We start from the raw sequence: 57,671 nt of genomic DNA on the forward strand, positions 1-57,671 counted from the left end.
CTCGACGCGCAGGTCGCGCTCTGCATGAAGACGGGCAACGCGAATGTGCATCGCACGAATACCTTTCGTTTCAGATGAACACCGGTCCGCCGGGCATGCCGGCGGGTCAGCGGTTTAGCGGATCAGGCCGAGTTGTGTTGGCAGCCACATCGTGATGGCGGGGATAAAGGTGATGAGACCAAGTGCGATGAACAGCGGGATCATCCACGGCAGGATGGCAAGCGTCGTCTTTTCTACCGAAAGTTTGGAGATGCGCGACAACACGAAGAGCACCATCCCGACGGGCGGTGTCAGCAGCCCGATCATCAGGTTGAGCGTGATGATGACGCCCAAATGCACTGGGTCGATGCCATAGCGTGCCGCGACTGGCATCAGGATTGGCACCAGAATGCTGATCGCCGCAATCGTATCGAGAAACGCCCCGACCACCAGAAGCAGGATGTTGACGATGATGAGGAAAGTCCACCAGTTGTCGGTGAGGCTGAACATGAAGTCGGAGAATAGCTGTGCCGCCTGGCTCACCGTCAGGAGCCAGGCAAAGATCGAGGCGGCCGTGACGATGAAGAGAACCGAGGCCGTCGTCTCGATCGTATCGAAGGAGGCTTTGGCGAGTGTGCGCACCGTCATGGTGCGGTAGCGCACGAGGCCCAGAAAGAGCGACCACATGACAGCGGCGACAGCTGCTTCCGTCGGCGTGAACCAACCCATCGTCATGCCGCCGATCAGGAGAACCGGTGTCATCAACGCCATGACGGCGGAGAAGTCGAAATACCAGTCCAGCGCCACCAGCACGGCAAGCCCGATCAGCACCGAGATATTGACCGACAGACCCGCCAGGATCATGAGGTAAATGGCGACAGGGAAGGCGAGAACGATCAGCACTTCCAGTGAGGCGCCCATCAACTGCTTGAGCTCGAATGGCGTATCAGATCCCCAGCCCTTGCGCTTGGCAAATATGTAGACCGTCAACATCATCAGGATTGTCATCACGACCCCCGGCACGATGCCGGCCATGAACAGCGCCCCAATCGAGGCATTGGCCATCATGCCGTAGATGACGAAGGGCAGTGACGGTGGGAAGATCGGGCCAAGCGTTGCAGATGCGGCAGTCACGCCGACGGCCGCTTCAACCGGATAGCCGTGATCCTTCATCGCTTTGATTTCGATTGTGCCGATGCCGGCCGCATCGGCAAGTGCTGTGCCGGACATGCCGGAAAAGACGACCGAACCGATGATGTTGACCTGGGCCAGGCCACCCTTCATCCAGCCGACGAGGGCCAGTGCGAAGCGATAGATCCGGCCTGTGACCCCGGCAATGTTCATGAGATTGCCGGCCAGAATGAAGAAGGGGACCGCAATCAGCGGAAAGCTCTCCACACCGGCGATCATGCGTTGGGCCGCGATGATATCAGGCGCAACACCATAGACCACGAGATAGGCAAGCGAAGCGACGGCCATGGAGACGGCAACCGGTGTGCCGATGATCAAAAGAAACAGAAAGGAACCAATGAGAAGCAGCATGTATCAGATCCCCCCTGCGTTGATCTCGTCCTGCGCTTTCTGGCGCGTTGTTCTTTGCCCCGTCAGATCCTTCACGAGGTTATGGACGGAGCGGGCAAACATCAGCGCAAAGGCTGCAAAGACGGTGTAGAAGACGATCCCGCGCGGCAGGTCGACGGTGACCATGCGCTCTTCGCCGACGATTTCGAGATAGCGCCACATGAGCCAGGTCATGTAGGCGAAGAAGGCGATGCCGACCGCATCGACGAGCAATTCGAGGATCCTCACCAGCCGATTGGGCAGGAAACGGTACAACAGATCCACCTGGATATGCCGCATGGTGCGTACACACATCACCGAGCCCATGAAGACGACCACAACCAGGCAGTTTGCCGCGATTTCCTCTGTCCAGGAAAAGCTGTTGTTGAGGACATAGCGAGTGAAGAACTGCAAGAATACGGACAGGCCCATGCCCCAGAAGATCACGAGTGTGAACCAGTCCTCGATGGCATGATGGGATAGATCAACTGGTGCCGCTTCCTCTTCGAAAGCATGCGCCATCTCCTCCACACTGATCGGCGCGTGCGGCTGCTCCGTCATGGGTCGGCTCCAATTCTATAGGATCAAAATCAGGTGTCCCGACGCCTCAAAGACGTCGGGACGGCACCCATTACTGGATGGCGCGGATGGCTTCCCAATCGGCCTTGTCGTAGCCGAAGTCTTCGAACTTTGCCTTTTCGAGCACGGTCTTCTCGAAATCGGCCTTGTCGACTTCGGTAACGGTGATGCCCTTTGCCTTGAACTCGTCGACCAGCGCCTTCTCGCGCGCCTCGATGGTCTTGGTGGTCCGCGCTGCAGCTTCCAGCATGACCTCGCTGAAGATTGCCTTGTCTTCCTCAGACAGGCTTGCCCAACGCGACTTGGAGACGAGCGTGTTCAGATGGTCGACAATATGGCCGGTGAGCACGATGTTCTTCTGAACCTCGTAGAACTTCTTGGCCTCGATCGTCGTCAGCGGATTTTCCTGGGCCTCGACAGTACCGTTCTGCAAGGCGAGGTAGACTTCCGCAAAGGCGATCGGTGTTGTGTTGGCACCGCAGGCGCGCGGCATCGCCAGATAGGCCGGCACATCGGGTACGCGGATCTTTAAGCCTTCCATGTCGGCGCATTTGGCGATCGGGCGGTTCGAGGTGGTGTGGCGCGTTCCGTAGTAGCTGACGGCAACGATACGGTTGCCGGTTTTTTCTTCGTAACCCGCAGACAGCTTTTTGAAGACGTCGCTCTTCGTATAGGCCAGGAGATGGCTCGGGTCTCTGAAGATGTAGGGGTAATAGGTGACGCCGATCGGATTGTGGTCACGCGCGGCGAAGCTGGAGCCCGAGATGATGATGTCGACGGTGCCGAGCTTGAGACCCTGATTGATATCGGCTTCCTTGCCGAGTTGAGAGGCCGGGAACACATCGATCTTGTAACGGCCACTTGTCCGCTTGTTGATTTCTTCTGCAGCCCAGACAGAGTCGGTGTGGAAGGGCTCGGATGTCTCATAGACATGGGCCCATTTCAGAACAGTCTCGGCGTGGGCCGAAACGGCGGATGCGACAATGACGGCCGCTGCTCCAAGAAGCGTTTTAAGTGTCAGTTTCATGTATTCCTCCCATTGAAACGGAACTTTTGGAATACCGCCGGCCCAAGGCCTGGACGGTCAGTCTTCTCTGGTCGGCTCCTCCTCAAAGCTTTCCGAGAATCTCTTCTGTGCTAGCGTCAGGTGACTCCGCATGGCCTCGCGTGCCGCATCGGGATCCCTTGCCGCAATGGCGTCGCGGATGATGCGATGCTCTTCGAGTGCCAGTTTCCAGGTGTGCGGGCCTTCAAAGTAGCTGGCCAATTTCTTGAAGTAAGGCGACATGCGGGAATCGTAGATCAGGCCGGTGAAATGCTTCAGGGCCGAATTTCCGATGATGTCTGCAATCGCCGTATGGAAATCGCGGTCACAATCCAAAGCCACCGCGCCATCGTCAAGCGCCCCCTCCATGCGCTCAAGAATGGCGTCGATACGGGCGATGCTTTCCGGTCTTGCCAACCGCGCGGCTTCCTCAGCAATGCCACTCTCGATCAGGCAGCGCGCCTGAAGAATTTCGAGTGGCCCTTCGCTGTCGTCACTCCGCACATGTGGGAGTGGTCGGGGGCGGTTGCTGACATAAACACCCGAACCCATACGGATCTGAATATGCCCTTCCACCTCGAGCACGATCAAAGCCTCGCGGACCGTTGGACGCGATACCGAAAAGCGATCGGCGAGTTCCCGCTCAGGCGGAAGCCTGAACCCGGCTTGCAACTCACCGGATTCAATCAGCATACGGATCTGCTCCGCGACCTGGCGATAAAGCCGGCGCGGCTCCAAAGCCACGAACATGAAACGCCTCCCAACGCATCACTCCCCGATGCGCATCCGGTCAGATTGTCTGACCAATTCTCATTAAGGTTTTTTTCAGGCTTGCTGTCAAGCTAGCCAGCTGAAGAATGTTCGTAAGGGGCGTAGGGGGTAGTGGGCAGCCGGAAGGTCGACCTGAAAAGGTCCTCCGCCTCTGGGGGGTAGCCTTGCCGAATGTTTTGTTCCTTCCCTGCAAGGATCCTTGTTCCAGATCAACGTTTTCCCGACCTTGGCATGGTAGGGCTGCCTTCGAAACAATGGAAACCGGGACTATTGGCGTCGTGGATAGGGCTATTCGCATCATCCTCGCATTGCTGCTCATCCTTGTCGGGCTGTCACACCAGCCGCCGGCAGGTTTGGCAGTTGCCGCTCCGCATGACGTCGCCGCCTATGTGCTGCCCGACGGCACGGTTCCGGAGTTGTGCGTGTCGATGGATGATCGCGACGGGCAGCACCATGATGCGACCTTTATCTGCGACGCCTGTCTGATTGCTTCCGCGCTGCTGCTGCCTGAACCAACGGACCGTGTCGGTCGTCGTATGGTCGCCGCCTTGAAAATCGAGGTGCGTCAGCACGATGACACGGGCTATCGCCGCGAATTTAGCCCGAACACTGCACCGCGTGCACCACCGGTACCGGATTCCATCTGAATCCGGTCCGAACTTGACATCAATCGTCCGGATCGATCTCGTTTTGTCGCCGGCGGATGTCTATGCATCGTGACCGGCCAGCTCCGGAAACGTCATGTTGCACGTCCTGCCAGTCCGCACTTCATCCAGCTCGCAATCCAGTATCCCCGTATCGCAGGGGCCGCAAAGCAGCTTTTTCAAGCAGCACGACTTTGTCGCGCCCGGCACCGTTCTGTTTTATCAAGGGGAGCCAGCGGGTCCCCAGTACAGGCTCTCACAAGGCTGCATAGCCCTCTCGCAGACGCTCGCTGACGGGCGCCGTCAAATCGTCGATATCGTTGGACCGGGCGGCTTGGTCGGCATCCCTCTCGGCGATCGGAACCGGATGACCGCCGAAACACTCAGCTATTGCCACATCGAGCGATATCAAGCCGACGAGATTGGCAAGATCTACAGCGCGATGGCCGAAGCGATGATGCGCATCGAAGCGCATACCATGTTGCTTGGACGAAAGACTGCACCGGAACGTGTGGCAACCGCCATTCTTGATCTGTCAGCGCGCTTTGCGCGCGCCCAACGCGTCAATCGTGGATGCCGCATCTTCAATCTCTATCTCGGCCGCGGCGATCTTGCCGATTGGCTAGGTCTGTCACTGGAGACAGTCAGCCGCTGGTTCACCCGTTTGAAGCGGGCTGGTCTGATCGATTTCGAGGATCCCGAGATTGTTACGCTCCTGGATCTTCCAGCTCTTCAGGCGATTGCGGATGGGGCCGCGTCGGCCGGCGTCGCCTGAAGGGCTGCCATAAACCTTGCTCCTGTTCGTTGGCAGCCTGGAGATGGCGGCCTGGAGATGGCGGCCTGCCATGCCATTTGTTTTAAAAGCGGCAGGGATGGAAAGCGAAACTGTGCAGTCAGCGAAGGGTTTATGCTCGCCGCCTTGCCTCAAGCGCCGCAACGGCGGCGCCTGACAGAACCAGTGGCAAGGCGAGCAGAAAGGGATGCGTCAGCGGCTCGCCGAACAGGATGAGATCGGCAAGGATCGGCCACACGATCGCCAGATATTCAAAGGGCGCAAGGCGCGAGGCTTCCGTGTAGCGGAATGCGAGCGTCATGCAGATGTGTGCAAAGCCTCCGAAAATGCCGGCACCTACCAGGTACAGCAATTGGTTCAGGCTCGGCGTAGCCCATCCGAATGGCAGCGTTGCGATGCCACCGGCCATGGACGCCACGACGAAATAGAAGGCGATGGCGCCCGGACTTTCTGTCCGGCTCAGGCTGCGAACCATGATCAGGGCGAATGCGGTCAGCAGCCCCATCAAGAGTCCGAAGCCGTAGCCGATCAGACGGGTTTCGTCCGCTGCCGTCTGTCCGAGTTCAGGCCAGACGAGCGCCACCACGCCGACCGTTCCCAGAAGCACACCGGCTGCCCGCCAGACCGTTGCCCGCTCGGAGAGAATGATCACACCGGCGATAGCCGTGAAGACGGGCGAGAGGTAGCCCAAAAGGGTTGCCTCGGCGAGCGGCAGGCGGGCAATCGAGGCAAAGGAGGCAAACATGGCGGCGGTACCGAGTGCCGATCTCAGCAGGTGATCGAGCGGACGCTTTGTCGCCAGTCCGCCGGGAAACTCACCTCTGATCCAGAGGAAAACAACGAGGGGAATAAGCGCGAAGGCCGACCGGAAGAAAACGATCTGTCCCACCGGCACATCGACAGACACCGCTTTGACGAACACAGCCATGGCCGCAAAAAGCGCACCAGACAGAATGCGTAGGAAGATGCCGAGGGCAGGGCGGTTGAGTGGATCCGCGTTTGCGCTGCTCTCGATCGTCATGGTCACCGTCGCTGAGTTCTAGCATGTTCCTTAAGCGTGCTCCGCGGCTCGCCAAGCTGTGGAATGTCATCGTTTACAGGCGAAGTCGAGAGCCTGATCGGCGGGCGGATGTTTGCCGGTTGATGGCTGCGCGCTGTGGCGGAATGATTTTAGCCCCACGCAATCATTCAGGAATTTCCGAACTGCTTGCTCCAGCGCAACGATCCTGCACCGGGAAGCCGCCAATGCTCCTGCGACGTTACGCGGGAAAACTGGAATGAAATTCTTCCGTCTGGTCCTTTTGTTTTGTGCCTCCCTCTGCTTGGCTGTCTCGGCCAGCGCGGCGCCGGTGCTGCAGGAGTATCTCCCCGCGGCCAAGGTCTCCGATCTTGTGCCGGGCGCTGACAGTTTCGGACCCATCCGCGAGGATCTGGCGGTCGCCCCCGTGCTCGAGGGCGGAAAGACGGTCGCCTGGGTGTTCGCCACGTCGGATTTCGTCGGCACGACCGGTTATTCCGGCAAGCCGATCCACACGCTGGTGGCGGTCGGTCTCGACGCGAAAATACTCGGCGTGCAACTGGTGAAACATTCCGAGCCGATCGTGCTCATTGGCATTCCCGAAGCCAAGGTCAAGGCGTTAGTATCAGGTTATGCCGGCCTCGACCTCGTCGCCGAGGCGAAGTCCGGCGGCACGGCGCATGAAGTAGACATCATCTCCGGCGCCACGGTCACCGTCATGGTGATCGACGATTCGATCGTGCGGTCCGGCTTGAAGGTGGCGCGGGCGCTGGGGCTCGGGGGGCTGACGCCGGAGAGCGGTGAGGCCGGACCACGCTTCACGGTCGATGCCGACGCTGCAGCACCTGTCGATTGGATCGAGGCGGAAGGTGACGGCACAATCCGGCGGCTGTCGCTCGACGTTGCACAGGTCAATGCCGCCTTTGCCGAACATGCCGATGCGCGTGCCCGCGAACGTGCGCTGACGGAAGCACCTGATACCACCTTCATCGACATGCATGCGGCGCTTGTCTCTGTTCCCGCCATCGGCAAGTCCCTGCTCGGGACGGCCGAGGAGGCCAATCTGAAAACCTGGCTGAAAGAGGGTGAGAGCGCCATCTCCATCGTCGGCAGGGGGCTCTACTCGTTCAAGGGCTCGGGCTATGTACGCGGCGGCATCTTCGACCGCATCGTGCTGATCCAGGACGACGTGTCGGTGCGTTTCCGCGATCGCGACCATCGTCGTCTGGGCGGGATCGCGCTCTCGGGCGCACCCGAATTCACCGAGATGGACCTGTTTCGCATTCCGGCCAATGTCGGTTTCGATCCAGCCAAACCCTTCCGCATCCAGCTTCTGGCGCATCGCGAGGTCGGGCCGATCGAGAAGGTCTTCCATACCTTCGATCTCGGCTACCAGTTGCCGCAGAAGTATCTGAAGGCCGTCGCCGCCGTGCCCGTCGAGGTTGCGAGTGTAGCCGACAAGGATGAGGGCTCTGCCCAGGCGGATCTTTGGAAGCGCATTTGGCGTGACAAGACGCTGGAGATCGCGGTTCTCGGCACCATGCTCTTCGTGCTGACGGCGGTCTTCTTCTTCCAGACCTATGCCGTCAGAAACGCCCGTGCCTTCTACATTTTCCGCATCGCTTTTCTCACGGTAACGCTGGTTTTCCTCGGCTGGTATGCCAATGCCCAGTTGTCGGTGGTCAACCTGATGGCCCTGTTCGGCAGTCTGGTCACCGGTTTCAGCTGGCAGGCCTTCCTGCTCGATCCGCTTACCTTCATCCTTTGGTTCTCGGTGGCGGCGGCGTTGCTCTTCTGGGGACGTGGCGCCTATTGCGGCTGGCTCTGCCCCTTCGGTGCCCTGCAGGAGCTGACCAACCAGATCGCCCGCAAGCTGCATATTCCGCAATGGACTTTGCCCTGGGGGCTGCATGAGCGCCTGTGGCCGCTCAAATACATGATCTTTCTCGGCCTGTTCGGGGTTTCGCTTATGAGCGTCGAGCAGGCAGAGCACCTGGCCGAGATCGAACCCTTCAAGACCGCGATCATCCTGAAATTCATCCGCGCCTGGCCGTTTGTCGCCTATGCGAGCGCTCTTCTTGTGGCCGGCCTGTTCGTCGAACGCTTCTACTGTCGCTATCTCTGCCCGCTCGGCGCGGCACTCGCGATACCCGCCCGCATCCGCATGTTCGACTGGCTGAAGCGCTACCACGAGTGCGGAAATCCCTGCCAGACCTGCTCCAACCAGTGTCCGGTGCAGGCCATCCACAAGACCGGCGAGATCAATCCGAACGAGTGCATCAACTGCCTGCACTGCCAGGTGCTCTACCAGTCCGAGAGCGTCTGTCCCGTGGTGATGAAGAAGATGAAATCGCGGGCCAAGCTGGCGGCAAGCCCGGGCGGGGCGCCGATCGGCCAATCCGCAGCCAAAGTCTAACCGAAGCCAAAGTCTAACCGAAGAAGGACATCGACGATGGAAACGAAAGAAACCAAGGGCCTGAGCCGGCGAGAGCTGTTCAGCGCCACGGCCGGCACTGCCGTTCTGGCCGGAAGCATGGGGGCCGGCGCGCTTGGCCTCGGCGCGGCCGTCATGGCGACACCGGCGCTCGCTGCCGCCGAGGGCGATGGCTCGGTCGCACCCGGCAAGCTCGACGATTACTACGGCTTCTGGTCCTCCGGCCAGACAGGTGAAATGCGCATTCTCGGCATCCCCTCGATGCGCGAACTGATGCGCGTTCCGGTGTTCAACCGTTGCTCGGCCACCGGCTGGGGCCTGACCAATGAATCGATCCGCATCCACCAGCGGACCATGTCGGAGAAGACCAAGAAGCAGCTCGCCGCCAACGGCAAGAAGATCCACGACAATGGAGATCTGCACCACGTCCACATGTCCTTCACCGAGGGCAAATATGACGGCCGCTTCCTGTTCATGAACGACAAGGCCAATACCCGTGTTGCCCGCGTCCGTTGTGACGTGATGAAGACCGACGCCATCCTGGAAATCCCGAATGCCAAGGGCATCCATGGCATGCGTCCGCAGAAGTGGCCCAAGACGAACTACGTCTTCTGCAATGGCGAGGACGAAGCGCCGCTGGTCAATGACGGATCGACCATGAAGGACGTGTCGACCTATGTGAACATCTTCACCGCCGTTGATGCGGAAAAGTGGGACGTGGCGTGGCAGGTTCAGGTGTCCGGCAATCTCGACAATTGCGACGCTGACTATGAGGGCAAATGGGCCTTCTCGACCAGCTACAACTCCGAAATGGGCATGACGCTTGAAGAAATGACCAAGTCCGAGATGGACCATGTCGTCATCTTCAATCTGGCCGAGATCGAAAAGGCCATCGCCGCCGGCCAGTTCAAGGAAGTCAACGGCGTCAAGGTGCTCGACGGCCGCAAGGAGGCCAAGTCCCTCTTCACCCGCTACATCCCGATCGCGAACAATCCGCATGGCTGCAACATGGCGCCGGACAAGAAGCATTTGTGCATCGGCGGCAAACTTTCGCCGACGGTCACCGTGCTTGACGTGACCAAGTTCGATGCGCTGTTCTATGACAATGCCGAGCCGCGCAGCGCCGTCGTCGCTGAACCGGAACTTGGTCTCGGCCCATTGCACACGGCCTTTGACGGTCGCGGCAATGCCTATACCTCGCTCTTCCTGGACAGCCAGGTGGCCAAGTGGAACATCGAGGACGCGATCAAGGCCTATGCCGGCGAAAAGATCAATCCGATCAAGGACAAGATCGATGTCCAGTATCAGCCGGGCCACCTGAAGACGGTCATGGGCGAAACGCTGGATGCCTCGAGCGACTGGCTGGTGTGCCTGTGCAAGTTCTCCAAGGATCGCTTCCTGAATGTCGGTCCGCTGAAGCCGGAAAATGACCAGCTGATCGACATCTCCGGCGACAAGATGAAGCTCGTGCATGACGGCCCGAATTTCGCCGAACCACATGACGCGATCGCGGTTGCGCCGTCGATTCTGCCGAACATCCGCTCCACCTGGGACCGCAAGGATCCGTTCTGGGCCGAAACCCGCAAGCAGGCTGAGGCCGATGGCGTCAACATCGACGAGTGGACCGATGCGGTGATCCGCGACGGCAACAAGGTGCGCGTCTACATGACCTCGGTCGCTCCGGCCTTCAGCCAGGAGAGCTTCACGGTCAAGGAAGGCGACGAGGTCACGGTGATCGTCACCAATCTCGATGACATCGATGATCTGACGCACGGCTTCACCATGGGCAATCATGGCGTGGCCATCGAAATCGGCCCGCAGCAGACGAGTTCGGTCACCTTCGTCGCCGCCAATCCGGGCGTCTACTGGTATTATTGCCAGTGGTTCTGCCATGCCCTGCACATGGAAATGCGCGGACGCATGTTCGTCGAGCCGAAGGGCGTCTGAGCCATGCGGTTGTTCGTCGTCCTGATCGGCCTTGTTCTCGCCTCGCCGCTTGCGGCGGCGGAGCGTATGGTCGCGCCGGGCACGGGCAGTCTTGCCGCCGCCATCGCCGGGGCGGCGCCCGGCGATGTGCTGACACTGAGCGACGGGGCCTATCTCGGCCCCGTCACCATCGACCGGTCCCTTGCCATCGCCGGCCCACGCGGCGCGGTCGTCGATGGAGAGGGCTTGGGCAGCGTCATGACGATTACCGCATCCGATGTCCGCTTGACCGGCTTCACCGTGACCGGCTCGGGCCGGGTCAATGAGAACCTCGATGCCGGCGTGAAGATCGAAAAGGGCGCCGATCGCGCCCGTATCGAAAAGCTGCATGTCACAGGCAACATGCATGGCATCGACGTGCATGGCGGTCGCGATGCGGTGGTGGCTGGCAACGAGATTACTGGCCTCGACAGCCCGCGCATGAACGAGCGCGGCAATGGCATTTATGTCTGGAACAGCCCCGGCACCCTGCTGGAGAACAATGTCATCCGGTTCGGGCGCGACGGCATCTTTTCCAATGCCAGCTCGAACAGCATCTATCGCGGCAATGTCATGCGCGACCTGCGTTTTGCCGTACATTTCATGTACACCCGCAACACCGAGGTCTCCGGCAATATCTCGATCGGCAACCATCTCGGCTTTGCCATCATGTTTTCGAACCAGGCAAAAATCCTCAACAATATGAGCCTCGGCGACCGCGAGCACGGGCTGATGCTGAACTATGCCAACAATGCCGACGTCACCGGCAATCTGGTGCGCGGCGGCACGAAGAAGTGCTTCTTCATCTACAACGCCCACAAGAACCTGATCTGGGACAACCGCTTCGAGGGCTGCGGCATCGGCATCCACTTTACCGCCGGTTCGGAGAAGAACGTGTTGACCGGCAACGCCTTCATCGCCAATCGTGAGCAGGTGAAATATGTCGGAACCCGCAACATGGAATGGAGCCATGAGGGCAGGGGTAATTTCTGGTCCGACCATCCGGCCTTCGACCTTAATGGCGACGGTATCGCCGACAGTTTTTATCGCCCCAATGACTTGATGGACCAGATCCTCTGGTCGCAACCCGCCGCAAGCCTGTTGATCGGGTCACCGGCGGTCCAACTGGTGCGCTGGAGCCAGCGGGACTTCCCTGCCACGCTGCCGGGCGGCGTACGCGACAGCGCCCCATTGATGCACCCCCTGACAATTGCCGTTCCCCCGGAAATCCTGGGCTACGAAGCCGAGGCCGCCGGCCGTTGGGCGACAGGAAATTATGATGACACCGACCCTGACAATCTCTCGGCTCACTAAGCGCTTTCAGTCCGTCGAGGCGCTCCGGCAGGTGTCGCTGACCTTGCAGCCGGGAAAGCGCGCCGCGCTTCTTGGACATAACGGCGCCGGCAAGTCGACGATGATGAAGATCATCCTCGGGCTGATCCCCTTCGACAGTGGTGACGTCACCGTCTGCGGCGAGATGCCGGGAACGGCTGCCGCGCGCATGCAGGTGGCCTATCTGCCGGAAAACGTCGCCTTCCATCCGGCCCTGACAGGCGAGGAACAGATCCGCCACTATCTCTCATTGCGTGGGGAAAGTCCCCGCATGGCGCCGGAGCTTCTGGCTCGCGTGGGGCTTGCCCATGCGGCCCGGCGACGGATCGGCACCTATTCCAAGGGCATGCGCCAGCGCGTCGGCCTCGCCCAGACCCTGATCGGCCGGCCGCGTCTTCTGGTGCTCGACGAGCCGACCTCGGGCCTCGATCCGGTCTCGCGGCGGGATTTCTACGACCTGCTCGACGGTCTTTCTGCCGATGGTACCGCGATCCTCCTGTCCTCGCACGTCCTGACCGAGGTCGAGGCACGCACCGACAGCATCCTGATCCTGTCCGGCGGCCAGCTCGTGGCGGAAGGCACGCTTGCCGATCTTCGGACACGGGCGGCCCTGCCGATCACGCTTCTTGTTCGGCCGGCACAGGGCCATGCGGCATCGCTGGCAGCCGCATTTCCCGAGGCCGCCATCGGTGCCGAGGGCATGCTGCGTATCTCCTGCGCGCAGGCAGAGAAGCTGCCGCTTCTCGCCCGGATCACGGCGCGTGGCACCGAGGTCGCTGACCTCGATGTGATTCCGCCGAGCCTTGAGGACATCTATAGCCATTTCAGCCGGAGGGATGGGCAATGAGCCGCATCCTCGCCACCGCGACCAGCGAATTCCGTATCGCGTTTCGCAATCGCTGGGTTCTGATCGCCACAGGTATGATGGTGCTGTTTGCGCTCGTGCTGGCCGCTGCCGGCTCCGCGCCAACAGGCGATGTGGGCGTCGACCGTCTGTCGGTCACGGTCGCCTCGCTGACCTCGCTTGCCGTCTATCTCGTGCCGCTTCTCGCGCTGCTGATGAGCTTTGATGCCGTGGCGGGTGAAGTGGAACGCGGCACACTGCCGCTGCTTCTGACCTACCCTGTTTCGCGGCTTGAGATCCTGCTCGGCAAGCTTCTCGCGCATCTGGCGATCCTCGCGCTGGCCGTCACGCTTGGCTATGGCGCTGCACTGGTGGTGGCGGTGTGGTCCGATCCAGACGCGATCCAGGGGATCGGCTCGCTGTGGCGGCTGATCTGGTCTTCGGTGATTTTGGGCGCCACTTTCCTTGGCGCGGGTTATGCACTGTCCGCGCTGGCGCGCCGGCCCTCTGGGGCGGCGGGTCTTGCAATCGCGCTCTGGCTGGTTGCGGTCGTGCTTTACGATCTGGCGCTTCTGGCGCTGATCGTGACGGATGGTGGTGGTGCCTTCACCACGCAGGCTCTGCCCGTCGCCCTGCTGGCCAATCCCGCCGATGCCTTCCGCGTTTTCAATCTGTCCGCCGGTCAGGCGGTGGCCGCGGCCGGCGGCATTGGCGGTGCGGCTGGCGCGATCCCGCTGTGGCAATCGGCCGCCTCGCTGTTCCTCTGGCCGCTCCTCGCTATCGCACTTGCCGTATCCGCGTTTCGAAAGGTGACGCCATGAGAGAGCTCTTGAAAGCGCTGCTGCGCCCTGTGCTATTCACCCTCGCGCTGACGCTTCTTGCCGGTTGCCAGGAAAAGGCTGCGCAGGATACGACGCCCAAGGACATGACAGCCGAAACGCTTGGCCACTACTGCCAGATGAACCTGCTTGAACATCCCGGTCCCAAGGGCCAGGTGTTTCTTGAGGGCATGCCAGCGCCCCTGTTCTTCAGCCAGGTGCGTGACGCCATCGCCTATATGCGCGGGCCCGAGCAGATGGCGCCGATCCTCGCCGTCTATGTCAATGACATGGGAGCTGCGGGCACGACTTGGGATCATCCCGGCGCCGGCAACTGGATCGCCGTCGACAAGGCCGTCTATGTCGTCGGTTCGGCCCGGCAGGGCGGCATGGGCGCGCCCGAGACCGTGCCGTTTTCGAACCGCGAAAAGGCTGATGCGTTTGCCCGCGCCGAAGGTGGCCACGTGCTGTCCTTTGCCGAGATCACCGACGACATGGTTTTGGCGCCGGTCGAGGTTGACGCCGATCCGAGCCCGGAGAGCGGCGATGCCGATTTTCAGAACCGCCTGCGCGCGCTGCCCAACAAAGCTGGAGGCTGAGCCATGCCGATCACCCGCCGCCGACTGATCACGATTTCCGCAGCGCTTGCCTTTCTGCCGGCGATGGCGCGCGCCGCACCGCAAACATCGAAGCGCTGGACCGGTCAGGCGCTTGGCGCGCGCGCTTCGATCCGGATCGACCATCCCGATGGTGAAGCAATCGCCGCCCGCGTGATGGCCGAGATCGACCGGCTGGAAAATATTCTCAGCCTCTACCGCGCCGATAGCGCCCTGGCGAGGCTCAACCGGCAGGGCCATCTCGAAGAGCCGCCATTCGAACTGCTGGAATGCCTGTCACTGGCCAGCGCCGTGACCCATGCCAGCAACGGACGGTTCGATCCGACAGTGCAGCCGCTCTGGGTGCTGTGGGCGGAGGCTGCAGCCCGTGGCGGCCGCCCGGATCAGCAGGCGATCACTGCGGCGAAAACCTTGGTCGGCTGGCATAGAGTCGAGCTGGATGCGGCAAAAATCACCCTGCGGCCGGGCATGGCGCTGACGCTGAACGGCATCGGCCAGGGCTATGTCGCCGACCGGGTGGCTGCGTTTCTGGAGGCCGAGGGACTGACGGACATCCTCATCGATACAGGAGAATTTCGTGCTCTTGGCGGCAGTCCGGAGGGCGGCGAGTGGCCGGTTCGGCTGGAGAGCGGCGAGCGGATCGGCCTGCGCCAGCGGGCGCTTGCCACATCGTTGCCACTGGGCACGACCTTCGATGCCGGGGGGCGGCATGGGCACATTCTTGATCCGCGCAGCGGCCTGCCCACCAGAGCGAGCGGAGGACCTGTCTCAATCTCCGCACCGTCAGCGGCCATTGCGGATGCCCTTTCAACGACAGCATGCCTGCTCGAGAGCCATCGCCAGGTGGCCGCACTTGTGCAGAGTTTCCCAGGAGCCCGGCTGGAATCTCTTTCATGACATCACAAGCCTTGGGTTGATGCCGTTCACGACAGAAACGAGGCCGAGAGGAAGGTTGACGGCAAGCTGGCATCAGAGGCACCGCCTCACGACCTCAAGCACCTCTCGCCTAGAGCGGCGTATAACCCGTTTTGCTCACATTCCCTCTAGACCTACTTAAAAACGTGACGTATACCTTAAACACGGATAGGTTGATTTGGTGCAACCCGTTCTGAACAGTCTGGAGGGGCTTGGGTATGAGGGGTAAGCATAACGTCCGTTGCGTCATCAGTCACGGCCTGTCGGGGCTCGGCTTGGTTGGCAAATTGGGGCTAGGCGCATTTGCGTCTGTGGTGAGCATGACGGCACCCGCTCAAGCCTGTGGACCTGAATCCTATATCGGTACGGTCTGCGCCTTTGCATTCAATTTTTGCCCGCAAGGCTGGCTGCCGGCAGACGGAAGAATGGTTGCAATCAACAGCAACCAGGCACTTTTTAGCCTGATCTCGAACCAGTATGGTGGCTCTGTGCAAAGCGGCCAGTTTGCCCTTCCGGATCTGCGTGGTCGGGCCGTCGTCAGCAGTGGCACAGGCCCAGGCTTGCCACCCCAGCCCTTTGCTACCGCGTCTGGCGTACCAAACACAACCCTCAGCGTGGCCAATCTTCCGCCGCACAATCACGGGGCAACTTTCAACGGTACCGGTGGCGGGACCCAGACGGTCAATATCCCAGCCTCTGCGGGCACACTCGGCGTTGCGGGCAAGTTCAATGCAAAGGATCAGTCTGGCAGTGCCACCCTTGCCGCCGGTTCCTATCTCGGCAAGGGGGCAACATCAGGCGGCGGCGCAGCAAGCATCTACGTTCCATCCGACAGCACCTCAGCCGATCTGGAATTGAGTGGCCTTGACATACAGTTGACAGGTTCAGCCGGGAACGGGGCGATCAGTTTTACCTACCAGTCTGGCATCACCGGTGGGTCCGTGAGCATTGGCAACACCGGTGGTGCAAATGCCTTTTCCAACCAGTCGCCGTCTCTTGGCATGAGCTACTGTATTCAAGTCGACGGCCTATACCCGAGCAGACCATAACAGCTTCTCGCATAAAGTGCACGAATTTGGTTGCAGAAGCTGTTGCTGATGCACGCAAACCATGGCAAGTAAAACCATTGGAAGCACTCTATGATTGCGTGAGCCGCTGGGGCGATTCGCGCAAACCGCGGAGTATCCGGGGCGATAGCAGCGCAGAGCTGAGTACGCCCGGGTAACACTGCGGGTCATCGATGGCTTCCACAGGGGTTGAGCTTGCGGGATACGGGGCATCCCGGCCATGGGGGACGACGCATGTGGGGTATTAGAAGCGGCCTGCCGGCAGCCGACGGATATGGATGGCTGGACGCCGTTGGGCTGGATGGGGCAACGCTCCCCGAAGCAACCCAGGCTAGTCGATCTTCCGCCGCAATCTGTACCAATTCGCGGTTCAACGCTCTGTGCCGTGTTTGTCTCTTCTTCTGCCTGGCTCTGGCAGCACTTGTCTTGACTGCGACTCGTTCCGAGGCAGCGCTTTCCGCGGCGTGTCAGGACGTAAATAATGAATGGAGAAACGGTAAGACTATAACTATCGCCGATATGCAGGGAAATGATTCCAGCACGACATATTCCTCGGAATACGATAGCGGCTTCAATTTTAATGACGGTGAATCGCTATCTTGGTTCGCAAATGGAAATGCTGATCCGTCAGGAAATACAAATGCTAGGTATGAAGTCGGTGATTTCGCTGATCTAGACTGGGTGTCGGGTGCCATTACAAGTTCTGACGGTTCTTTTAGTGCAAGTGGCAGCCGAACACTTATTTCGCCAAGCGAGGTTTTCATTACGATTGAAGTCCAAAGAAACAACGAAAATCTGACCACTGGTGCGTCGGTAACCCTCCGGGTCTCCTGCACTGAGGGGCCGCCAGTGAGCCTCTCGCCGGCCGCAGGTGCCCTTCCTGCCGGCCAGGTCGGCTTGGACTATGATCAAACGATCACCGCATCTAATGGAACAGGTGATTACAGCTATACATTCAGCGGCACCCTGCCTGCGGGTCTCAACTTGGATCCCGCAACCGGCCAGTTGACTGGCGAGCCGACAATGGCAGGGACGTCGACATTCACTGTCACCGCAACCGATGAAAACGGCTCCTTCGGAAGCGCCACATATACAGTGCAGATCAATCCCTCCAGTACTGCAACCTTGTCGAATCTTGTTTTGTCGGAGGGCATGCTGTCGCCGATCTTTGCCAGCGGCACAACCAGCTATACCGCCTCTGTTGGCAATGCCGTGACGTCACTGACCGTCACCCCCACATTGACGAATACGTATGCCACAGTGACGGTAAACGGCGCTCCAACCACCTCCGGCGATGTCTCTGATGCCATTGATCTCGATGTTGGCAGCAATGTCATCACTGTTGTGGTCACGGCGCAGGACGGCGTCACCACCGCGACCTATACGGTGACTGTCACGCGTGCTGCCTCAACGATCGCCACCCTGTCGAACCTCACCCTGTCGGCGGGCACGCTGGTGCCCGGCTTTGCCAGCGGCACCACCAGTTACACCGCGTCCGTCGGCAATGCCGTGACGTCGCTGACCGTCACCCCGACGGTGACAGATGCCACCGCCACCATCACGGTGAACTCGGTTTCCGTCACCTCCGGCAATGCCTCGGGCGCCATCGCGCTCAACGTCGGCAGCAATGTCATCACTGTTGTGGTCACGGCACAGGATGGCGTCACGACCGCGACCTATACGGTGACTGTCACGCGTGCTACCTCGACGATTGCCACCCTGTCGAACCTCACCCTGTCGGCTGGTACGCTGACACCTGCCTTTGCCAGCGGCACAACCAGTTATACCGCGTCCGTCGGCAATGCCGTGACGTCGCTGACCGTCACCCCGACGGTGACAGATGCCACCGCCACCATCACGGTAAACTCGGTTGCGGTGGCTTCCGGCAACGCCTCTGATGCCATCAATCTCGATGTCGGCAGCAATGTCATCACTGTCGTGGTGACGGCGCAGGATGGCGTCACGACCGGGACCTATACGGTGACTGTCACGCGTGCTGCCTCGACGATCGCCACCCTGTCGAACCTCACCCTGTCGGCGGGTACGCTGACACCTGCCTTTGCCAGCGGCACAACCAGTTACACCGCGTCCGTCGGCAATGCCGTGACGTCGCTGACCGTCACCCCGACGGTGACAGATGCCACCGCCACCATCACGGTAAACTCGGTTTCCGTCACCTCCGGCAATGCCTCGGGCGCTATCGCGCTCAATGTCGGCAGCAATGTCATCACTGTTGTGGTCACGGCGCAGGATGGCGTCACGACCGGGACCTACACGGTAACGATCACCCGTGATGCGCCGGTCTCGACTAATGCCAGCCTATCGGCGCTGGTCTTATCTCAGGGCACGCTGGTGCCCGGCTTTGCCAGCGGAACCACCAGTTACACAGCATCCGTCGGCAATGCCGTGACGTCACTGACCGTCACCCCGACCCTCACGGACGCCACAGCAACTATCACGGTAAACTCGGTTGCGGTCACCTCCGGCAATGCCTCAGGTGCAATCAATCTCGACGTTGGCAGCAATGTTGTCACTGTGGTGGTGACCGCGCAGGATGGCGTCACGACCGGAACCTACACGGTAACCGTCACCCGTGCTGCCCCGCTCTCGACGGATGCCAGCCTGTCAGCGCTTGTCTTATCTCAGGGCACGCTGACGCCCGGCTTTGCCAGCGGCACCAACAGTTACACTGCGTCCGTCGGCAATGCAGTGACCTCGCTGACTGTAACCCCGACGGCGACAAGCCTCAATGCGACGGTGACGGTGAACTCCGTTACGGTGGCTTCCGGCAATGCTTCCAATGCCATAAATCTGAGTGTCGGCAGCAATACAATCACCGTCGTGGTCACGGCGCAGGACGGCGTTACGACCGGGACCTACACGGTAACCGCCACCCGTGCTGCCCCGCTCTCGACCGATGCCAGCCTATCGGCGCTTGTCTTATCTCAGGGCACGCTGGTGCCCGGCTTTGCCAGCGGCACCACCAGTTACACCGCGTCCGTCGGCAATGCCGTGACGTCACTGACCGTCACCCCGACCGTAACGGATGCCACCGCCACCATCACGGTAAACTCGGTTGCAGTCGCCTCCGGCAACGCCTCGGGCGCCATCAATCTCAACGTGGGCGACAACTTCATCACAGTCGTGGTCACGGCGCAGGACGGCGTCACGACCGGGACTTATACAGTAATCGTCAACCGTGCTGCACCTGCGGTCAGCATCAGTCTGTCACCCGCATCCGGCGCGCTGGCAGCCGGCCAGGTGGGTGCTGCCTATAGTCAATCCATTGGTGCATCCGGCGGCACGAGTCCTTACAGCTATTCCGTCACGGGCGGCACTCTCCCTGCGGGCCTCGGGCTCAACACCGGCAATGGCCAGTTGACCGGCACGCCGACGACGGCGGGTACCGCGACCTTCACCATCACCGCAACTGATGCCAGCAATGCTACGGGCAGCGCCGCCTATAGCCTGCAGATCAACCCGGCTCCTCCTACATCGGTCTCGCTTTCTCCCGCGTCCGGCACGCTTCCAGAGGCCATGGCCGGTGAAGACTACAGTGCTTCCATCACCGCCTCGGGCGGGACAGGCCCCTATCTGTACAGCCTCATTTCGGGAACGCTGCCGGATGGGATGGTCTTGAATGTGTCGACCGGTGAGTTGCGCGGCCCGCTCGATGTCGGGACGGAGGGCGGTTACAGCTTCACGATCGAGGCGCGCGATACCAACAATGTCACGGCCACAGGTGCTTACAGTCTTGTCGTCTCGGAGCGGGAGGTGACCGTCACCGACAAGCAGGTCCCCGTGCCGCCAGGGTCCGTTCCGGCAAACGTAAATCTTGCAACAGGCGCCACGGGCGGCCCGTTCCTTTCTGCGGCAGTCGCCTCCGTCGATCCGCCAAACGGCGGAACGGCCGAGATCGTCAACGGCGAATTTGCACAGGCAGGCCCACCGGGGCCCCTGGGCCTCTATCTGAAGTTTACGCCCAACCCGTCCTATTCCGGTGAGGTCACTGTCAGGTTTACCCTCACCAGCGCTCTCGGCACGTCGAACTTGGGCAGTGTGGTCTATATACTTTCATATGATCCTTTAGCCGTCGCCGAAGAGATCGACGGTCTCGTCCACGATTTCGTTCGAACGCGCCAGAACCTCATTTCGAATATGATCGAGGTTCCAGGGCTTCTGCAGCGGCGGCGCATGCAGGCGGGGGGAAGTCCTGTCGATGCGCGCATGTCGCCCTCTGCGGACGGCGTGACCTTCGGTTTTGCCACCAGCCTGGCGCAGATCAGGGCGGTCGAGGCCGGGGAGGGGGGCGATACATCTCCCTTCAACATCTGGATGGATGCCACGATTGCCACGCATAATCGCGAGGACAATGACGATCGCTGGGGCAGTTTCGCCATGATCTCGGCTGGGGCGGACTACCTTTTGACGGAAAGGGCTCTCGTCGGCCTTTCCTTCCATTATGACCGCATGACCGATCCTGCGGCCGAGGATGCGGACCTGACAGGCAATGGCTGGTTGGCCGGGCCCTACGCCTCGCTTGAACTTGGCCGCGGCGTGTTCTGGGACAGCAGTCTGCTCTATGGCGGCTCGTCCAACGAGATCGAGACTGCCTTCTGGGATGGCGAGTTCGAAACGCGACGTTTCCTGTTCGATACGTCGATCAGTGGCCAGTGGTATCTCGATCCGGCAACCACGCTCACGCCAAAACTGCGTGCGGTCTATTTTTCAGAAACGGTGGATGACTACGCCGTTGAAAACGAGAACGGCGATATCCTCTCCTTCGACGGCTTTTTGGAGGAGCAGTTACGGATCAGCCTCGGAGCGGAGCTTGCTCGTCAGTACGTGCTCGACAACGGGCTGCTCCTCACGCCGAGCCTTGCGCTCACCAGCGGGGTCTCCGGTCTCGACGGCTCCGGCCTCTTCGGTTCGGTCGGGACGGGGTTCGCCCTCACGGACGGCGGCAATTGGAGCCTTGATGCAGCCCTTCGCTTCAACATCGAGGGAGACGGAGAAACTTCAGGCGGGGCGAGGCTGGGACTGACCGTCCGCTTCTGATCTCATTGGCTGCGTCAGATGATGGGGCTTTTCGTCGCCATGCAGGCGGCAAGGCTGAGATCCGGTTTTCACAAGAGACCCGGATGGCGCATGGTCGTCTAGCGTCCGATGCGATGCGGTCGCGTGTGGCGGGCATGTGGAACACTGATCGCCACCCCAGGCACTGTGTCAGGCGGACCTGCCGCTTTGGCGTTGCATCAGGCGATGTGCCATGCACCCCTGGAGGATCTGCTTTGAAAGCAGCGGGCTATCGCCATCGCAGGCGATCGCCAAAGGCCCCGATGAACCGATGCCGGGATTTTCCCCTCACGCAGCATGCGTGGATACGGTTCGAGCCGGCCTGCCGGGTTTCCAAACTGCCCGACAGAGCCGCCCGCAACATAGATCAGCCTCCAGATCTCTCACTCTTCGCGGAATGCTCGGCTGATCTGGTCGGTGAACGGTTTTGCGAGGAAGGAGATAACGGTTCGCTCTTCGGTTTCGATGTAAACTTCGACGGGCATTCCAGGTGTCAATTTTGTTGCGAGCTCGCCAAGGGCATCGGGCGCGAAAGTGACGCTTGTCTTGTAGAACGGCAGGTTCGTTGCCTTGTCGACAACCGTGGCGGCGGGGATGACGTCGACGGCGCCGACGATTTCGGGTGTGGTCTGGCGATTGAAGGCGGTAAAGCGCATGCGGGCAACCTGACCAACGAAGATGCGGTCGATCTCGGTCGGCGCGACTTTGACATGGACGTTGAGTTCGCTGTCTTGGGGAACGATCGCCATGATCACCTGGCCGGGTGCAACGACGCCACCGATCGTGTGGGCTTGCAGATCGTAGACAGTGCCACTCTCAGGCGCCTTGACGACCGTGCGTTCCAGCCGGTCCGTCAATTGCAGGGCACGCTGCTCGAGTTCGGTCAGGCGTGATTCCACGGCGACAATCTCTTTCTGCAGCTCGGTCTTGCTGGTCTGATCGACTGACATCAGACGGACATTGAGCTCGCTGATCTGGCCTTGCGCTTCGGCGACACGCGCAACGAGATCGCCGATTGTGCCTTCGATGCGAACCATCTGCCGGCGCAGTCCGCGCAGCTCGGAGGCTTTGGCGAGCCCCTTTTCCACCAGACCTTCCTGTGCGGCGAGATCCTCGGCAAGCAGATCGTTTTCCGCAAGATTTGCCTTTTCCTGCTCACGCAAGCCGTCGATCTGGTTGTGCAGCTGGGCGATCTGCATCTTGATCTGTTGTCTCTGGTTCTCCCGCATCTCGCGGTTCTCGTCAAACAGCTTGCGCTCTTCGCGGGTGATGTCGGATGCGAGCGTCAGCCCGTCAAAAGAGAGGAGATCAGCGCCATCGCGCTCGGCGACAAGGCGGGCCCTCATGGCTTGCAATTGGGCCAATTGCGACTGAACGATGCCAAGTTCCAGGCGAAGCTGTGTGTCGTCCAGACGCAGCACGACTTCTCCCTTCTTGACGGAGGAGCCGATCTTGACCGGAATTGCCACGATCGTCCCACCATCGACATGCTGCACCTGTTTGGTTTCGCCCGTTACGACGAGTTCCCCTTGGGAAATCACGGCGCCGGCGAGCTTCGCCTGGGCGGCCCAGCCACCGATCCCGATGGTGAGAGCCAGGCCGAGTGCGGTTGCCGCGAGCATGCGTCCTTTCAAGCCCTTGCCGGCCAGCGAGACATTCGTGTCGGCAGTATCAAGTCGCTGTGTCATCTTGGTTCTCTCATACGCAGGTTACAGTCTGGGGTTCGATTGCGCCGGAGGTCGGCTTTGGCATCACGTCATGAGCGCTTCGGGTTGTCCGGGCAGATGAATGGCGGTCAGAATGAGGTCGTCTGCACCGAGGCCATCGGCGCTGATGATGACAATCTCGTAGTCTTGGTCGCCATCGATGTCGGTTGCGAGTTGCAGCACATGGTGGCCTCTGTCCTCGTCATCGATCATCTTCTTGTAGAGCTTGACGAGCGTCTTGTGCTCGTCGCGGTTTAGCTCAAGGGAGGTCTCGCCGTCGTCGAAATGGAGCCGGCCGAGTTCGCGTTCAAGCTTTGACAGATCGACCTTGTCGCCGACCTTGAAGTCGCGGATTTCATCCAAACCTGCGCCGCTGTTTGCAATCGAAGCGACCGACCCGAAGACGAAGGTATCGTTGCCGCCCTTGCCATAAAACACGTTTACTGATGCGCTGGCCGTTATCACATCGTTGCCGCCGCCGCCAATCGCGTTTTCAATCGATATCAGGCGGTCCTGTCCGATTTCCTCGCCGGATGCGATGCCGGTGTCGAGATCGATCAGGACGGCGCTCGACGCAGATGATGCGTCATAGGTATCGCTTCCGTCCCCACCATTCAGAACGTCGTCCCCGTCGTTTTGAATGGTGGTACCGGTCGTTGCTCCACTGACGTCATTCAAGACGGAATCGGGATCACCCGCCGATCTAACCGCATCATCGGGCGACAGGCTCGCGAGCTCGAGAACGGGTCCAGTCCCGGCAACAAAAACATCGTCGCCGAGATTGCCGACGAGGATGTCGTCTCCTGCGCCACCGGCAAGGGTGTCTTGTCCGGCCCCGCCTTCCAGCACGTCTTTGCCGGCGTCTCCCGACAAGACGTCGTCTCCCGCTTCGCCGAACAGCCGGTCGTCTCCGTCGCCCCCGGACAGACGGTCATCGCCCGTGCCGCCGATCAGGCTATCGTTTCCAGCTTCACCGAACAGCGTGTCGTTGCCGGCGTCACCGAACAAGACGTCGCTGCCATCGCCGCCGAAGATGCGGTCATTGCCCGCTCCGCCATGGATCACGTCTCGACCGTCCCCGCCAATCAGCAGATCGTCGCCTGCACCGCCCAGGATCAGGTCGTCATCTTCGCGACCATAGACAATGTCGTTCCCGGCTCCCGCATCGATAACGTCCTTGTTCGGCGTTCCCAGAAGCACGTCGTCTGCATCGGTTCCGCTGATCTCGGTCTCCGGGTGGGGGCGCAGATCGAGAAAGGCCTGGCCCTCCACCGTCGCCTTGCCGTCGCTCAGTTTGAAGGTCAGCGTGACCATGCCCTCCTTGTCGCGTTCGGGCCGGTAGATCCAGGCGTCACTGCCGTAGGCGCGGATCTCGCCGAAGGTCGCCCGTATATCCGAGACAGTCAGGACATCGCCGTCCGGATCCGTGGCGGCACGAGCCAGATCGGCCCACATCAGCAGCATGGAGACATTGATGAGCCCCGATCCGAGATAGATCGGTCCGCGGGACACGGGTGCGCGGTTAACGGGCTGATTGCCGCCACCTGTGCCGCCGCCCGTACCGCCGCCAGTCGGGGGCTGTTTGCCGCCGTCGGTCGACCCGCCATCGACCGGCGGCTTGGTGTCAATCGGAGGCGTGGCGCCGTCGCTTTGATCGCCAGACGCGGGGGGACGGTCGAAAGGGGTGTTCGTTGCCCCTGTCCGAAACAGATTGCCGAACCCTGCATTGGCAACTGGCGGAGACAGGAAGCGAAAGCTGTTGGCTGAAACGTCGATTGAAACGCCCTGGAAGGGGCGAGCGGCATAGGGCACCTCAAGGATAAAGTCCTGGGTATTGAAGCGGATCGACGAATAGAGCCGGCGCGGCGGATCGACTTGCTCGGCCGCTGCATTGTAAAGCTGCTGGATCTCCTGCCAGAAGGCTGCCATGTCGAGACTACCGTCCACCTGGTGGTCCTGGGGCTCTCCCCCTGTCTCATCAAGCGTTTCCGGCTGGCGGTCATCGGGTGCTTGCATATTGGGCGCCGGGTTGACGATCTCGCGGAGACGACCGAGATAGGCGCCGATACCTATGGAGAGAACGGCGAAAATCCCGGGCGACCACAGCGTCCTGTCCGGATGCTCCGCAATCGCAAACTTGCGCGCCGGCGCCTTGGCCGACTGCGCGTCGCCATGGCCAAGTTTCAGAACGTCCTCTTGATCGGTAACGGCGGTGCTCATGATGGCTCACTCCGCTGCAACAGACAATGTCGGGCTGTGGCGCGCCGGTTTCCTTAAGGGTGTGTTGGCGGGCACCTTGATGATGTCCTCCTTTGGCCCGAACGAAGACAGCTTGCCGCCCTGCACGACGCCGACCATGTCCACGGCCTGAAGAACACTTGGACGATGGGCGACAATGACGACGATGCCGCCACGCTCGCGCACCTTGACGATGGCCTTCATCAGGGCCTCTTCGCCTTCGGAATCGAGGTTGGAGTTCGGCTCGTCGAGCACAAGCAGGAAAGGATCGCCGTAAAGCGCACGGGCAAGTGCCAGGCGTTGCCGCTGGCCTGCGGAAAGCGACTGTCCGCCAGGCCCGATCTGCGTCTGGTAGCCGTTCGGCAGGCGCACGATCAACTCATGAATGCCCGCTGCCCGCGCAGCCCGGAATATCATCTTTGCATTGGCATCCGGATCGAAGCGGGCGATGTTGTCGGCGACGGTGCCGTCGAGCAGCGCCACCTCTTGTGGAAGGTAGCCGACATTTTCGGTGAAGAAGCGGGTCGGCCACTGCTTGAGGTCGGCGCCATCGACCCGGACAGACCCCCGCAACATCGGCCAGATGCCAAGCAGCGAGCGCGCCAGCGTCGTCTTGCCGCCGCCGGACGGACCGATCAGTGCCAAGGCCTGGCCGGCCGTGAGCTTGAAGGAGACGTCGCTCAGGAGCACGGTGCCCGTTGTTGGTGCGACCGTCGTCATGCCCTCCACGACCAGGGCCTCGCTCGGGGCCGGCAGGTCGAATTGCGTGCTTGGCCGATCGAGCACGGCAAGCGTGTCCTTGATGCGGGACCAGCTCCGGCGTGCCGAGATCACGCCCTTCCACTGGGCGATTGCCTGATCGACAGGGGCGAGCGCCCGACCCGTGACGATCGACGAGGCAATGATGGCACCGGCCGACATTTCCCCCTGGATGGTGAGATAGGCACCAAGTCCAAGCGTTGCCGATTGCAGCATCATGCGCAGCACCTTGGAAATGCCGGCAAAGGTGCCTGCGATGTCCGACGTGGCGGTCTGGGTGTCGAGGTGACGCCGATTGGCGCTTTCGAAACGGTCGATCGCGCGATCCGTCATGCCCATGGAATAGAGAATGTCACCGTTGCGGACATGGTTGTCCGAGACGTTGTTGCGCTGGATCGCGGCCCGCGTCATCTCCTTGGCATGCCGGCGCGACAGGAGTTCGGCGGCAATCGTCAGGCAGGCGAGGAAGGCGGCCCCACCGAGCGTCAGCATGCCGAGCACCGGATGCAGCATCCAGACAAAGACGAGATAGACCGGAATCCAGGGCAGATCGAAGAGCGCCACCGGGCCGGCCCCGGACAGGAAGCCGCGCACCGTGTCGACGTCGCGACCACGCTCGGAGGCTTCCGCTGCGGAGTAACCGAAGCGCGGCATGTCGATGACCACCCGATGCACGAGCGGTGCGATCTGCCGGTCGACGTTGGAGCCGAAGCGGACCAGAATCTGAGAGCGAAGAATGTCAAACAGGCCCTGGAAAAGGTAAAGCCCGACCGCGATCACCGAGAGCCAGACCAATGTCGGGATGCTGCCGCTGGTCAGCGCCCGATCATAGATCTGCAGCATGTAGAAGGCGCCTGTCAGCGCAAGAATGTTGATGATCCCGGACAGGCCGAAGACGAAACCGGTTACAAGACCGACACCGGACAGTTTGTAGCTTGACTGCTTACTCATGGCTTCCCCCACTTGAACTTGCCTGTCCGGCCGCCCCATGGGCCGGACAGATGTGCCATGGTGTCCTCAGGAAATGCCGAGGAAGTCGTTGATCGTCAGGTTGTGGCGGCCGTGCAGCGACAGTTCGAAGTCGGCGGCATTGTCGCCTTGCGTGTTGCCGCGGATGACGGTGAACTCCTCGCCATCACGAACCTCATGCGTGATGGTCACGTCGCCGATGGCATCGATCGTCTGACCTGCCTCGAGCTTCAGAGCACCCATCCCGTTGAAGTCGATCCGGTCGCCGGTCTGGAAGCCGTAGATCGTGTCGCCATTGGCGGCTGCCGCCGAGGTGAACTTGAAGACGTCGTCGCCAAGTCCGCCGTCGATGACGTTGACCGCCGTTGACGCCGTGATCTTGTCGTGTCCCGCACCCGTGACGATGTTCTCGAAGCCGTAGAAAGTATCGGCCCCGGTCGTGCCGCCCGAAACAGAGCCGCGCTCATTGAAGCCGTTGCCGAGATCCACCGTCAGGTTGGCGCTGCTTGCGGCGTAATCGAGCGTGTCAACGCCGTCTTCGCCGTAGTAAACGTCATTGCCGTCGTTGAGGGTCGCAATCACGGTATCGTCACCGGCACCTGCCCAGACACGGTCATCGCCCGCGCCGCCCTCGATCACGTCATTGCCGGCCCCGGCAAATATCTGATCGGAGCCCGCGCCGCCGAAGACGATGTCCTTGCCGTCGCCGGCATGCACTTCGTCGTCGCCAACACCCGCGTTGATGAAGTCATCTCCGTCGCCGCCGGTGATAACGTCATCGCCATCCTCACCACGCAGAATGTCCGAACCAGCCTCGCCAACCAGAACATCCGTCCCGGCACCGCCAAGGATCGTATCGTTTCCACCGGCGCCAAGGAGCGCATCGGCGGAGGCCGTGCCGATGAGGGTGAGGGCTGCCACCGGAGTCGGAGTCGGCGTTGTGCCGCCACCCGTGCCGGAGCCGGAACCGTTGCCAGAGCCGTTACCGGAGCCGGCACCATCTCCGTCATCTTCGTCTTCGCCTTCACCGTCGCTGTCGCCGTCCGAAGAAGCGTCCTCGTCCTCGTCCTCTTCTTCACCTTCATCGTCATCGTCATCGTCATTGCCGATGCCGTCGTCTTCGCCGTCGGTCTGGCCATCGCCATTGCCGTCGCCATCATCCTCGCCATTGCCATTGCCATTGCCATTGCCATTGCCATCGCCATTGGCATCATCCTCGATATCCGAGGAGAAGATGTCTTCCGGCAAACCCGTGAGGCCGGTGTTGCGGGCGACGATGTCCGAGAAGCCCTGACCGTCGATGAAGTTTTCATAGAGATCGAAATTGTCGAAGCGCTCCAGATAATAGAAGCGATCTGCCTCCTGCAGCCGATCGAACTGTTCGTGCAGAACAACCCAGAAGGTATCGCCTGCCATGCCGCCGTTGAAATGCTTTTCGGCCAAACCGCCGACCCAAAGGTCGACGCGGTCGATACCCTTCACGAGACCTGTGCCATCGCTCTGGACCGTGACGATATTGCCGTTGATCGCCTTGAATTCGGCAATCTGGTTGGCCTGCAGCACCAGGTCCGGATAGGCAGCCATGAACTGCACGAGCACGGCATCGCTGATCCCGTTGCGCTGCTGGAAGTTCTGCCAGCTTGAATAGGGGTTCATCGAACCGCCATTGGCCTCCAGAAATTCCACGGCGAACTTGATGTAGGGGTCGGTCGAGGCCTTCAGATCGGCCTTTACCTGGTTGAGTGTGCCAAGACCCACGTCGCGACCGCGCGCCACGTTGAAGGCGAAGAGATCGGCCCGGATGCGTACGAGGTCGTTGCGGACTGCATCGACGATGTTGAAGTCGACATCTTCTGCCGGCTGCTCGACGATGCCGGAGAGGATCGCGCCGGTTCCGAGCTGTTCGTAGCCCGGCTTCGGATCGTAACCCCTGGCCCTCAATGCGGTCAGTTCCTCAGGCGTGAACACGTCGTTGGTCGGGTTCAAGAAAGCGTCGAACAGGTTGACCTGATAGTTCTGTCCATCCTCGCCCTTGACGGTAATGGTGTCGCCGATCAGCGAATGGCCGATGCGGTAGACCGCTGCCGCAAATTCGTGGCTGATGCTGGCGCTTGCCTGATCATTATACGCCTCGAAGCCATGGCTGCCGTTACCCTGGATGCCGCCGATGAGGGCATCGGCGAATTCGGTGAAGACAACACGCTGGTACTCGGCCTCATTGACCATCTTCGCAGCCTGGAAAAGTTCTTCCGGGGTGCCCTGGAAACCGGCAGCCTGCAACTTCTCGACATGGAAATTGTGGTTGCGGGCCCAGATCGTATGCATCGAGGTCAGCGTGAAATTCTCGTTCGTGCGACCGTCGCCGCCGATGTAGTGATCGAGCGGACTGATAGCCGGATTGGCGTCGAGCAGCAGGGCGTGGCTCGACCCCATGAAATCGCTGGCGAGTGCGCGCACCACCGTCGGGTTATAGCCGGACTGCTCACTCCAGAGTGTCGGATAATACTGGAGAAGGGTCTTGCCGCCTTCGAGCCCTGGTCCCTTGAACACGGTTTCGGCGGTCCGATGATGATCAAGCAATTCGCGAAGCGTCGACATCAGATCGAAGCCTGGCGCCGACGAGTCCTCAGGCCCCATGAGGATGCGCGAGCCCACACCGAAGTGGCCATCGCTTTCACGCAGGAACTGCCCGACGATGACGTTGGAACCATAGACCTGGTTCTGGTCGACAAACGGCGAGGTCTTGTTCAGATGCTCGGGAATGTCGGTTGCCGATTCCAGCGGTTGCTTCAGCGAGCCACGGGTCAGGTCGGTAAAGTTCGCCGCTGTCGGTCCGGGAATATCCGCACCGTCAATGATCACCTTGCCAGCACCTCCCTTCGGCAGGAAGTCCAGCCCGTGGTCGAAATACTGACCGAAGGCCATGAAGAAGATGTTCGCCTCGTTTGGCGCTTTTGGCAGGTTGGCTTCCTGTGCACCGATCGCATTCGAGATTGCACGTGGATCGAGCCCGTCGAAGATCGGGTTGAGTGCCCGGTTGATGATGTTGTTCTGGGCATCGACCTCAACGCCGGCACCGTAGCGGGCTTCGGTCAGGCGGATGAATGCCTGATCTGCCGATCCGAAATCTGGATTGTCGACGTTGTTGCCATTGCCTGAAAGGTCACGAGTGCCACCCGAGCCCGCCGTATCGTCATCATCCTCAAAGGCCGCAAGCCCCTTGACCAGATTGGTGATGCCCTGGATGTCGCGCGCAGTGTATTCGAAGCTGCCCGCCGTGCCGGGGACCGGATCGGGGTTGGCACCGCCGTGATTGCCAGGGGACTGAAGCAGCGGTGCCTCGCCCGAGAAGGTAATCGAGTGCGCTCCGTTGGAAAGCGTCTTCGTCCCATTGCCATTCAGGGTCAGCACGTAGTCCGCAGCATTCACGCCTTCGGGGATTTCGACGACGTCCTGGGCACGCAGCGTGCCGATGATGGTGTCCTGACCACCGGCCGAACGAAACAGGATGCGATGCGCGGAAGACAGGTTCGAAATATTGACGGTATCGTTGCCTTCGGAGCCTTCGATCGTGATGGTGTTGAAGCTCAGGCTGGTCGCATTGAAGTTCCCGATTGTGGATACCTGGTCATTCCCCGCACCGGTGTTGATGATGATCTCTTCAATGTTGTCGAGTTCGGCGATGACGTTGCCGTTGGCTGTGCCGTTGCGGGTAATCACGATCTCTGTGTTGGCGTTCAGTGGCCTGTTACCACCGAGCGCAACCCAGTCAGCCCTGGCGTAGATGCTATAGGTTTCCGATGTGTTGTTGCCGTTGACGATAAAGGTGTCGTCGGTGCCGGCACCGCCGTTGATAACGTCTCGACCATCGGTCGCCGTGAATGTCAGGCCTCCGATGACAATCGGATCGTCCACGGTCCAGCTGATCGTGTCGTCGCCAGCGCCAGCGTTGATCGTGTCATTGCCTCCATTGCCGGCGATGATGTCGGCACCGGCTGTCCCAGTGATGTTGTTGTTTCCATTGCCACTCAAGATCGTATCGCCCACGACCCCTGTGGGGCCCGAGTTTACGGTGGTCACAGTGCCCGCACCGTCCGTGTAGGTCACCTGGACGCGCAACAGGTCATCGACCTGTCCGTTGCCCGGGGTAAACGTGGTGCCGGTTGCCCCGGCAATGTTGGTCCAGGTCGCGCCATTGTTGGTGGAAACTTGCCACCGATACGAAAAGGTGCCGAGACCATCCGGATCCGTCATGCTGGCCGTATTGACGGACAACTGCTGCGAGCGGGTCGGGGTGAGATCCGATATTGTCGGCGCGCCACTCTGACCTTCCTGGGCATTGGTCACCGTGATTGCGAGTGCCTGGCTATCAACGGCGATGCCGTCCGTGGCCTCAACGATGACATCGTAGACATTGTTGCCGCCGGCATCCGTCGGGGCTTCGAAGTTCGGCGAGTTTATAAATGAGAGCACGCCCGTTGCCGGATCGATCGTGAAGAGTGCAGCGTCAGCGCCGCCAGCGATCGAATAGGTGAGCAGCTGGCCGGCATCCGGGTCTATCGCCGTGACAGTCGTGGCGAGTGTGGTGTTTTCCGCACGCGAAATGGCTGCGGTCGCGCCTCCACCGTTGGAGGTGATCGCCGGTGCCCGGTTGAGAAGGTCACTGACGGACACCGTTGTGCCATCGGCGAAGCGCAGGGCTTCAATGTTCGTCAGCCTGTCGGTTCCATCCGAGTTGATGAGGCCGAGGGTACCGTCTGGATCTACGGTGACATGGCTGACCGTGATGCTGCCATCCGCATTGCGAACGAAGGAATAGTTCTCCCGCACATCCGAATACACGGCGATGTCCAGGTCACCCGTTTTGCCGCCGTTGACGATTTCCCGGACGATTTCCATCTGACCCGGTGTCACGGTGCGCTCAAGCAGGAGGTCGGATAGAGCCTTGCCACCCAAGGCAGGCGTTGCCCCTGCCGGGATCTCGCCATTGACCAGCTGCGACTGAAGATAGACGGGGCCTGCCAGACTGTCTGCTGTGTAGATGACATTGCCGGCTGTGATCCGGATGCGGACATTGAGCCAGGCGTCACCGTCGATGACGTCATCGCCGCCCCGGCCTTCGATCAGATCGCTGCCGCCGCCGCCGAGCATTATGTTGCCATCGTCGAAGGCGATTTCGGCTTCGCGAGCCGCGGCACCAACCGTGGCCGACGACTGAACGAGATTGCCCAGCAGTTCGCGAAGTCCGTCGATGCGATCAATGCCGGCCTGGCTGAGATGGTGCTTGACCATTGTGTTCTCGGCGCCCGCGAGGTTTGCAGCGGGTTCGGCTTCTGCATCTGGCTCAGTTGGGAAAGCGGTTGAGCGGTTGTCGCCCTTCAGCACGTCGTTCTGGCTGTAGCCGGAAACACCTTCAACGGCATCAAAGCGGTTGCGCAGGATATCCTGTTGGTCGGTCGTGAAGATCGGACGCAGAAGATCAGCGTCAGCCGACTTGGTGCTGCCCTTGTAAATCGCCCAGTCATAGCCCCACATGCCCTCATTGCGCATGACGCTTTCGCCCTGGACCATGATGTCGTCGCCAGATTCGGCGTCGAAGTCATTTTCGTTCTCACCCGCAAACATGACGTCGTGGCCGAGAATGGTCGAATTGAAGAAGAGCTCGGAATTGTCGCCGGCGATAACGTCGAAGCCGTTGCCGCCCTCGATCCAGTCGTCGCCTTCGTTGCCGAGCAGGAAGTCGCCACCTTCGCCGCCGAGCATGAAGTCGTCGCCTTCGCCGCCGAACATTTCCTTGCCGTCCGGACCCGCCATCAGCACGTCTGATCCCTGGTTGCCGAAGACCAGCGCAAGGCCCGAGCCGCCATGGATGACGTCGTTTCCTTCCTCGCCCATCAGGAAGTCGACTTCGCCGATATCGGTACCGGAATTGGTGATGATATCATCGCCCTGGCCGCCATGGACCTTGTCGACCCCGTAGCCGGCTTCGATGCGATCGTTTCCGCCGCGGCCCCAGACGGTGTCGTCACCGCCGCCGGCGACAATGGTGTCATCGCCGTTTGTTCCCTGGATCAGGACATGATCAAGACCATTAAACTTGATCGAGTTGGCGCCGCGTTCGACCAGGGGAGAGAGCGCGTTCTGGAATGCATCCTCACCGACCGGGTCGGTGTAGCCCCACTTCGTCTGTTCGGCCCTGTCGACATAGAGGACATGGTCTGGAACGGAGAAGATGTCGCCCGGCACAGCGTAGCCCGATTGGCCGATATCGGTGTTTCGGATGACCATTTCCGCAAAGGAGTTGGCTTCCAGTTCGTTGAGAAGGTTTAGGCCCTGCGTGCGGGAGAGATAGTAGAAGCGGTCGCCATTCTGCAGGTTTTCGAGCTGCAGCTCGAAGACGAAGGAGAAGGTTGAGCCCAGCATGCCGCCGAAGGCCATTTTCTTCTCGGCCAGGCCACCGATCCAGAGATCGACGTCGTTGAGACCGCCAAGATCGGTATAGTTGCCGGTGCCATTGAGGAAAGCCATCCGGTCTGCATCGAAGTTGGTTTTGGCTTGGCCCGTGAGGCTTGAATCACCAAAAACAAGCTTCATCGCTGCGTCGCGCTTTTCCTCGCCAGTCTTCTCCCGGAAGCCTGTGGGGAATTGCTGGCTGATCGGCACCGCAACCAGACTCGTTAACGAGGAATGCGTGCCGTAGGCTGCGATGAAGTTGACGATCGAGGCCGGGTTCTTGAGGTTCATGCCAAAGTCGACCCAGTTCTTGTAGGGGTCGAGCTGCGTGTCGCCGTTAGCGATCGCCTTGAACTGCGCGCGCGCGGCATTCAAGCTCGGAATGCCGGTCTCGCGACCGCGGGCGATATTGAGTGCTGCGAGATCGAGCGGAATGCCGACGAGGTGGTTGCGCAGAACGTCCGTTACAAACTCGTCGATTTCGTTGCCGACCTGGCCGGTCATGCCGCGGATGACGGCGCCGGCTCCCTGGTCCGCCGTGATCTGATTGGGCGCGTAGGCCGTCGGATTGAGGAAGGCCTCGAAGAGATCCATCGACGACTTGACGCCTGTGGCGCTGACGCTGTCGACAGTCTCGTTCAGCATCGAGTGGCCGAAGCGATAGACCACGTGAGCGAATTCAGCGAAGATTGCCGGATTGATGTCCATCGACGGATTGAAGACAAACGCATCGACGTCTGGCTGCACCTTGCGGGCGAATTCCTCGAATACGAGGTGCTGGTACTCCATTTCGGTCGTGAAACGAGCCGCCTGGAAGAGACGCTCGCCGTCCCAGTTGAGCGTTGAAAGATCGCCGGGCAGGGCGGTGACCTTTGTCGTCAGCCATTCGTTCAGGAAGTTGAAATTGCCATCGCGGGCCGCGGCGATTGCCCGATCCTTGACCTCATCAACGAGGCGGTTGTGTTCCGAGTGGAAGACGTGATGAACCGCCGTTAGACCGATGTTCTCGTTGCCGCGGCCGTCACCTGTGACGAAATGCGCGTCAAGAAGCTCATTGTCATAGGTCGTGGCCTGACCCATCTGGTTGAGCGGTATCTGATTGTTGGCGACCAGGTCTGCGTCAGGCGCCTTCATCACATCGGGTGTTACAGGATCACGGTCGTGATCGACCAGGCCCGGTACGGCATTGTGGGCGATATCGTCGAGGAAGGCATGGTTGGTCAGCACCGCATTTGCCAGGCTGATCGGCGTGGTCAGATTGCCTTCGACCCAGACGATGTTGTTCGGCGTGCCGGTTGCAACCATCGGCAGCCCGTTCGGTCCCCGAACGAACTCGCCATAGGCATCCATTTTGAACAGGGGAACCGTGCCGACGAATTCGTCCGTGAGCTCGATGCCGAGCATCTTGCGGGCCTGTTCCTTCACTTCGCCCCAGGTGGCTATACCTTTAGTGCCTTCAAGCAGATGGCCGGTCGAGACCGGTTTGTTGTCCACGAGCTTGTACTCGCGCAGGAAGAGCTGTTTCGATGCGACAGACGAATAGGTCTGGTTCTGGTCGACAAAGGGCGTGGTGAGATTGAGCGGCGTCTGTGGCGCGCGGGTCAGCACCATGTAGTTGGTGCGGCTGCCTTCGACATAGAGCGGGTCATCCGGCGACAGGGGAATGTAGATCTTGTCGTTGCCACCCTTCTGGACGAGGTCAAGACCATGGTCGAAAAACTGGCCGAAGAGCGTGAACCAGGAATTGTAAGGCGCAGACAGGCCTTCATCGGGCGCGATGTTTTCGATGAGGATCGAGGGTCCATCGAAGGCGATACCGTAGGTGGTCGAGATCGAGGTCGAGAGTGTCTTTGTTACATCGGCAATCAGGACCGCATCGGTTTTCTGCAGCGTTGGAGCCAACATTTCGTTGGCAGACTTCGCCACCGCAAGTTCCGCATCAAACCGTGTCTTGATCGATGTCACGGCTGCGAGCAGGTTGCCGTCGTAGCCGGCCTGTACGAGCGCCGTGTAGATCGCTGCGGGGTTCGACAATGTCTGGTCAACGATAAGGTTTGATATGAGGCGCGGATCGGCATCCGCCACGGCACCCGTTTGTGCATAGCCTCCGCCAATCGTCACCGAGCTGGTAGCGCCCGTGCGCAGCTGGAAGGTATCGCCGTCATTGGCACGCCATTCGTTTCCGAGAAGGTCGAGGAAAGGCTGGTCCACAGCGCCCCAGTTTTCTCGCCCGGCACCCAGATTGTTGAAGCTGCCGTCAACGGTTCGCAAGCCGTAGGGAACATGCTCGGCGCTGATTGCAAGCATGGCGCCAGCCGTACCTTCAGGCACGACATTTCCAAGCTCGTCGACCCAGATATCGGTGAGCGGTCTAGCTTCGCCGAGTGAATGGGCGATCGAATTTGCTTCGGCAATCTTGATCTGGCGCAGAATGAATTCGAGGTCGTGCTGATTGATCTGGACCATGTCTTTTCGGGGTCGCTCCCCCGCCTCCCGTTCGCATCCCTGTCCGTTTTGTCAGAGATTTGTCAGCAAGCAGGTTTGCACAACGCGCAAAAATCGTAAGGGAACTTGGTCCCTCGAATTCTCGGATCAAGGTCCAAACTAAGTTCAGACCTTGGTCTGAACTTTCGCTCGAGCCTGTCGACAAGCAGCTTTCATGGGTGCATGACTATAGACCGAAGAGGAGAGCGAAATTCCCAGTCACGTTGCTTGGGATTTCAGGAGATGCGGGGAGCAGCATGTTGGCGTTCTGCGCGGAACTCGGTCCGGCGTGATGCACATAAAATCGAAGAAACGCGATAGCGCCCAACCAGTGGCAGACCAGCCGAGGTTCCCTTGGCAATGGCTTGGCTCTCTGTCCTTGTCGGCGCAGTTTTTGATTGCGGCGTCGTTTATCGTGTTCGGCCTCATGGCAGGCGTCAGTTTCTTCGTCGCAGCCCAGGTTGAGAAGGCCGCGCAGAATGCGGCGGGTTTGGCGGGCGCCGTGAGAATGGAGACGCTCATCGCTCCGCTTGTCGAGCGATCCGATGATGGTGATTTCCTGTTTGATGACGTGTTCCAGAGCAGGATCAACAGCCTGATCGGTCAAGGACCAGCGGGCCAGCGGATTATCAATATCAAGATCTGGACCGCCGATGGCCAGCAGATCTATCCGCCTGGCGGCTCCGGCCAGCAGCCTGTGCTGTTCGAAGAGCTTCGGCGGGCGCTTGCCGGACAAATGGTTGTCTCGCGCACAACGGTTGCCAAGCACAATTACAGTGACGAAGAAACATCCCAATCGCTGCTGGAGATTTATGGTCCTCTGATCCGATCTGCCACAGGCGAAGTCTTGCTCGCGGGCGAAATCTACGAAGAAAGCGAGGTGCTTGAGCGGCAGATCGCCGAAACCCGGCGAAGCTCGATGATCGGCGTCTTTCTTCTGTCCGTTCCGATGTTGTCTTTGCTTTACCTCGTTGTCAGGCGGGGGGCGCGCCTGATTGAGGAGCAGCGGCGAACGTTGCGGGAAAGTCTGCGCCATGCCATCGAACTCTCCGTGGAAAACAACCGTTTGCGGTTGCTCGCGGACAATGCCCGTGTCGAGGCCGGCAAGCTTAATGAGCGTATTCTCGATCAGATCGGTGCGGATCTGCATGATGGGTCGGTGCAGTTGCTCACGCTCGTGAAGCTGCGGTTGAGCGACCTTGTGGTGCCGCGTCCTGATGTTTCCGAGGCCACGCGCGAGGCTCTCAACAAGATCATGGACCTGGTGAGCAATATTCTTGACGAGGTGCGTAATCTGTCTTCGGGGCTCGTTCTCCCGGAACTTGAAAATGCGACAATCGACGAAGCGTTGCAGCTGGCAATCAAGCGATTTCTCGAGATCACGGGACGGAATGCCCCCCTTTCCGGCAGTGCCGGTCTGGATTTGCGCCTTCCGGATCTGTCGATCTGCCTCTATCGATTTGTGCTTGAAGGCCTGATGAATAGCTATCGTCATGCGAGCGGCAACACCCATATGGTCCGTTGCAGCTTCAAGCGTGGCCGACTCTTCGTCGCTGTGATCGATATTGGTCAGCGCCCGGTTCTGTCATCGAAACGCGAAGTGCAGAGAGCACGGCTTGGCAAGGTCAGCCAGAAGCGGCGCATTCGCAGTTTTGGCGGGCGCATGCGCTATTTTCCGCGCCGCAATGGAACGTTTGCCATTGCAAGCCTGCCGATTGGCAGCGACGACTGACAGCTTTGTTTCACTGTACCATGCGATCCCGTGGCGAGGTCCGGTTCTTGACCGCAATAACGAGTTCGACGCGATTGCGCACACTGAGCTTGCTCATCAGCGAGGTCATGTAGTGCTTCACGGTTTTTTCGCTGATGCTCAGGCTGTGTCCGATTTCGCGGTTCGTGAGACCCTTGAGCAGGGCGCTGACGATCTGCTCTTCCCGGTGGTGCAGGCGTTCGGGGCGCTGGGCCTTCCGCCGCAGCTCCGCCGTCTTCATCGATACGATCACCTTTGTGGCGAATTCGGGCGTGATATAGGTTTCACCATTGTAAGCGCTGATGATGGCGTGATGCAGATCAGAGGACGATGCACCTTTGAGAACATAGCCGCTTATACCGGCCTCGATAAGTTCCACAGCCGGTTGAATGGCGCTTGATGCCGTGAACACGATCACCTTCGTATCGGGATGGGATGCCAGGATAAGATCGATCGCTTCGAAGCAATCTCCCGGCATGCTTAGATCCATCACGATGACATCAGGATGATGATTTTCGAGGATGTTGAGGGCGTCAATTGTGGTGTGGCCCATCGCCACGACGTCAAGATCTGACTTCGTTTTGTAGAGGCTGACCAGGCCTTCCAACAGTATTGGATGATCGTCAACGAACGCGACACGAACTAACATTGCCCCCTACCTCCTTAGGGGATTGCTAGCACAGGTGGGGCGATTCAGAAAGTTCTTAATTAACTTTCGGTTAACGACGGCGGGGCCATTTTTGGTTGAGATCGGCAGGCTGAAGCGGGATTTCTTTCTCGAGAGAGGATGTCTGCAGGCCCATTTGCCGTGGGCTTGGCCGGTTTGCCGCCGATCTTTTTCAACGAATTTCAATGCTCAGGCGGAAGGACAAACACTCCGGTCAGGTTGGATGCTGCATACCTCTATAGGTTTATAATGGAATCTATAAATTACTTTTGGTTGCATTTTGGCGAAGCCATGGCATAGTGAAGCCGGTCGCGAGTGGCGCGGCTGGTTGCCGCAAAATTTCTTTGGGCACACATCTCAGGAGGATGTCATGAGGGAAATAGCAGCAGGTGTCGAAAAATACCTTGGTGAGCTTGGCCTTAAGCTTGAGGAGCCAGATCAGAAGAAGCTTGCGGGTGAACTGGCTTCTGAAGTCATGAGCGAAGCGCAAGCCGAGGCCAACCTGGAGACCTCTGGTGAGGCCAATAGTGAAGCTGCCAGCGAAGCAAACCAGGAATACGCATCGGAGGCTGCGATGGAGGCGGTAAACGAAGCCACAGCCGAAGCAGCGATGGCAGGAATTCGTCGTCCATACTGACGGCCACTCAACTGCCTGCAAACTTTCGCTGAATTTGGGGATTGGCGAGGTGTTCATCGCGCCGTCTGTGGAGGGGTTATGGCTGACACGCTCGAACTTGAACGCAATGCGCAACTTCATCCTCGCCAATTCATTCTCGATTTACAGCAACGTCTCGGTTCTCTGACCGAAATCGATCCGGCAGCGCTCGCTGATCTCTTCCGTACGGCTGAAGGATTTCACAAGGTTCACCGGCTTCTTCTGTTCGCGCTGCAAAAGTTTCTTTTGAATTGGACAGTTGGCCATGCGCGCAAGAACACGCAATTCTACTCAGAGAATGTCGCGTATTTAAGCACTCCTGCCACTGACATTGATGCACCGCCGGATCTTTCGGCTTTCCCCATCATCGATCGCCAGATCATTGCCGAGCGTCTTGCGGATTTCCTGGCGCGTGATGTGCAGTTGCGATCGCTTTGCCATACGTCGGGAACGACGGGCCGCCCCCTTGATGTCTACAAATCCTTCGAGGAGGTGCGTTTCATCAATGATTATTTCTCTCGCATGTTCGGCTCCCTGCAGAACCGCGAGCGAGATAAACCGCTCAGCCTGTCATTTCCGAATTTTTACCACGGCGTTCCCGTTCCCATGCCGAGCCTCGGCATGTCTTTTGTCAGCGGCGTCACAGACGACACCCTGATACAGGACGCGCGGCGGATCTTGGATACCACCTACGATATGCCCGGATATGACAGTCAGGTTCGGATGTTGGGAGGTCTTGGACACCACATTCTTTTCTTCACCAGTTACCTGATTGAACAGGGCGTTGATCCCGCTGACTACCGCATGGAATGCGTCAATGTCACCGGCGGATACCTGTCCTCGACCATGTTCGAATTTTTGGCCGATGCCTGGAAATGCCAGATCAACATTCGCTTCTCCATGACCGAAACCATTGGCGGGGCATCCTGCATCGCACCGACACATCGCTTCGTTCTGGATCCGCATCTGATCGCCGAAGTCCTCGACGTCGATAGCGATGTGGGTCTGGAGCAAGGGGTCGGTAAGCTTGTACTTACAAATCTCTATCCCTTCGTCCAGATGCAGCCGCTCATTCGCTATCAGAACGGCGATCTGGTGCGGCGTCTTCCTTCAGCCAATGGCCGCCTGGTGTTTGAGTTCCTGGGACGGGTCAAGAATGCCGTATCACGCGTCAAGGACGGTCGGCGCGAGTGGCTGATCTTCTCTGCTCCCCTCAACGATGTGCTGTCGGCCATACCGGATATCCGGGTCTATGACTGGTTTTCGAATGTCCGTGTCGCTCGGGACAGAACCGTCGGATCGTTGCCGATCATGTCCCTCAAGTCTCAGGACAATGGGAACGTCGTGACCATCACGCTCTCGCTCGAGCTGCGCTACGCCCCGCACCTGCATCGGAAGCGCTGCGCGGACCTGCGTCAAGGGATCACCGAAGCGTTGCGGGCCGTGCCCGATACCGTTTTGGGAAGCGCTCTGGATAGCGGCGAGGTCGTCTTCAACGTTGTCTTCTTCGCACCCGAACAACTCAACGAACCGATTGTCATCAAGATATGAGCGAGATCTCCGTTTCCCCTGGTGAAGACCCAGAGATCGCGGCAGGCCAACGGATGCTCACCGCGGAAATCGTGCTTGCGCATCCTCAGGGCTCTCTTGTCGACGGCGTCTATGCCGACGTGTCTGACCTCCCGCATCTGCCGGAGCGCGCGCATCTTGATCGCACACAGGCATTTCTGGAAGCGCAGGGCCTGCAGGTGCTTCTCACCGGCCCCTGGTCCATCTCCGTTCGCGCAACGCCGCAGCAGTATGTCGAGATCTTCGGCTGCCGCTTTACAGAGGATAGTCTCAAGGGCGGCAAAGCCGCGTTTGCAGGCGAGGATCCGTCGCTGCACCGATTGTCCGGACCTCACTGGAGAGATCTGGAGGCCATCGTGCTTGTCTCCACGGAAAGTCGCCGTTCCGGGGGGCGTGGTCTTGCGACCGGCGACCGTCCGCTTCCAAAGCCTCATGTCGATTATTATCACCTGAATGCACCGACGGATCTCAGGAGTGCGTTGAACGCGCAAAGGGCCTATGCTGACAACATCCGCGGGGAAGGCGTGAAGGTGGTCGTGGTGGATAGCGGATTCTGGTACCATCCCTGGTTCCAGGATCGCGGATTGCATGTCGAGGTGGTTCTTGCCCCTGGGGCCGTGGCACCTGATCTGGATGAAGTGGGTCATGGAACAATGGTCTGTGCGAGCTTGATGTCGCTTGCTCCTGCCGCGCAGGTGACCTTGATCAAACAGTGCGACGATGATGCGTTCACGGCCTTCAAGATGGCTATTGCCCGAAGGCCCGATATCATCCAGAACACCTGGGGGAACATAGTGGAGCAGCCCCCCCTCAGTGCTGCGGATCGGCTGGTTGCACTGAGTGTCCTCGATGCGATCAGCCGCGGCATCGTGGTGGTTTTTGCCGGCGGCAATGGCAAGAAACTCTTCCCACAGCAAATGAAGCAGGCGATTTCCGTTGGTGGTGCCTATGTGTGCCCCGACGGCACGCTCGAGGCCGCCAGTTACGCCAGCGGTTATGCGAGCGATCTTGTGCCCGGCCGGTGTGTTCCTGATTTTTGCGGCGTCGTGGGACTGAAGCCTGAAGGCGTGTATCTGATGATGCCCACCATGCCGGGCTCGCAGATCGATGTCGCGTTTGCTGAAAAGCCCTATCCGGAAGGGGACGGTACGTGGCTGCCTTATGATGGCTGGGTGGTGATCAGTGGCACCTCCTCCGGGTCAGCGCAGGTTTCCGGTGCCATCGCTCTCATCAAGCAAATCCGGCCAGAACTGGATCAGGTTGCCATCAAGCGTCTCCTGTCCCGATGCTCTGACCCTGTTCTCATCGGTCAGTCCTCGGAGGGCAACCCGGCCGGTGAACCCATCCCCAATCTGGCAACCGGTTACGGGCTTGTGAATGTGGAAAGGGCGCTTGCTGAACTGAGTGCTGCGCCTTGATTAACACCAACAGTGAAGGTCGTGATGATGGATACCAGTGCCGCAAAAGCCAATCTTGAGAAGCTTGATCGCCAGGTGACCCGAGAAGAGGTCGAAGATGCCATTCGCACGCTGCTGATCTGGGTCGGTGAAGATCCCTACCGGGAGGGGTTGCTCGAAACCCCCAAGCGCGTGGCAAAGGCGTTCAAGGAGTATTGCGCGGGCTATGCCATGGATCCGCGCGATGTCCTGTATCGGACATTCGAGGATGCTGTCGGCTATGAGGACATGGTTGTGCTGCGGCACATTCCGTTCGAATCCATGTGTGAGCACCACCTCGCACCGATCGTCGGGAATGCGCATATCGCCTATATTCCGGTTGGACGGGTGGTGGGCATCAGCAAGCTGGCGCGTCTCGTGGATGGATATGCACGTCGTCTTCAGATCCAGGAACGGCTGACGTTTGAGATTGCACAGGCCATTGGCGAAGTGCTGAAACCGAAAGGGGTGGCGTGCATCATCGAGGCAGAGCACTTCTGCATGAAATGCAGAGGCGTCCGGAAGAATGGGAGCAGGCTGACAACCAGTCATTTCGTGGGAGCCTTCTCCTCGGACCATGGTCTGCGGCAGGAGTTTTATCAGCGCCTGCGCTGTGAGGCGCTGCCAACGGGGGCATATTGATGGGCTGCAGCATCGTCGTTGGAGGCCAATGGGGTGACGAGGCCAAGGGCAAAATCTGCAGTTATCTCGCACTTGCCGACAATATTGCCCTATCGTGCCGCGCAGGTTTGGGGCCAGGGGCCGGGCATACCGTCGTGCATGGCGGGCGCGATTTCAAGCTGCGGCAAACGGCCAGCGCATTCATCAACAACCAGACACGTCTGTTGCTTGGTGCAGGCGTGCTCCTGAACACCGATGTCCTGCTTGAAGAAGTCGAACGTCTGGGTATCGAAGGGCGTGTCGGTATAGATCCCCGTGCCACCTTGCTGGAACAGCATCATCGGTCGGCCGAGGGCGATGATGCGAACCTTTCCAGGACGATCGGCTCCACCGGCAGCGGTCATGGACCGGGGCTTGCAGATCGAGCGCTGCGCAGAGCGCGTCTCGCCGCCGATGAGCCGAGACTTCAGCATCTCCTCACCGATGTTGCCAAGGAGGCCAATGATTGTCTGGATCGCGGAGAAACGGTTCTCGTTGAGGGCACGAACGGCTATCTTCTCTCCGTCCTCTACGGCACCTATCCTTTCACCGTTGGCAAGGATTCGACGGCGAGCACTGCCGCTGCCGATATCGGGATCGGCCCAACGCGGGTGGAGGAGGTGATTGTCACCTTCAAGAGCTATCCGACCCGTGTCGGACCAGGGCCTTTTGCCACCGAGATGCCGGCTGCAGAAGCCGAGACCAGGGGCTTTCAGCAATTCGGGACCGTCACCGGCCGCCTGCGTCGGGTGGGGGAGTTCGATTTCGCCGCGGCGGCGGACGCTGCCCGGGTCAATGGCGCAACGCAGATTGCCCTGACGCATCTGGATTGGCTGGACCCGGATTGCCGTCATCGCCCAATGAGCGATTGGCAGCCGAAACTACTGCGCTTCATCGAGCGAGTGGAAGACGCTTGCAACAGACCTGCGACCTTGCTCGGAACCGGCCCCGATACATACGACATCGTCGACCGCCGGCGGGCGTCATGATCCCGCGTTATGGTCGCGACGAGATGGTGGCAATCTGGTCGCAGCAGCAGGGTTATCGCTTATGGCTTGAGGTTGAGCTGTTCGCGCTTGAGGGAATGGAAAGGATCGAGGCCATCCCGCCGGGAACCGCAGCCAGGATTCGCGACCGTGCCTTCATCGACATCAAGAGGATTGCGGATCTGGAAAAGCGGCTCCAGCACGAGGCGCTTGCTTTTCTGACGTCGGTCTCCGAGCAGGTGGGCGAAGACGCGCGTTTTCTTCACTACGGCATGACGTCGTCGGACATGCTGGATACAGCGCTGGCCGTGCAGATTTGCCGATCGATCGATTTGCTCCTTGAGAGTCTCCGAGGTCTCACGGATAGCTTGCGCGCGCGCGCCGAAGAGCACCGCGATACGCTTTGTCTGGCCAGAACCCACGGCCGGGGCGCTGAACCCACGACATTCGGTTTGAAACTTGCGGGCTTCTATGCGGAGTTCGTCCGTTCGGCAGACCGATTGCGCTTGGCGAGAGCAGAGATTGCGATCTGCAAGATCGGCGGAGCCGTCGGCACCTATGCCACAATCGATCCGCGCGTGGAGCTTCATGTCGCCGCGGTTCTTGGCCTAGCGCCCGAGACCGTGGCCACACAGGCGGTGGCGCGGGACAGGCATGCAGCCGTCATGACCACGCTTGCTCTTCTGGCGGGTGCCATCGAACGCCTCGCGACCGAATTGCGCCATCTGCAGCGTCAGGAAGTCGAAGAGGTTTGGGAGGGGTTCGGGCAAGGACAAAAGGGATCGTCCGCGATGCCCCACAAACGCAATCCGATCTTCTGCGAAAATCTGACCGGTCTTGCGAGGCTCATTCGATCGTCCGCCATGCCCTTCCTGGAAAACATCGCGCTTTGGCATGAGCGCGACATGTCGCATTCCTCCGTCGAGCGTGTAGCCTTGCCGGATGCCTTCATCCTCAGCGACTTTGCCGTGCATCGTTTAACCGGCATCATCCAAAACCTGATTGTCGACGAAGATCGAATGCGCGCGAACCTTGAAAAGATGGGCGGCGCCTATGGATCACAACGTCTGATGCTGTCGCTCATCGATGGCGGATTTGCCCGCGAACAGGCCTATGAGCTGGTTCAACGGGTCGCGCATCAGGCACGATTGAAGGGCATCGATTTTCGCCATGCGGTGGAAAGCGAGCCGGAAATCGCGGCCAATCTCACGGAAAGCGCAATCGAGCGCGCTATGGATCCGCGCGGCTATGTGGCGTCGGTCGACTATATCTTCAATCGCACCTTTGGCCCACCGGTTGACCCGTCAGCAGGCAGGTCTGAGCTATAGGGTTATGGGTCATGGACGTCGCACACCTTCTTCCCCGTTCTCTCGCGGACTTTCTCGCGGCAGAGCTTGCGATCAGCGTAAATTGAGCAGCTTGTGAGTCTGCAAACACAGTCTGTACCCGTGCTGCAGCGCAAGCTCTGCGCAGAAGTCCCGGTTGCGGCGGTTTAGCACCTCGTCATTGTCGTCGCGGGGCATGACGTAAATTGCACCGACATGGCCATCATGGCGGAATAGCCGCATTTCCGCGTCCTGCTTCTGCGTCGAGTTGATCGGCAGACCGTCTTGCGGATCCGCATCGCCGGCTGCCACGACATATTTGTAGGCGGATATGCGTGGAACGAGCTTCGGATGCAGACTGCTGGTTTTTGGACTGCAGACAATCGTAAGGCGATCGCTCAACGGCAGATCCAGCCACAGCGTTCCATTGGTCTCGATCTGGACGCGCTTGCCGCGCGTAAGCAGGGTCTCGACGAGCGGCCCGATATTTTGCCGGAATGGTTCGCCGCCGGTGATAACGATCAAGTCGCAAAAGGCCGGGCAAACGGCGTCGATGGCTTGGAGCAGGTCTTCAAGGCTCGGGCGCCAGGTGGACGATTCGAAATCCGTGTCGCACCAATAGCATCTAAGGTTGCAACCGCATGTGCGGACGAAGACGCTTGGCTGTCCACTATAAGGTCCTTCCCCTTGCAGGGTGTAAAAGACCTCCTGGATCCAAAGTGTCTGTCCGTCGTCGCGTTCTTGCCGCCTCAACGGGTTCTTGCCCTTCATGATGACATCTCCTGTGCAGACAGTGCTCGATCGGGTTGCCGGGAACTTGCCTCGTGAAGGAACCGCTCACGATAGTTGGGCTGGATCTGCGGCACGAGTTCCGTGGCGTGTGGCCGGCTCTCGGCCATGCCGGCGCCGGTAATCTGCGTGAATTGCGCCTTATGCTGCATGTCTTCCATCGTCATGGCGCCACAATAGGACAGGCCGGAGCGCAAGCCGTTGACCAGCGACCGGATGACATGCGCAAGCGGGCCGCGATATTCGAAGGTCGCTTCCATTCCTTCCGGCTCGTAGTCGGCGATTTCGTCTTCCAGAATGCTGTCGCCTTGTTGGCGCCGGATCGTCAGATCGACCCCGAGCGAGACAAAGCCAGTGGAAATCTTGTAGCGTCGGCCGTCCTTCTCGATCAGTCTGGCTGCGCTTTCCTCCGCGCCGGCCAGCATGCTGCCCAGCATTGCCGTTGAGGCGCCAGCGCCGATGGCTTTCGCAAGATCTCCTGACCGCCTTATGCCGCCGTCAGCGATGATCGGGATACCATGGTCCCTGGCGACGGCAACGCAATCGAAGATCGCGGTCAATTGCGGCACACCGGCGCCAGCGACCATGCGGGTCGTGCATATGCCACCCGGGCCGATGCCGACCTTGATCGCATCCGCGCCGGCCTCGATAAGGTCGCTCGTGGCGTGCGCCGTTGCAACATTGCCGGCAATGACCTCGACATCGGCAAACCGGTCCTTCAGTCGCGACAAGGTATCGATGACGTAGTCGGAATGGCCGTGCGCCACATCCAGCACCAGAATATCCGCTCCGGCGTCCACCAACGCCCTGGCGCGGTTCAGCGCTTCGGGTTTGGCGCCGATAGCGGCCGCCACCAGCAGTCGACCGTCGCGGGCCAGCGTCGCCTTTGGTGTCATCAGCGCATCGACGGGTTGAGACTTCACCTGCCTGACCGCGGCCACCTGATCCTCGATCGGCAGCATTCTGTGTAGAACGCCAAGGGCACCGAGCTGCCCCATCGCGATTGCCATGCGTGCGTCTGTGCACCATGGAACGTTGGCGGATAGAATTGGCACTGCAAGTCTGGTTCGTCGGGTCAGGCTGCTGGAAATATCCACGTCCTTGCGACTTTTTGCGCTGGTCCGCTGGGGGACAAGCAGGACATCATCGAAGGACAGGCCCATCTGAACGAGTTTCGACATCGCGTTCACCTTGCTCCTCGTTGGCTTGGGGACGATTGCTGTTGAGCTGCGTCAGCTGGCTTCGCATCGCAACAGAAGCCGTCCCGCTGTTCTGTGGTCGGAATAGATCTCTGCTTCGTCGCCAAAAGGCCGGTGCCGCCAATGGCTTTCCACACCCGGTATTCCCGTTCCGATCAGGCTATCCAGTGTCACGCACCGCGCCAGATCGTCCAATTCCACACCTTCAAAGCCCGCCGGCATCAGTGGCAAAACCAGATAGCGGTCGCGATAGGTGGAATCGTAGACACGGATTTCCGTTTTCGCCGGGATATGCAGATCGAACTGCCGGGCGAGGAAATCGCGCGGATCACGCGCCATCCGGTGTCGGTACTCAGCGCTGCGGTACCAGAACGGAGGCATTCCAAGGAGGGTGGTCGGGTAGCATGAACACAAGGTGCAGACGACGGCGTGGTGAAGCTCCGGCGTGTTTGCCAGAACGATCAGGTTCGTGCCTGCCTGCAGGTGACAACCATGTTCCGCAAGCACTGCGGCAGTTTCTCCCTTGAGCCGGGTCGCAAAATCAGGATCGCGCCAGGCGCGCGCGACGAGGTGCGAGCCAAGCGGAAGGGGGAAACTGCCCGCTGCATCCATCAAGCCGCACCGCGCTGCGCGTAAACGACCGGGTCTTTCAGGCCAGCTTCAGAAAAGCCTTTGAGGCGCAGGAGACATGAATCGCATTCGCCACAGGCATGCCCTTCAGGCGTGGGATCATAGCAGCTGTGGGTCAGGCCATAATCCACGTTCAAGGCAGTCCCCTGGCGGATGATCTCCGCCTTGGTCATGTGGATGAGCGGCGTGTGGATGGTGAGCTTCGTCTCTCCCGTCACCCCGGCCTTGGTGGCGAGATTGGCCATGCGGGTATAGGCCTCGATATATTCGGGCCGGCAGTCTGGATAGCCCGAATAATCAAGTGCGTTGACACCGATAAAGATGTCAGATGCCTTCAGGACCTCGGCCCAGGCCAGGGCGAAGGAGAGAAAGATGGTATTGCGCGCGGGAACATAGGTGACAGGAATGCCGACACCCATTTCCGATGCGGCGCGTCCCTTCGGAACCTCGATGTCCTGCGTCAGTGCCGAGCCACCGAATTGACGCAGATCGATGGAAGCAATGACATGATCAGAGACACCCGCTTCCGCTGCGACCTTCTTGGCGGCTTCGAGCTCAACCGCATGTCTCTGCCCATAACGGAAGCTCAGGGCGTATACTTCAAATCCTTGGTGTTTGGCGATTGCCAGTGCGGTGGCTGAATCCAGACCGCCACTGACCAAGACCACGGCTTTCGATTGGGACATTGCAAATCCTCCTGGATGACAAAACGACTGCACTGCTTGCGCTTGCTTTCACGATTTCTCCGTCAGTTGAAATGGAGGTGCGGATCGAGGTCTGCCGCGCTCGAGACGATGTGATCCGGGCCCAGTCCCTCAAGGTGATCCCCCAGAAACTTGAAGTTCCCGGTTCGAACAGCGATGGTTCGCATCCCTTTCTTCTTGCCCACAGCAATGTCGGGAGGGGCGTCGCCAACGATTGCGACCTCTTGGGGATCAAGCCCCAGAATGGCAAGCGTCCGGTCCACCAATGCTGCCTTGACCTCGAGGGGGCCTGCTGTGGCATAGGTCGGTTCAGCGGAGAGATCGTCCCGGGTCAGAACCGATTGAAAGCAATCGGCAATGCCTTCACGCGCCAGAAGATCTCTTGTCTGCTCGGTCGCAACCCAACTGCTGGCAAGTGTCATGCGCACCCCCGTCCTTTGGAGCGTGCGCAACGTCTGTGCCGTGCCGGGAAAGAGGCTGGCTTGGGTCATGTAGATCCGCGGCACCCGATCAAGCTGATCTTTGACGATGACATCTCCGATCATCAGGCCTTCCTCAATCCTGTGCCAATACTCCAGGCTCAGGATCCAGGCTCGGTCGTTGGGGGCGGGCAATCCCTGGCCGGTGTGCAGATCGTCCACAAAGGCTAGAAACATGCCGGAGAAGTCGACGAGTGTGCCGTCGCGGTCGAATATGATTGCCTTGATCATCCATCGATCTCCCGGCTCGCGTCGTGTTTCGCTCAGGAAGCCGCGACCCTAAGCGGCTCTCTTGGCTCATTTCCCTGGCGCTGGCTTTCCCACGGGAAAACGACCCAGTCGTCCGATTCCGTTGCCCAGTAATCCGGACGGTTTCGGCAATTGACATTGCAAACCAGGGCTGCCGACCTGAGCGTCAGGCCACCAATTTCCCCAAGGGTGTCGACAGTTGCGGCAAGCGTTGCGCCATCTCCCGCGATATCGTCGCAGATGAGAAGGTTGCCGGGACCCCATTCCTGTCTCGGCGGGGCGATCCAGTGCAGACTTGGCCGGTCACGCTTGGCATATCTGTCGTCGCTTGCGTTGCGAACGATGGAGACCACTCTGAGATCGTGGAGCGAGAACCGGTGCGCCATCACCGTCGCGAGCGGCAATCCGCCGCGCGCGAGAGCCACAATCGCATCCGGTACAAAGCCGTCTGCTGCAATCTCTTGGTAGAGTTTCTCCGCAGCAGTTCCAAAGTCCTGCCAGCTGAGTTGCAGCAGTCTTTTGCCCTTCCAAAGCTCCATAATGCGCTGCTCCGTGTGGAAAATTGCGTTTCGAAGTCTGCGAAAAATGCAACCAATAAGTTTATTAATTAGATTGTTGCATACTTCAAATTGCAATGCAAGAATGCTCCACACGTTGAGACGGTAAATCAGAATGGGGGTGATGGATGGCGGACGGACATCTGATTACACGGGAGATCGGCATCGATGCGGCGCATCGAATTCCATTTCATGCGAGCAAATGCTGCAATCTGCATGGCCATCGTTACCGGATCGCCGCAACCTGCAGCGGACCGCTGTTTGATGCTGGCGAGCAGGAGGGCATGGTTCTCGACTTCGGCTTCCTCAAGGCTGAAATGATGGAGCAGATCGACGCCGCTTGTGACCATGGCATGATGATCTGGATTGACGATCCCTGGATCCGTTCTTTTCTTGCTTTGCCGGAGAGCCCGCAAGGCGTTGCGACCTTGGAGCAATATCGCGCTGAGATGCGCGAGACCGGCCAGAAGCTGATCATGGGGCCATTCGGGAAAACCCTGCTTATGACAACAGTGCCGACGGCGGAGAACCTTGCGCGGCACTGGTTCAACCTACTGGCGCCGCGCGTCAAAGCCCGCAGCGGCAACCAGGCCACGCTGCTGCGCATCGATGTCTGGGAGACGCCCAACTGCGTGGCGACCTACACCGCACCGCAGGTGAATGGCGGATCAGTGTAAGCACCGGCGGTGCGGTTTTGTCTGTCACCGACTGCGATCCTCAACTTCCCTGAGCGGCTTGAGTGATTGGACACCTTTGGCAACGCCTGCCTGGCTAAGCCCGCAAAAGTCCAATTTTTTCCCCAAACAGTCCATTTCGCAGTTTGGGCTATGGCCCTAGCTTTTGGTTCGCGCCGTGCGACGTGCGGTGCGCGAAAGGGGCAGGGAGGAGCTGTCCTTGATCAGGAGGAGACCGTCCGGCGACGGCAAGGGAGAGAGAAATCTTCACCGCTGTAAAGCTTGATGCAAAATCCGGGTACGCTGATCGTTTAAGTCAGGTCTCGGCCGACGCCATCGCGGCGCATTCTTTCTGAGGGAGGGTGCATCGCTGTCGGTCTGGACAGGTTCGATCGGTATTCTGGTGGCGTCGGGGCAAACGAACAGCGGAGAGAAGTGGCTCCCGACAATGATGATGAGCGCTCCTGCAGTTTCCGACTGTTGCGGGACACTTGCCTCATGTCGTTGGCATCTGACCGTCTGTCACCGAGTTTGATTTAGGTCACGTCATTTTAGAGGAAGGAGACAAATATGGACGCGCTTGGTTTGATCATTCGTCACGAGGAGGCGGAAGCTTCCAACGGAGCCACATTCGAACGCCTCAATCCGATATCCGGAAAGGTTGCCACACGGGCCGCCGCGGCCTCGGTCGATGATGCGATTGCAGCCGTGGATGCGGCCGCTGCCGCATTCCCGGCCTGGTCACGCACATCGCCCAAGGAGCGCCGGACCATCCTCTCGAAGGCCGCCGATATCCTGTCGTCCAAGGCGCCGCAATTCGTCGAGGCCATGGGGGCAGAAATCGGCGCAACTGCCGGCTGGGCCCATTTCAATGTCATGCTGGCCTCCGACATGCTGCGTGAGGCGGCAGCCCTGACCACCCAGATTTCCGGCGAAGTCATTCCATCAAACCGTCCGGGGTCGCTTGCCATGGCCGTTCGCCAGCCGGCAGGCGTGGTGCTGTCGATGGCACCGTGGAATGCTCCCGTCATCCTTGGTGTACGATCGCTTGCCACACCGCTTGCCTGCGGCAATTGCGTGGTCATGAAAACGTCGGAGATCTGCCCGCGCACGCACCGTCTGATCGTGGACGCCCTCAACGAAGCCGGCCTTCCAAGCGGTGTCCTGAATGCCATCTCCAACGCCCCCGAAGATGCTGCCACCATCGTTGAAACGCTGATTGCCCAGCCGGCGGTTCGGCGGGTCAACTTTACCGGCTCGACTCGCGTTGGCCGCATCATTGCAGAAACCGCGGGGCGGCATCTGAAACCGGCCCTTCTGGAACTCGGTGGCAAGGCGCCGTTGGTGGTGCTTGACGATGCCGATATCGAGGCGGCAGTCGCGGCTGCTGCCTTCGGCGCCTATATGAACCAGGGCCAGATCTGCATGTCGACCGAACGTCTTGTCGTTGACGACAAGATCGCCGACGCTTTCGTCGCGGCGCTTGGTGCCAAGGCAAAGACGCTGAAGGCTGGCGATCCGACCGTCGGCGATACACCGCTCGGCTGCGTGGTGGATGCAACGGCGGCAGATCGCATCGGTCAGCTGGTCAAGGATGCCGTGAACAAGGGTGCCGTGCTCGTCGCGGGTGGGCAGGTGGAGGGAACCGTCGTCCAGGCGACGGTGCTCGACAAGGTGACGCCTTCGATGCGGATCTATTCCGAGGAATCCTTCGGACCGGTGGTCAGTGTCGTGCGTGTGGGCTCCGTGGATGAGGCGGTGCGTGTCGCCAATGATACCGAATACGGGCTTTCTGCTGCGGTCTTTGGTCGTGATGTCAATCGGGCGCTTGCCGTTGCCCGCCGGATCGAATCCGGCATCTGCCACGTGAACGGACCAACTGTGCATGATGAGGCTCAGATGCCGTTTGGCGGCGTCAAGGCCTCGGGCTACGGCCGCTTTGGCGGCAAGGCGGGCATTGCCGAGTTCACCGACCTTCGCTGGATTACCATCCAGGATGGTGACCTCCACTACCCGATTTGATCCTCTGTTCGTCGATCGTGAGATTTGCCCGCTGCCGCCCTCATCGGTCGGCAGCGGTTTGCTTTTGCGGTTTGTGTGAACTCGCCCCCTCCTTTGCTCCAAGGCCTTCGTTTCAAAGCCGCAATGGACACGACCCTTGCTAAATTGTAGGTCTCTATCTGTCAGTTTTGGGAGGAGCGGACACGATGGTAGAGCTCGCTTCGGTCACGGACAGGAGGCCCGATGCGGATGTGACCGAGATCCGCAGTCAACTTACAGACTGCGAATGGACCTTTCGTGATGAGCACTATCGCGGGGTCGTCCTCGTTACTGGCCGCGGTCGCCTTTCCTTTGAAGGGTCAGATTTGTCTTTTGTCGCGCCGTGCCTCATCTGGCTGCCGGCAAGCAGAGCTGCGCGGCTTTTCGTAGAAGCCGGCACAAGGGGTATGGCCCTTGCCCTCACCGAAGTGGGATTGGCGCGGTCCATTCCTGTCGGCGCCGATGCGGCGCAGATCCGTGCAGCGCTTGCGCGTCCAACAACAGCCTCGAAGCTCGAACCGCGTCAAGCGCGACGTCTGGCGGAGACGTTGGAGGCAATCCTGGACGAGGGTCGTCATGAGCGTCCGGGAGTGCAGGACTGCGTGAAGCATCATCTTGCGATCTTCTTCATTGCAACCTGGCGCCTTGCCGGTCCGGTCCCGCGGGAAAGTCCACCTTTGCCGGCAGCGATCGTCCATCGTTTTCTGCATGCCGTCGAACTGCATTTGCGGGAACACTGGACGACAACCCAGTATGCGAGCGAGGTCGGCGTTTCAGCCGATCAGCTCAATGCCACCCTGCGGCGGGCGACGGGGCGGTCTGCGCGCGCGCTGATCCATGAACGGCTGGTGCTGGAAGCCGAAGCGCTCCTGGACGACTCCCGCCTGCAGATCCGTGAGATTGCCGAGGAACTCGGCTTCAGCGATGCCGCTTATTTCAGCCGTTTCTACAAACGCCATACCGGCGGATCGCCCAAGCGGCAGCGACGTGGTCTCGCCTCTCGCGAGGACGTGCCTGCGGCGTCGTTTGCTGCCTGGCCGTGACCAATAAAAGTCAAGCTAGCGGCTGAGGTTCCTGCCCGTAACCGAGCCGATTTGGCAGTATCGATACCGTGCGACAGCGCCGCAACGACATGTCATGACGATTGCCGGCGAGTAGGCGGGTTTGCCTAATATGCGCAATATCAGCTCTTTAGCTGTTCGGCGCTGCCATTTTTGTGCATGATTTAAGGGCACGTTATCTATCTGACATTGAGTTAATTTCGTCGTTGCTCCGTTAAGGTATAATTAGAATAGCTGCATGTAATCTTCCGGAAGGGAGATTACCATGAGCGAAGACGTCACAAATGTTCTGGAAGCGAAGCTCTATGAAGCGACGGACCAGTTTTCGACACTGAGTGGAATTGCCGGTGCGCGATCCGATGAAGCCTCAGTTGTTCAAAGTGCGGAAGATGATCGATCGGCCATAAGCGCCGGCGAGTCTGGCCAGACGCCGTCGTCGGTGGTGGTCTCGGGCGTGACATCCAGTGCGCCGGGCGGCACCCTCGGACAAAGCCTCGGTGAAAATGATGCGGCTAGCCCGGTGGCGGGGACCTCCGCCAATGCGGCTCGTGCAGGTGGCGCACAGCAACGCGCGACCGACCCCACTCAGCAGGCCGCACTCGAAGGCAGCGACGCTCTGCCTTTGGATACCGCAACAGCGACCGGAATGGTGTCGCAGGCAACAAATTTCCTTGATGAAGACGCAGGTGCTGGACCCGAAGGCGAAACCCCGGCGCCAGGCGATGATCTGCCAGCGGAAAACCCCGATGGTCCCGATGATAGCGAGGGTCCTGGAGATCCCGACGGTCCTGGAGATTCCGATGATCCCAGCGAACCCGGTGATGGTCCGGGCCCAGACGGTCCCGGCGGCGGGCCAGCCGGTCCTGGAGGCCCTGATGATCCTGGAGGCCCAGGAGGCCCTGGCGGTCCCGGCGGTCCGGGGACGGGTGATCCGGAGGACGACATCGATCTTGTTCTCGATACAGTCGTTGACTTGCCGCTCATAGACCCGATCGTTGCGGATGTTGATGTGATCTTGGATCCGATCGAGACGCTGGTTGGCAAGGATATTGACATCATTGTCGGCGCGGATCTTGACCTTGATCATCTCACTCCGGTTGTCGACCAGGTTCTGGGCACGCTGCCGGGCGGGCTGTTGGGTACGGGGCCAGATCAATCGGGAGATACCGATCTGACCGTTGACCTCCTTGCCGATCTTGGCCTCGGATCGCCGATCATTGGCGACGTCGATGTCATCCTCGATCCCGTCGAGAACCTTCTCGGAACTGACATTGATATCGACGTGGATGCGATCGTCGACACCGAAGTGCTTTCCGACATCGTGAGTGGTGCGACGAGCGTGCTCGAGGGAGGCGCTGGATCGCTGATCGATAGCCTCGTAGGATTGGGCGGCGGCCTCCTCGGCGCAGCACCGGACCAGCATGGTGATACCGATCTGACGGTCGATGGTCTCGTCGATCTTGGTCTGGGCACTCCGGTTCTGGCGGATCTGGATGTCAACCTGGACCTGGTGGAAACCTTGCTGGGCAGCGACATTGATGTCGATCTCGATGCTCTCGTCGACGCTACCGGCGGCGGCGTTTTGGGTGAAGTCGTGACCAGCGTTGGCGGTGCGACGGGCTCCCTGCTCGACAGTTTGCTTGATGGGAGCGGCCTTCTCGGCGATGGCGGCCTCTTAGGCGCGGCGCCCGATCAGGATGCGGACACCGATCTGACGGTCGATGCCGTCGTGGATCTTGGTCTTGGTGCACCGCTGGTGGCTGATGTCGATGTTGTGCTTGATCTGGTCGAAAACCTGCTCGGCACGGATATCGATGTCGATCTGGATGCAGACCTTGCCGATCTGGCGAACGGGGCAGGCGGCCTGGTTTCGGGCCTCACCGATGGCGGTCTGCTGGGTGGTGATGGCCTTCTCGGCGATGGCGGCCTTCTGGGTGCTGCACCCGCTCAGGATGCGGATAGCGATCTGACGATCGATGCCGTCGCCGATCTTGGTCTTGGTGCACCGCTGGTAGCCGATGTCGACGTTGTGCTTGATCCTGTCGAAAACCTGCTCGGCACGGATATCGATGTCAATGTGGATGCAGATCTTGCCGATGTGGCGAACGGGGCCGGCGGCCTGGTTTCGGGCCTCACCGATAGCGGTCTTCTGGGTGGTGATGGCCTTCTCGGCGATGGCGGCCTTCTGGGTGCTGCACCCGCTCAGGATGCGGATAGCGATCTGACGATCGATGCCGTCGCCGATCTTGGTCTTGGTGCACCGCTGGTAGCCGATGTCGACGTTGTGCTTGATCCTGTCGAAAACCTGCTCGGCACGGATATCGATGTCGATCTGGATGCAGATCTTGCCGATCTGGCGAACGGGGCAGGCGGCCTAGTTTCGGGCCTCACCGATGGCGGTCTGCTGGGTGGTGATGGCCTTCTCGGCGATGGCGGCCTTCTGGGTGCTGCACCCGCTCAGGATGCGGATAGCGATCTGACGATCGATGCCGTCGCCGATCTTGGTCTTGGTCCACCGCTGGTAGCCGATGTCGACGTTGTGCTTGATCCTGTCGAAAACCTGCTCGGCACGGATATCGATGTCAATGTGGATGCAGATCTTGCCGATCTGGCGAACGGGGCAGGCGGCCTGGTTTCGGGCCTCACCGATGGCGGTCTGCTGGGTGGTGATGGCCTTCTCGGCGATGGCGGTCTTTTGGGTGCGGCGCCCTCTCAGGATGCGGACACCGATCTGACGATCGATGCCGTCGCGGATCTTGGTCTTGGCATGCCTCAGCTCGTCGATTCTGAAATTGTGCTCGACCCTGTGGAGGATCTGCTCGGCACCGACATAGACGTCGACCTTGACGCCGTTGCCGATGTCGGTGGCCTGCTGGCAGGTGTCGATACAACAGGCGGTGCTGGATCTTTGCTGGATGTCGGAGGTTCAGATACCGGCACCACCGGCGATACGGATCTGACACTCGATATAGACTTGGTGGACGCCATCGTAGCTGATGCCGACGTCAATCTCGATCTCATCGAAAGCGTTCTTGGAACGGATATCGATGTGAACATCGATCTTGGCCTCGATCTCGCGAGCTTCGATTCGCTCCTGAGTGGAGGTGACCTTTCGGGCGGCAACCTGACACTCGACCAGTTGATGACCATTGACGTCGGAAGCGTATCGACGGGGTCGCTCACGGGCAGCCTGACGGCGGTTTCCGGATCGCTGTTTGCAGCAACTTCGACAAGCAGCGGCTCGACGGCGAGCAGTCCGCCCTCTCTCTTCTCAGGTTTCGGCGGTGGTCTCTTTGGATAAAGTGAAAAGGCTGAAATGAAGACGATCGCAGGCCAGACCTCCGTCAAGCCGGCAATGCTTTATCGGGCGCCCGTTGCCATTCTCTTGACCATGACGATGGCACTCAACATCCTTAGCCTGACTGTGCCGCTGGCGGCGCAGCTGGTCTTCAACCGGATTTTGCCGTCGCCGGGGTCGTCAACGCTTTCTGTGGTCGTTGGCGGCGTCGCAATCCTGGCACTCATGGAAGCCCTTCTGCGTCTCGCACGCGGCTTCATCCTGCTGGAAGCCAGTCGGGTAACCACCTCCGATATCACCCGCAAGGTGCTTGGCCGGCTCGTGCAGAGCGATTTTGTTGCGGGAACACGCGGTGCCGCTCGCAGTCTGGACTACTTCACCCGCATCGCGCAGGTCTCCGAGCGGCATAGTGGCAAGCTTCTCGTTGGCGCCGCGGAGTTGATGTTCCTGCCCGTCATCCTCGCTCTGATCTTTGCAATTTCGCCGGTCCTGGGCGTGTTGTTCAGCATATGTCTGGTCGGGGGGCTGCATCTCTCCTTGACGGGCGCCACGGCTCTGCGCCGGCATTCCACGCTGCTCAATCGACTTGTTGAGCGTCGTTACCGCTTCTTGTTGGGCATCCTGTCGGCGATTCACCCTCTCAAGGCCCAGGTTATCGAAGAGATGCTTTTGCGCCAGTACGAGAACCTTCAACGAGGTATCGCCCGCACCAGCATGAAAACAGCGGATGCCTCGAACAGTCTCCTGAATGGCGTCATGCTGACAAACCAGGCGATTACAATCACCGCGCTCCTTTACGGCGCCTATGCGATCAACAACGGCCTGATGACCCTCGGCGCGCTCTCCGCCGTCATTCTCCTCGGCGGCCGTCTGATTG

General features: G+C 60.0%; 40 protein-coding genes (2 of these 40 cut by a window edge). 23 read left to right on the top strand and 17 right to left on the bottom strand.

The features are described from left to right. From FAA97_RS18255 to FAA97_RS18275, 5 genes are all read right to left on the bottom strand, one after another. Positions 1–51 carry the beginning of an L-idonate 5-dehydrogenase gene (locus FAA97_RS18255; RefSeq protein WP_136600003.1) on the bottom strand. 1,020 nt of this gene lie to the left of the window's left edge, so the window shows 51 of its 1,071 coding nt (coding positions 1–51); its start codon is at positions 49–51; the stop codon falls past the left edge of the window. 63 nt (positions 52–114) lie between these two features. Further along, on the bottom strand, positions 115–1,521 hold the full coding sequence (locus FAA97_RS18260; protein WP_136600004.1) for a TRAP transporter large permease: 1,407 nt from the start codon (positions 1,519–1,521) through the stop codon (positions 115–117). A 3-nt stretch (positions 1,522–1,524) separates the two neighbouring features. Beyond that, positions 1,525–2,100 carry a TRAP transporter small permease gene (locus FAA97_RS18265; protein ID WP_136600005.1) on the bottom strand — a complete coding sequence of 192 codons (576 nt, stop codon included), beginning with the start codon at positions 2,098–2,100 and terminating at the stop codon, positions 1,525–1,527. A 70-nt stretch (positions 2,101–2,170) separates the two neighbouring features. Next, on the bottom strand, positions 2,171–3,145 hold the full coding sequence (locus FAA97_RS18270) for a sialic acid TRAP transporter substrate-binding protein SiaP (protein WP_136600006.1): 975 nt from the start codon (positions 3,143–3,145) through the stop codon (positions 2,171–2,173). 57 nt (positions 3,146–3,202) lie between these two features. Continuing rightward, positions 3,203–3,913 (bottom strand): FadR/GntR family transcriptional regulator, encoded by a 711-nt coding sequence (locus FAA97_RS18275; RefSeq protein WP_136600007.1) that lies wholly within the window; start codon positions 3,911–3,913, stop codon positions 3,203–3,205. Between the two features lie 299 nt (positions 3,914–4,212). Between FAA97_RS18275 and FAA97_RS18280 the strand changes: the two genes are divergently transcribed. Continuing rightward, positions 4,213–4,581 (top strand): hypothetical protein, encoded by a 369-nt coding sequence (locus FAA97_RS18280; protein WP_136600008.1) that lies wholly within the window; start codon positions 4,213–4,215, stop codon positions 4,579–4,581. Positions 4,582–4,675: 94 nt separating this feature from the next. Beyond that, positions 4,676–5,353 carry a Crp/Fnr family transcriptional regulator gene (locus tag FAA97_RS18285; protein ID WP_136600009.1) on the top strand — a complete coding sequence of 226 codons (678 nt, stop codon included), beginning with the start codon at positions 4,676–4,678 and terminating at the stop codon, positions 5,351–5,353. Between the two features lie 130 nt (positions 5,354–5,483). On the opposite strand, the gene FAA97_RS18290 is transcribed toward FAA97_RS18285, so the two are convergent. Further along, the gene (locus tag FAA97_RS18290; protein WP_136600010.1) at positions 5,484–6,392 is read right to left on the bottom strand and encodes a DMT family transporter; all 909 of its coding nucleotides are present in this window, start codon (positions 6,390–6,392) and stop codon (positions 5,484–5,486) included. Positions 6,393–6,648: 256 nt separating this feature from the next. Between FAA97_RS18290 and FAA97_RS18295 the strand changes: the two genes are divergently transcribed. The 9 genes from FAA97_RS18295 (at position 6,649) to FAA97_RS18335 (ending at position 21,439) form a co-directional block, all read left to right on the top strand. Next, entirely contained in the window at positions 6,649–8,805 is a 2,157-nt protein-coding gene (locus FAA97_RS18295) for a NosR/NirI family protein (RefSeq protein WP_136600011.1), read from the top strand. A gap of 36 nt (positions 8,806–8,841) precedes the next feature. Continuing rightward, on the top strand, positions 8,842–10,770 hold the full coding sequence (gene nosZ, locus FAA97_RS18300) for a TAT-dependent nitrous-oxide reductase (RefSeq protein ID WP_136600012.1): 1,929 nt from the start codon (positions 8,842–8,844) through the stop codon (positions 10,768–10,770). 3 nt (positions 10,771–10,773) lie between these two features. Further along, positions 10,774–12,102 carry a nitrous oxide reductase family maturation protein NosD gene (locus FAA97_RS18305; protein ID WP_136600013.1) on the top strand — a complete coding sequence of 443 codons (1,329 nt, stop codon included), beginning with the start codon at positions 10,774–10,776 and terminating at the stop codon, positions 12,100–12,102. Then, positions 12,068–12,967, top strand: a complete 900-nt coding sequence (locus FAA97_RS18310) for an ABC transporter ATP-binding protein (protein ID WP_136600014.1) — start codon at positions 12,068–12,070, stop codon at positions 12,965–12,967. Before FAA97_RS18305 ends, FAA97_RS18310 begins: the two co-directional genes overlap by 35 nt. Further along, complete coding sequence (locus FAA97_RS18315; protein WP_136600015.1) at positions 12,964–13,785, top strand: ABC transporter permease; 822 nt, start codon at positions 12,964–12,966, stop codon at positions 13,783–13,785. Before FAA97_RS18310 ends, FAA97_RS18315 begins: the two co-directional genes overlap by 4 nt. After that, positions 13,782–14,381 (top strand): nitrous oxide reductase accessory protein NosL, encoded by a 600-nt coding sequence (locus tag FAA97_RS18320; protein ID WP_136600016.1) that lies wholly within the window; start codon positions 13,782–13,784, stop codon positions 14,379–14,381. The genes FAA97_RS18315 and FAA97_RS18320 overlap by 4 nt, the downstream gene beginning before the upstream one ends. Before the next feature lie 3 nt (positions 14,382–14,384). After that, positions 14,385–15,296, top strand: a complete 912-nt coding sequence (locus tag FAA97_RS18325) for an FAD:protein FMN transferase (RefSeq protein ID WP_136600017.1) — start codon at positions 14,385–14,387, stop codon at positions 15,294–15,296. A 338-nt stretch (positions 15,297–15,634) separates the two neighbouring features. Continuing rightward, complete coding sequence (locus tag FAA97_RS18330) at positions 15,635–16,363, top strand: phage tail protein (protein ID WP_168801041.1); 729 nt, start codon at positions 15,635–15,637, stop codon at positions 16,361–16,363. Between the two features lie 867 nt (positions 16,364–17,230). Next, positions 17,231–21,439: a cadherin-like beta sandwich domain-containing protein gene (locus FAA97_RS18335; protein WP_168801042.1), complete on the top strand. Its 4,209-nt coding sequence runs from the start codon at positions 17,231–17,233 to the stop codon at positions 21,437–21,439. A gap of 401 nt (positions 21,440–21,840) precedes the next feature. Here the strand turns inward: FAA97_RS18335 and FAA97_RS18340 are convergent, their stop codons facing one another. From FAA97_RS18340 to FAA97_RS18355, 4 genes are all read right to left on the bottom strand, one after another. Then, positions 21,841–23,145 (bottom strand): HlyD family type I secretion periplasmic adaptor subunit, encoded by a 1,305-nt coding sequence (locus FAA97_RS18340; protein WP_136600020.1) that lies wholly within the window; start codon positions 23,143–23,145, stop codon positions 21,841–21,843. A gap of 63 nt (positions 23,146–23,208) precedes the next feature. Then, positions 23,209–25,383: a cadherin-like domain-containing protein gene (locus tag FAA97_RS18345; RefSeq protein WP_136600021.1), complete on the bottom strand. Its 2,175-nt coding sequence runs from the start codon at positions 25,381–25,383 to the stop codon at positions 23,209–23,211. A gap of 6 nt (positions 25,384–25,389) precedes the next feature. After that, on the bottom strand, positions 25,390–27,111 hold the full coding sequence (locus FAA97_RS18350; protein WP_136600022.1) for a type I secretion system permease/ATPase: 1,722 nt from the start codon (positions 27,109–27,111) through the stop codon (positions 25,390–25,392). Between the two features lie 66 nt (positions 27,112–27,177). Beyond that, the gene (locus FAA97_RS18355) at positions 27,178–36,048 is read right to left on the bottom strand and encodes a peroxidase family protein (RefSeq protein ID WP_136600023.1); all 8,871 of its coding nucleotides are present in this window, start codon (positions 36,046–36,048) and stop codon (positions 27,178–27,180) included. A 397-nt stretch (positions 36,049–36,445) separates the two neighbouring features. On the opposite strand from FAA97_RS18355, the gene FAA97_RS18360 reads away from it, so the two are divergent. Continuing rightward, positions 36,446–37,798 (top strand): sensor histidine kinase, encoded by a 1,353-nt coding sequence (locus tag FAA97_RS18360; protein WP_246041580.1) that lies wholly within the window; start codon positions 36,446–36,448, stop codon positions 37,796–37,798. A 10-nt stretch (positions 37,799–37,808) separates the two neighbouring features. Here the strand turns inward: FAA97_RS18360 and FAA97_RS18365 are convergent, their stop codons facing one another. After that, entirely contained in the window at positions 37,809–38,465 is a 657-nt protein-coding gene (locus FAA97_RS18365; protein ID WP_136600025.1) for a response regulator, read from the bottom strand. A 388-nt stretch (positions 38,466–38,853) separates the two neighbouring features. On the opposite strand from FAA97_RS18365, the gene FAA97_RS18370 reads away from it, so the two are divergent. From FAA97_RS18370 to purB, 6 genes are all read left to right on the top strand, one after another. Further along, positions 38,854–39,120 carry a hypothetical protein gene (locus tag FAA97_RS18370; protein WP_136600026.1) on the top strand — a complete coding sequence of 89 codons (267 nt, stop codon included), beginning with the start codon at positions 38,854–38,856 and terminating at the stop codon, positions 39,118–39,120. 78 nt (positions 39,121–39,198) lie between these two features. After that, positions 39,199–40,689 (top strand): phenylacetate--CoA ligase family protein, encoded by a 1,491-nt coding sequence (locus tag FAA97_RS18375; protein ID WP_136600027.1) that lies wholly within the window; start codon positions 39,199–39,201, stop codon positions 40,687–40,689. A gap of 53 nt (positions 40,690–40,742) precedes the next feature. Next, on the top strand, positions 40,743–42,125 hold the full coding sequence (locus FAA97_RS18380) for a S8 family serine peptidase (protein WP_168801043.1): 1,383 nt from the start codon (positions 40,743–40,745) through the stop codon (positions 42,123–42,125). A 27-nt stretch (positions 42,126–42,152) separates the two neighbouring features. Next, a complete protein-coding gene (gene folE / locus FAA97_RS18385) occupies positions 42,153–42,785 on the top strand; it encodes a GTP cyclohydrolase I FolE (protein ID WP_136600176.1) in 633 nt (210 codons plus the stop codon). Then, positions 42,785–43,792, top strand: a complete 1,008-nt coding sequence (locus FAA97_RS18390) for an adenylosuccinate synthetase (RefSeq protein ID WP_168801044.1) — start codon at positions 42,785–42,787, stop codon at positions 43,790–43,792. Before folE ends, FAA97_RS18390 begins: the two co-directional genes overlap by 1 nt. Further along, positions 43,789–45,117, top strand: a complete 1,329-nt coding sequence (purB, locus tag FAA97_RS18395) for an adenylosuccinate lyase (RefSeq protein WP_136600030.1) — start codon at positions 43,789–43,791, stop codon at positions 45,115–45,117. The genes FAA97_RS18390 and purB overlap by 4 nt, the downstream gene beginning before the upstream one ends. A gap of 72 nt (positions 45,118–45,189) precedes the next feature. Here the strand turns inward: purB and FAA97_RS18400 are convergent, their stop codons facing one another. The 6 genes from FAA97_RS18400 to FAA97_RS18425 all read right to left on the bottom strand — a co-directional run bounded on the left by FAA97_RS18400 (position 45,190) and on the right by FAA97_RS18425 (position 49,799). After that, entirely contained in the window at positions 45,190–45,885 is a 696-nt protein-coding gene (locus tag FAA97_RS18400) for a 7-carboxy-7-deazaguanine synthase QueE (RefSeq protein WP_136600031.1), read from the bottom strand. Then, complete coding sequence (gene guaB, locus FAA97_RS18405) at positions 45,882–47,084, bottom strand: IMP dehydrogenase (protein ID WP_136600032.1); 1,203 nt, start codon at positions 47,082–47,084, stop codon at positions 45,882–45,884. The genes FAA97_RS18400 and guaB overlap by 4 nt, the downstream gene beginning before the upstream one ends. Before the next feature lie 51 nt (positions 47,085–47,135). Continuing rightward, positions 47,136–47,714 carry a nitrile hydratase subunit alpha gene (locus FAA97_RS18410; protein ID WP_136600033.1) on the bottom strand — a complete coding sequence of 193 codons (579 nt, stop codon included), beginning with the start codon at positions 47,712–47,714 and terminating at the stop codon, positions 47,136–47,138. Then, positions 47,714–48,418 (bottom strand): 7-cyano-7-deazaguanine synthase QueC, encoded by a 705-nt coding sequence (queC, locus tag FAA97_RS18415; protein WP_136600034.1) that lies wholly within the window; start codon positions 48,416–48,418, stop codon positions 47,714–47,716. The genes FAA97_RS18410 and queC overlap by 1 nt, the downstream gene beginning before the upstream one ends. Positions 48,419–48,480: 62 nt before the next feature. Beyond that, positions 48,481–49,146, bottom strand: a complete 666-nt coding sequence (locus FAA97_RS18420) for an HAD family hydrolase (protein ID WP_136600035.1) — start codon at positions 49,144–49,146, stop codon at positions 48,481–48,483. 32 nt (positions 49,147–49,178) lie between these two features. Then, on the bottom strand, positions 49,179–49,799 hold the full coding sequence (locus tag FAA97_RS18425; protein WP_136600036.1) for a phosphoribosyltransferase: 621 nt from the start codon (positions 49,797–49,799) through the stop codon (positions 49,179–49,181). 50 nt (positions 49,800–49,849) lie between these two features. On the opposite strand from FAA97_RS18425, the gene FAA97_RS18430 reads away from it, so the two are divergent. From FAA97_RS18430 to FAA97_RS18450, 5 genes are all read left to right on the top strand, one after another. Continuing rightward, positions 49,850–50,398, top strand: coding sequence for a 6-carboxytetrahydropterin synthase (locus FAA97_RS18430; RefSeq protein WP_136600037.1), 549 nt, complete (start codon positions 49,850–49,852; stop codon positions 50,396–50,398). Positions 50,399–50,965: 567 nt separating this feature from the next. Next, positions 50,966–52,417: an aldehyde dehydrogenase gene (locus FAA97_RS18435; RefSeq protein WP_136600038.1), complete on the top strand. Its 1,452-nt coding sequence runs from the start codon at positions 50,966–50,968 to the stop codon at positions 52,415–52,417. A gap of 185 nt (positions 52,418–52,602) precedes the next feature. Next, positions 52,603–53,478 (top strand): helix-turn-helix transcriptional regulator, encoded by an 876-nt coding sequence (locus FAA97_RS18440; protein WP_136600039.1) that lies wholly within the window; start codon positions 52,603–52,605, stop codon positions 53,476–53,478. Positions 53,479–53,761: 283 nt separating this feature from the next. After that, the gene (locus tag FAA97_RS21185) at positions 53,762–56,797 is read left to right on the top strand and encodes a hypothetical protein (protein WP_136600040.1); all 3,036 of its coding nucleotides are present in this window, start codon (positions 53,762–53,764) and stop codon (positions 56,795–56,797) included. A 15-nt stretch (positions 56,798–56,812) separates the two neighbouring features. Continuing rightward, positions 56,813–57,671, top strand: partial view of an ATP-binding cassette domain-containing protein gene (locus FAA97_RS18450; protein WP_136600041.1) — the 5' portion only. The gene runs 839 nt beyond the window's last position; 859 of the gene's 1,698 nt are visible here — the first part of the coding sequence; the start codon lies at positions 56,813–56,815; the stop codon falls past the right edge of the window.

The organism is Peteryoungia ipomoeae (genome assembly GCF_004912165.1).
Classification (GTDB): Bacteria; Pseudomonadota; Alphaproteobacteria; order Rhizobiales; family Rhizobiaceae; genus Allorhizobium; species Allorhizobium ipomoeae.

What these genes read in the sequence shown, in the direction of transcription:
- FAA97_RS18260 (WP_136600004.1), bottom strand. Translation starts at nt 1,521, where the DNA reads ATGCTGCTTCTCATTGGTTCCTTTCTGTTTCTTTTGATCATCGGCACA.
- FAA97_RS18265 (WP_136600005.1), bottom strand. Translation starts at nt 2,100, where the DNA reads ATGACGGAGCAGCCGCACGCGCCGATCAGTGTGGAGGAGATGGCGCAT.
- FAA97_RS18270 (WP_136600006.1), bottom strand. Translation starts at nt 3,145, where the DNA reads ATGAAACTGACACTTAAAACGCTTCTTGGAGCAGCGGCCGTCATTGTC.
- FAA97_RS18275 (WP_136600007.1), bottom strand. Translation starts at nt 3,913, where the DNA reads ATGTTCGTGGCTTTGGAGCCGCGCCGGCTTTATCGCCAGGTCGCGGAG.
- FAA97_RS18285 (WP_136600009.1), top strand. Translation starts at nt 4,676, where the DNA reads ATGTTGCACGTCCTGCCAGTCCGCACTTCATCCAGCTCGCAATCCAGT.
- FAA97_RS18290 (WP_136600010.1), bottom strand. Translation starts at nt 6,392, where the DNA reads ATGACGATCGAGAGCAGCGCAAACGCGGATCCACTCAACCGCCCTGCC.
- FAA97_RS18295 (WP_136600011.1), top strand. Translation starts at nt 6,649, where the DNA reads ATGAAATTCTTCCGTCTGGTCCTTTTGTTTTGTGCCTCCCTCTGCTTG.
- nosZ (WP_136600012.1), top strand. Translation starts at nt 8,842, where the DNA reads ATGGAAACGAAAGAAACCAAGGGCCTGAGCCGGCGAGAGCTGTTCAGC.
- FAA97_RS18305 (WP_136600013.1), top strand. Translation starts at nt 10,774, where the DNA reads ATGCGGTTGTTCGTCGTCCTGATCGGCCTTGTTCTCGCCTCGCCGCTT.
- FAA97_RS18310 (WP_136600014.1), top strand. Translation starts at nt 12,068, where the DNA reads ATGACACCGACCCTGACAATCTCTCGGCTCACTAAGCGCTTTCAGTCC.
- FAA97_RS18315 (WP_136600015.1), top strand. Translation starts at nt 12,964, where the DNA reads ATGAGCCGCATCCTCGCCACCGCGACCAGCGAATTCCGTATCGCGTTT.
- FAA97_RS18320 (WP_136600016.1), top strand. Translation starts at nt 13,782, where the DNA reads ATGAGAGAGCTCTTGAAAGCGCTGCTGCGCCCTGTGCTATTCACCCTC.
- FAA97_RS18325 (WP_136600017.1), top strand. Translation starts at nt 14,385, where the DNA reads ATGCCGATCACCCGCCGCCGACTGATCACGATTTCCGCAGCGCTTGCC.
- FAA97_RS18330 (WP_168801041.1), top strand. Translation starts at nt 15,635, where the DNA reads ATGACGGCACCCGCTCAAGCCTGTGGACCTGAATCCTATATCGGTACG.
- FAA97_RS18340 (WP_136600020.1), bottom strand. Translation starts at nt 23,145, where the DNA reads ATGACACAGCGACTTGATACTGCCGACACGAATGTCTCGCTGGCCGGC.
- FAA97_RS18345 (WP_136600021.1), bottom strand. Translation starts at nt 25,383, where the DNA reads ATGAGCACCGCCGTTACCGATCAAGAGGACGTTCTGAAACTTGGCCAT.
- FAA97_RS18350 (WP_136600022.1), bottom strand. Translation starts at nt 27,111, where the DNA reads ATGAGTAAGCAGTCAAGCTACAAACTGTCCGGTGTCGGTCTTGTAACC.
- FAA97_RS18355 (WP_136600023.1), bottom strand. Translation starts at nt 36,048, where the DNA reads ATGGTCCAGATCAATCAGCACGACCTCGAATTCATTCTGCGCCAGATC.
- FAA97_RS18365 (WP_136600025.1), bottom strand. Translation starts at nt 38,465, where the DNA reads ATGTTAGTTCGTGTCGCGTTCGTTGACGATCATCCAATACTGTTGGAA.
- FAA97_RS18370 (WP_136600026.1), top strand. Translation starts at nt 38,854, where the DNA reads ATGAGGGAAATAGCAGCAGGTGTCGAAAAATACCTTGGTGAGCTTGGC.
- FAA97_RS18375 (WP_136600027.1), top strand. Translation starts at nt 39,199, where the DNA reads ATGGCTGACACGCTCGAACTTGAACGCAATGCGCAACTTCATCCTCGC.
- FAA97_RS18380 (WP_168801043.1), top strand. Translation starts at nt 40,743, where the DNA reads ATGCTCACCGCGGAAATCGTGCTTGCGCATCCTCAGGGCTCTCTTGTC.
- folE (WP_136600176.1), top strand. Translation starts at nt 42,153, where the DNA reads ATGGATACCAGTGCCGCAAAAGCCAATCTTGAGAAGCTTGATCGCCAG.
- FAA97_RS18390 (WP_168801044.1), top strand. Translation starts at nt 42,785, where the DNA reads ATGGGCTGCAGCATCGTCGTTGGAGGCCAATGGGGTGACGAGGCCAAG.
- purB (WP_136600030.1), top strand. Translation starts at nt 43,789, where the DNA reads ATGATCCCGCGTTATGGTCGCGACGAGATGGTGGCAATCTGGTCGCAG.
- FAA97_RS18400 (WP_136600031.1), bottom strand. Translation starts at nt 45,885, where the DNA reads ATGAAGGGCAAGAACCCGTTGAGGCGGCAAGAACGCGACGACGGACAG.
- guaB (WP_136600032.1), bottom strand. Translation starts at nt 47,084, where the DNA reads ATGTCGAAACTCGTTCAGATGGGCCTGTCCTTCGATGATGTCCTGCTT.
- FAA97_RS18410 (WP_136600033.1), bottom strand. Translation starts at nt 47,714, where the DNA reads ATGGATGCAGCGGGCAGTTTCCCCCTTCCGCTTGGCTCGCACCTCGTC.
- queC (WP_136600034.1), bottom strand. Translation starts at nt 48,418, where the DNA reads ATGTCCCAATCGAAAGCCGTGGTCTTGGTCAGTGGCGGTCTGGATTCA.
- FAA97_RS18420 (WP_136600035.1), bottom strand. Translation starts at nt 49,146, where the DNA reads ATGATCAAGGCAATCATATTCGACCGCGACGGCACACTCGTCGACTTC.
- FAA97_RS18430 (WP_136600037.1), top strand. Translation starts at nt 49,850, where the DNA reads ATGGCGGACGGACATCTGATTACACGGGAGATCGGCATCGATGCGGCG.
- FAA97_RS18435 (WP_136600038.1), top strand. Translation starts at nt 50,966, where the DNA reads ATGGACGCGCTTGGTTTGATCATTCGTCACGAGGAGGCGGAAGCTTCC.
- FAA97_RS18440 (WP_136600039.1), top strand. Translation starts at nt 52,603, where the DNA reads ATGGTAGAGCTCGCTTCGGTCACGGACAGGAGGCCCGATGCGGATGTG.
- FAA97_RS21185 (WP_136600040.1), top strand. Translation starts at nt 53,762, where the DNA reads ATGAGCGAAGACGTCACAAATGTTCTGGAAGCGAAGCTCTATGAAGCG.